The organism is Pseudoalteromonas lipolytica (genome assembly GCF_001306915.1).
In the GTDB taxonomy this organism is placed as follows: domain Bacteria; phylum Pseudomonadota; class Gammaproteobacteria; order Enterobacterales; family Alteromonadaceae; genus Pseudoalteromonas; species Pseudoalteromonas simplex.
Window position 1 is genome coordinate 115,188 of the sequence record NZ_LJTC01000013.1, and the last position, 57,671, is coordinate 172,858.

The following is a 57,671-nucleotide window of genomic DNA, read 5'->3' on the forward strand; positions in this document are numbered from 1 at the left end:
CTGATCCACTTCGTGTAGCAGAAGAAATTGAAGATATCATTGGTATCGATGCCCTAGATGCAGTGCAATGTAGTGCTAAAACGGGTATTGGTATTGAAGAAGTACTCGAAATCATTGTTAAAGATATTCCGCCGCCAGAAGGTGACAAAGACAAGCCACTACAGGCGCTTATCATTGACTCATGGTTTGACCCATACCAAGGCGTTGTATCACTAGTACGTATTAAGCACGGTGAATTACGCTCGGGCGATAAAATTAAGATCATGTCGAATGATCAAGTTCATATCGCAGATAAAGTGGGTATTTTCACACCAAAACAAACTAACACGGGTATCTTAAAAACCGGTGAAGTAGGCTTTGTTATTGCAGGTATTAAAGAAATCCATGGTGCACCAGTTGGTGATACCATCACTTTACAACGTAATTCTGCGCCTGAGCGTTTACCGGGCTTCCAACGCATTAAACCGCAGGTTTATGCAGGTATGTTCCCAATTTCATCAGATGACTATGAGTCATTCCGTGATGCGCTTGATAAATTAAGCTTGAACGATGCGTCGTTATTCTTCGAGCCAGAAAACTCAACAGCACTAGGCTTTGGTTTCCGTTGTGGCTTCTTAGGTATGCTACACATGGAAATCATTCAAGAGCGTCTTGAGCGTGAATACGACATTGATCTTATTACCACTGCGCCAACAGTAATCTACGAAGTAGAGACTAAAGACGGAACTAAACAGATAGATAACCCGTCTGACTTACCGCCAGTGAATAATATTCTTGAAATCCGTGAGCCAATTGTTGAAGCTAACATATTAGTTCCGCAAGAGTTTTTAGGTAACGTAATTACGCTTTGTGTTGAAAAGCGTGGTATGCAAACTAAAATGAGCTACCATGGTAAGCAAGTTGCGGTGACGTACGAATTACCGATGGCTGAAGTAGTCATGGACTTCTTTGATAAGTTAAAATCAACAAGCCGTGGTTTTGCATCGCTTGATTATAACTTCAAGCATTTCCAAGCTTCAGACATGGTACGTGTTGACGTATTAATTAATGGTGAGCGTGTTGATGCGTTAGCGATTATTGTTCACCGTGATATTGCACAATCACGTGGTCGTCAGTTAGCTGAAGCACTGAAAGACTTAATTCCACGTCAGCAGTTTGATATTGCGATTCAAGCAGCGATTGGTCAGCATGTTATTGCCCGTACAACAGTTAAGCAATTACGTAAAAACGTAATCGCAAAATGTTACGGTGGTGACGTGAGCCGTAAGAAGAAACTGCTACAAAAACAAAAAGAAGGTAAAAAGCGAATGAAGCAACTAGGTAACGTTGAAGTACCTCAAGATGCATTCTTAGCTATCCTTAAAGTTGGTAAATAATTAGAAGTAAATAAAGGAATTAATGCATGGCGGGTTACTTTTCTATTTTCTTAGTGTTGTTAACGCTAGGCTCAGGATTAATTTGGTTAATTGACCACTTTATGTATGCGCCAAAGCGTCAGCAACGCATTGCCCTTGCTCAAAATGCAGCAGGTGGTGAACTAGACGAAGAAACCGCCGCATTAATTGCGCCTGAGCCAAGTATCACTGAAACGGCTAAGTCAATTTTTCCGATGATTGCAGCGATCACGATTTTTCGCTCTTTCATTTTTGAACCGTTTCAAATTCCATCTGGCTCAATGATGCCAACCCTATTAGTGGGTGACTTCATTTTGGTACAGAAGTACTCATATGGCATCAAAGACCCAATTTGGCGTAGCCAGTTAGTTGATGTTGATGAACCTGAACGTGGTGATATTGTGGTATTTAAATACCCATTAGACGAGCGTGTAGATTACATTAAACGTACGATTGGTTTACCGGGCGATAAAATTGTTTATCGCAATAAGCACCTTTATATTCAGCCAAAATGTGCCGAAGGTGAAACGCAGCAAGGTGATTTGCTGTGTAATGAATACAACAAAATTGATATGGAAATCCTCAATAGTGACGAGTTCAAGCAGGGTTCGATGAATTTAGTGCGCTTAGAAGAAAACCTAAGCACATTGAATCATAATATTTTAATTAACCCGCAAGCTCCTGAAATGAAAGGCCGTTATTATCAACAACCAGGTACACGCTCTGATGAGTGGGTTGTTCCTGCCGATCATTATTTCATGATGGGTGATAACCGTGATAATAGCCAAGACAGTCGCTTTTGGGGCTTTGTACCTAAAGAAAACTTGGTAGGTAAAGCCGTCTTTATATGGATGAGTTTTGAATTTGAGAATGGCCCAGATGACTTTTTACCAGGCTGGGTTCCAACTGGTGTTCGTTTTGAACGCCTAGGTAATATTCAGTAACGATGAAAAAAAACGTAACAGAGTTATACAACAAAATAGGTTATACATTTACTGATCAAGCTTTGCTTGAGCAGGCAATGACGCACCGCAGTCATAAAGGCCAACATAACGAGCGCTTAGAGTTTTTGGGCGATTCGATTTTGAGCTTTGTGATTGCGAATGCGCTTTACACTAAATTTCCAAAAGCACGCGAAGGTGATTTAAGCCGCATGCGTTCGACCCTAGTTCGTGGTCAAACGTTGGCTGAATTTGGCCTAGAGTTTGGCTTAGGCGATTACTTACGCTTAGGTCCAGGCGAGCTTAAAAGCGGTGGTTTTCGCCGTGAATCAACCCTTGCTGATGCCGTTGAGGCGATTATTGGTGCGGTGTTCTTAGACTCAAACATTGAACAATGTGGTGAGTTAATTTTAAGCTGGTACGAGTCGCGTCTTGATGCAATTTCGCCGGGCTTAAATCAAAAAGATCCGAAAACATTACTTCAAGAATACTTACAAGCGCGCAAATTATCGTTACCTGGCTACACTGTAATTGATACAAAAGGCCAAGCGCACAATCAAACATTCACGGTTGAATGTATTGTTGAAGGGATGGATAGCATTATCTCAGTAGGTAGCTCACGTCGTAAAGCTGAGCAAAAAGCCGCTGAAAAAGCCTTAAAGATACTTAAAAATGAATCTTGATGATTTAATTAGCAAAGAACCTGCAGAGCTAGACACGCACTGCGGTATGGTTGCCATTGTTGGCCGCCCAAATGTAGGTAAATCAACCTTACTTAACTATATTGTTGAGCAAAAGGTGTCTATTACCTCGCGTAAGCCACAAACCACACGACACCGTATCATGGGTATTCATACCGAAGGTAAATACCAAGCTGTTTATGTGGATACACCAGGCTTACACGTAGAAGAAAAACGCGCTATTAACCGTTTAATGAACCGTGCTGCATCAAGCTCAATTGGTGATGTCGAACTTATCATCTTTGTGGTTGAAGGCACACACTGGAACGAAGACGATGAGATGGTACTAAATAAAGTACGTCAAAGTGGTCGCCCAGTGTTATTAGTTATGAATAAAATTGACCAAGTTAAAGACCGTGATTTAGTGCTTCCGCACATGCAGTTTTTAGGTGGTAAGTTTGATTTTGTGGCTATTATGCCGGTCTCTGCGAAGCAGGGTAAAAATATTGATTTAATCAAAGATGAAGTGAAAAAGCGTTTACCGCTTTGTGAGTTTTACTTCCCTGAAGACTACGTAACAGACCGTTCAATGCGCTTTATGGCAGCTGAAGTGATCCGTGAAAAGCTGATGCGCTTTATGGGTGATGAGTTACCATATTCAGTCACTGTAGAGATTGAACAGTTTAAATGGCAAGAAAACGGTGTTTGGCAAATTAATGGTTTGATCCTCGTTGAGCGTGAAACGCAAAAGCGTATGGTGATCGGCAATAAAGGCGAAAAGCTGAAAGTTATTGGCCGTGAAGCTCGTAAAGACCTTGAAGATATGCTTGATAACAAAGTGTTTTTAGAACTTTGGGTAAAAGTGAAGTCTGGCTGGGCCGACGATGAGCGTGCGCTACGTAGCCTTGGCTATGGTGAAGACTAAGTAAAGTCTTACACGCCATGGATAGCGAATTCTACACAGCATACTTGCTGCACCGACGTCCATTTAGCGACTCGAAAGTCATGCTCGATATGCTGGTAGAAGGTGTAGGTCAGCTGAGAATGCTGGCCCGTGTTAGTGGTCGCCAGGCCACTAAACATAAAGCACAATTACAACCTTTCCAATCTCTGCTCGTACAATATAACGGCAAGTCTGATTTAAAATACATTAATCGTTTTGAACCCCATGGCCGGCAAACTATGTTGCAGGGTACCGAGCTTTATTGCGGCTTCTATATGAACGAATTAACCAATCGTATCGTACCTATCAATGAGCCGATGGAAAGTGTTTATCATCTTTATAAACAGCATCTAGGTGAATTATCAACCACTAAAAACCTGCAAGCGGTGCTTCGCTCTTATGAGTTTCAGTTACTTGAAATGCTTGGTTATGGCGTTGATTTTAGTGTTGATGCCGAAGGTGATGAAATTATCGATGCAGCAAATTACCAGTACTTTGCTGAATACGGTTTTTTACTGCATGACGACCCCCATAGTGGTTTTTCAGGAAAGCAATTAAATGCCATAGCAGCTCATGACTTTAGCGCCCCTGATGTGTTATATATGGCAAAGCAATTAAGTCGATACTTACTCAAGCCTTTACTTGGTAAAAAGCCATTAAAAAGCCGTGAGTTATTTATTAAGTAGGCTGATGTTCAGCCTTGAATCGTTGTTTTAAACAGGTAAAAAAATGAAAGATATTCTTCTTGGTGTAAACGTTGATCACATTGCCACTTTACGCCAAGCGCGTGGCACGAGTTACCCAGATCCTGCGCATGCTGCAGCTGTTGCAGAGCATGCTGGTGCAGATGGTATCACCATTCATTTGCGTGAAGACCGTCGTCATATTCAAGACCGCGACGTATATGTGATGGCAAAAACGATTCAAACACGTATGAATCTTGAAATTGCAGTGACCGATGAAATGATCGACATCGCCCTTGAAGTGAAACCTGCTTATGTTTGTTTAGTGCCTGAAAAGCGTGAAGAGCTCACCACAGAGGGTGGTCTTGATGTTGTGGGTAATTTTGAAAAAGTAAAAGCAGCAACAGAAAAGCTAACAGCAGCAGGAATTAAGGTCTCGTTATTCATAGATGCCGACAACGCACAACTTGACGCTGCAAAAGCGTGTAATGCTCCATACGTTGAAATTCACACCGGTGCTTATGCTGATGCTGAAAATGACGAAGAGCTTCACACTGAGCTTGAGCGTATTCGTAGCGGTGTACAATATGCCGATAGCCTAGGTTTAATCGTTAATGCCGGTCATGGTCTTCATTACCACAATGTAAAACCCATTGCGGCAATGCCAGAAATTTATGAGTTAAACATTGGTCATGCGATTATTGCCCGTGCAGCGATTGATGGTTTAGAAAAAGCAGTCAGCGATATGAAACGTTTAATGATTGAAGCAAGACTTTAAGCTGACGCCTTTAATAAGAGCCAGCAAATTTGAATACTGAGCGCGGTGGATGTGATATCCACCGCGTTTTTTATTTACTTAGATAAACAATAAATTGTGCAAGCAATGAAGATAGCCAAGGGGAAAGGCAGAGTAGGACCACTAAATATTGATGCTTTTTCTTAAAGCTTTTCAAAACATCATCATCTATTGCCGACAATTCACCTTTCTTAATTGAATGAATAACCATTGAGTCAGGTTTTGCTTTCATTAAGCGGGCTTTACTCTCGTATGCTTGCCACTGTTCAGTGTAATTAGTTTTTACGTATTCGTTTGCCATCACACACAGCTTTTTAGAACTGAGTATGAACCAAAAGAACGATAATGATGTAAAAACCAAAAATAAAATAAAAAACATTAATCTTCCTTGATATCCTTCATAACTTTTAACGTTGCTGCTCAAGCATTCCAGCATCGCTCAACAAATTATTTAGCTCATCAACAAGCTCAAACAATTCAGGCTCAATGTAATTTAAATCGCAATCACCTTTTAGTGCTGTCTCGAGTGTTTCGGCGAGGGATTTAAGTTTTGGCACACCAGTGTAACAACATGCGCCATGGAACTTGTGCACAATGCTAAGCACATGTTCACAATCTTCTTTTTCTATAGCTTCATTGAGCAGACGCAAGGTTTCCGGCACGCTGAGTAATAACATATTGAGCATTTCTAGTGCTAGCTCTTCTTTACCGCCAGCACGTTGTAGTGCTAACTGCCAATCTAAGCGGGCACTATCAAATGGAGGCTCTGAATTAATTGCTGCAACTTTGTTGCGTTCGCGGTTAATCGGTGATTGTGGACTATGATCGCTAATTATCTGCTTTAGCATATCTTCATCAATAGGTTTGGTTAAATAGCCTTTAAAACCGTCCTTAAGTAGCTGTTCTTTTTCACCCGCTAGGGCGTGAGCGGTTACAGCAATGATAGGGGTATCTTCATTAAGAGATGACTCGCGGATAAGTTTACATGCGGTAATACCATCCATAATTGGCATTTGGATGTCCATGAAGATTAAGTCATATTTGTGGCTTTTACTTAAGCTGTAAGCTTGAGAACCGTTGTGTGCAGTATCTATCAGTTCTATTTGTTCATCAAGCAAAGTGCAAATAAGTTTAAGGTTGGCATCGTTATCGTCTACAACCAGTACTTTTAGCGGTAATAGTTTTTCATCGCCTTGTTCAATGTTATGTACAGGGTGATCAAGGCGATAAGGTGCAGCAAGCACTTCGCATAATTTACGGTGGTTAAGTGGTTTGCTTAAGCACGCATCTGCTCCGCTGCCAATAAAGGCTTCGCGCATATTATGCGAAACTGTATTGAGCATAAGGTAAAGATAGTCAGTGACAGGGCGAACGGCTTTTACATAACTCTTGAGCTGTTGCATATCATCAATTGCAGCTGTATGACCGATAATACAAATATCGTAACTGAAGTCTTTGTTAATCTCAGTTAAGAAACTTTCTTCATCTAAGCAGGCAGTTACTCGTGCTTGCCACTCATTGAGCAATGACAGAGTCGCTTGGTGTGTATGCTCGTGAGGTTCAAGGTAAAGAATACGTTTATTAATTAATGATTGAGTCGGTAAGTCACTGGTAATTGAGTTACTTGGCGTTCTGAATACGGCATTGAACGTAAAGCAGGTACCATTACCAGGTGCTGAGTTTAGGGTGATGCGGCCATTCATCGCTTCAACAATATGCTTAGTGATGATTAATCCAAGACCTGTGCCACCAAATTTACGGGTGATACTAGAGTCTGCCTGGCCAAATGGGGTAAATAACGCATCTTGTTTATCCATTGGGATACCTACACCGGTGTCGGTGACAGACACTAAAATAGAGGCGCGTTCTTCATCTAATAAGCGATAGCCAACATCAACTTTGATTGAGCCTTTTTCAGTAAACTTAATGGCATTACTTAACAGGTTGATTAAAATTTGTTTAAAGCGGGTCGGGTCGCCAGTTAAGTTGTCGGGTACTTGTGGGTGGATAAATATCGATAGTTCAAGTTGTTTTTCGTGAGCACTTGGTGCCAACAAGGTCATAACTTCATTAATATTGTCACGGAGCTGGAATTGCATTGACTCAAGCTCCATGGCTCCGGCTTCTAATTTCGAAAAGTCTAAAATATCGCTGATAATGGTAAGTAAACTATTTGCCGACAGTTCAATGGTATCAAGATAATCTTTTTGATGCTTATTCAGCGGAGTCTTATAAAGCTGGCGAGTAAAACCAATTACACCGTTTAAAGGTGTGCGTAACTCATGACTCATTTTAGCTAAAAAGTCTGATTTTACTCGGTTCGCATCTTGTGCATCTTTTTTAGCAATACTTAACTGAATATTTTGGGTTTCGTATTGTTCGAGTGTTTCGCGGTAATCAGAGGTTGCTTGGTCAATGTGCTTTTGCATCTCATCACGTTGCACGACCATGGTTTCTGCAATGGTATTTAAACCTGTGCGTAATAACTCAAACTCACCAAACATTTTTTGATCAAGTCCAGTGTCTACTTTACCTTCAATAAGCTTGTCGGTAGCTAGTACTAACTTACTAAGAGGCTGAATAAACATGCGAGTTAGTCTAAACGCTAATACGATAGCAAGTATGAGTGCGAGTAATATCACTACGCCACTGACCAATAATGCTCGTTGCTGGCCAATAATGGCTTGTTGTTTGTTAAGCATGATCACCACAGTACCAAGTGATGCTTGATAGCTGTGATGATTCCAAATCGTGTCTTGGCGGCTATGATTAATTATGGCAGTGGAGAATGTTAAATAGTGCTCAGAATTTTGTACTTGGATGCCATCCATGTTGTTTGCATTGCTGCTAACAATTTCTTTGAACTCACTTTGGTATTTACTAAAAATCACTAACTCATTGTTTTCATCAAAAATAGCAATTGATTGGATAGCAGGGGAGTGTTTGTTGTGCGTATGACTAACTAAGCGAGTTAATAAGGCTTTATCACGCTTTAATAGCGGTTGCTCAACAGCAATGGCGAGGGGCTCAATAATAGTCACGCCCTGTTGATACAAAATTTCATCGAGCTCAATGTAACGATTTATTGTAAAATAACCGCCCAGCAACAAGCCTATGATCACAGTCGGTATAAGTGTAAGGGTTAAGACTGAGTCACGTAAGCCAAATTTAGTCATAAAGAATGTTGTTATCATTATTATCGTTGTTTAAGAGTATATACTTACTCCCGCTTTATCAATAATTAAGGTGTTGCCCAATGGCACAGATTTTCAAAGCCAAAAAGAAATCCGTTTCGCAAAAAATGCTAACCCTGAATGTCACTGCTATGGATCACCAAGGGCGGGGCGTTGCTAAGCAGGGGAATAAAGTCTGTTTTGTTAATGGTGCTTTGCCGGGTGAAGAAGTAAAAGCGTTATTGATTGAAGATAAGGCACGTTTTGCCAGTGCTGATTGTAAAAAAGTGCTATCAGCCTCAGCGCATAGGGTTACTCCTTTTTGCCAGCATTATCAGGTTTGTGGTGGTTGTCAGCTACAGCACCTTGATGCAGAGCAGCAATTGGTTGAGAAGCAAGCTGCGGTTAGCCAGCTGTTTAGCAAGTTTGCCAAAGCTGATGACTTAAATTGGCAAGCACCTCTGCTTAGTGAAGAGCACCATTATCGTCGCTCTGCGCGCATTGCCGTAATGCACGACAAAGCCGCAAAGAAAATGCGAGTAGGGTATCGGGCTCAAGGTTCTAAACAATTAGTGAGCATAGAAAACTGTGATGTGCTGAGCGGCACTTTTAAAGACGTTTTTTCAGTTTTTGATGTTCTTATCAACAGCCATTCAGGTCTGAGTAGCATTAGTCACTTACAATTATGTGAAGCTGATAACGCGGCCTTTGTGGTTATTAGGCATACCAAAGCCATTAACGCAGAGTTAAAAGCTATTGTAGTCGCAGCGTGTGATGAATATAGCTGGCGTGTTGTGTGGCAGTCACACAGTGGCGAAATTGATCACAGTGACCATCCAATGCCGTACTACCAGATACCGGCTTATGATTTACGCTTTGAGTTTGGCCTTGAAAACTTTATTCAAGTTAACCCGCAAGTAAACCAAGCTATGCTGCATCAAGCAAAACAGTGGCTTGATTTACAAGGTCATGAGCAGGTATTGGATTTGTTTTGTGGCATTGGTAACTTTTCATTATTGATTGCAAAGTATGCTAAATATGTTATTGGTGTTGAAGGGGTCGATTCTGCGGTTGCATTAGCAAAACAAAATGCGCAAACTAACTCATTGTCGAATACCGATTTTTATTGTTTTGATTTAACAAAATCACTGCAATCAGCTGCTTGGTTTAGTGCCGAACTTGACGTGTTAGTACTTGATCCATCACGTACTGGTGCAATGGCTATTTTAGAGCAGTTACCACTTACTCAGTTTAAAACGATTTTATACGTCTCTTGTGATCCTGTTACTTTAGCCCGTGACAGTGCAATTATTTTACAAGCAGGCTTTAGCATTGAAAAAATTGGGCTTATGAATATGTTCCCGCATACCGGGCATATTGAAACGATGGCGTTATTTCACAGGAGGTAAAGCGCACATGGTAGCCACTAGACAGTCACATCAGCTAACTAAGCCGAGTGATTTTGCCAGCCGTATCGAGCTGTTAGCGCTAACAGAAGACAAACATACCTTATTAGAGCAGGCTCACCAACTGTGCCTGCATTGCGATGATGCAAAACGTGAAAACACAGCCATTGAAATGGTGGAGATTTTAGCTGAGCTAAATTTAGACGCAGATTCCCTTGCTACTGCTTTTTTAACGCCTTATTTTTTAGCTGAAAAAATCTCGATAGAGACAGTCACTGAAAAGCTGGGTAACCACGTTGCATTATTACTAACTGGCGTAAGCCAAATGGCGACCATCAGTACCTTAGCCCACCAAGGGAAAGGCACTGTACAAATTGATAATATCCGCCGCATGTTATTAGCCATGGTTGAAGATGTGCGGGCTGTAGTGATTAAACTGGCGGAGCAAGTGTGCCACTTGCGTGATGTTAAAGACGCCAGTGAAGAAGAGCGCGTTATTGCCGCTAAAGAAACTCGCGACATTTTTGCCCCCCTTGCTAACCGTTTAGGGATTGGCCAGCTTAAGTGGGAACTTGAAGACCTGTCGTTCCGTTATCTGCATCCAGATACTTATAAAAATATCGCTAAACAGCTAGATGATAAGCGCCTTGCCCGTGAAGCTTACATGGAGAACATGGTTGCTTTAGTTAAAGCACGCTTGGCTGAGGCGGGTATTGAAGGTGAGGTGTATGGTCGCCCTAAGCATATCTACAGCATCTACAAAAAAATGGCACAGAAGAATTATGAGTTCGACCAGCTTTTTGACATTCGCGCTATGCGCATAGTGGTAGAGCGCCTGCAAGATTGTTACGCGGCGTTAGGTATCGTTCATACTAACTGGCGCCATTTAAATAAAGAATTTGATGATTACATCGCAACACCTAAACAAAACGGTTATCAGTCAATTCATACCGTGGTATTTGGCCCAGAGGGTAAAACCGTTGAAATTCAAATCCGTACGAGCGAAATGCACCAAGATGCTGAGCTAGGTGTTGCTGCGCACTGGATGTACAAAGAAGGTGCATTGCCAGGGCGTGGGTCGGGCTACGAGCAAAAAATTAGTTGGTTACGTAAGTTACTGCAATGGCAAGAAGAAGTTGTTGATGGTAGTGATCTTGCGGAAGAGCTTAAAAACCAAGTAGTAGAAGACCGCGTTTATGTGTTTACGCCTAAGGGTGATATTTTCGATTTACCGCTGGGTGCAACACCACTTGATTTTGCTTATTACATTCACTCAAACGTAGGGCATCGCTGTATTGGTGCAAAAGTGTTCGGCAAAATCGTACCCTTTACTCATCAATTAAGTACCGGTGATCAGGTTGAAATTTTAACTCAAAAGCAGCCTAATCCAAGCCGTGATTGGTTAAACCCATCGCTTGGTTATATTAAGTCATCACGAGCTCGTTCTAAAATCCATCATTGGTTTAAGCAGCTTGATCGCGATAAAAACTTAAGTGCCGGTAAAGAGATTCTTGAAACTGAGCTGCAAAAGCTGGATTTATCGACCAAAGATCTAGCGCCAGCAATTGAGCGTTTTAACCTTAAAGGCCTTGACGACCTTATGGTTGCGGTAGGTGCTGGGGATGTTCGCTTAAACCAGTTATTAAACTTTATTAGTGACCGTGAGCATGACGAACCACAAATTAAGTTTAAAAAACCAAAAAGTGTCACTGGCGATAAGAACGGTATTGTTGTTGATGGGGTAGGTAGCTTAATGAGCCATGTTGCTAAATGCTGCCGACCCGTGCCGGGTGATGAAATCATCGGCTACATTACGCAAGGCCGAGGGATTGCAGTTCACCGTGAAGATTGCGATTCGTTTGAGAAACTTCGCCAGAAGCATCCTGAGCGGGTGATATCAGTAAGTTGGTCAGACGACATTAATGGCTCTTACTCATTAACGATTAAAGTTGAAGCCACTGACCGCTCAGGTCTTATTCGAGATATCAGCTCAGTGCTTGCAAACGAAAAAGTGAATGTGCTGAACATGAACGTCAACACAATTGAAGATAAGCAGCTTGCGCTGTTTTCAATGCAGGTTGAAGTGCATGACCTATCGAGTACTAACCGCTTATTGTCTAAGCTACACCAAATCGAAGGTGTGCATGATGCAAAGCGTGGTCATTCGTAATGAGTAATAAACAGGCAATTGAGCAATCGCTTGCAATTATGGCTAAACTACGGGACCCAGAATCTGGGTGCCCGTGGGATTTAAAACAAGACTTTAAATCGATTGTGCCGCATACCCTTGAAGAAGCTTATGAAGTAGCAGACTGCATTGAAAAAGGTGAATTCACTGAGCTTAAAAGTGAGCTTGGCGATTTACTTTTTCAAGTTATTTTTTATGCTCAACTTGCTAAAGAGCAGGGCTTATTTGATTTTGCCGATGTGGCTAATACGCTTAATGATAAATTAGTTCGTCGTCATCCCCATGTCTTTGCAAAGCAAAGTGAGCTGTCGGACGCTGAGCTTTCAGCGCAGTGGCAAGCTATTAAAGCACGAGAGCGAGCAGAAAAAACCGCCTCTCCACAAATGAGTTTATGGCAAGATATTCCTGATGCGATGCCGGGCTTATCAAAAGCGAAGAAGATTCAACAGCGTGTAGCAAGCCTAGGGTTTGATTGGCCAAGTTATCATGGGGCACTCGATAAAGTTGCTGAAGAAGTAGACGAAGTTAAAGAAGCACTGGCTCATGATCCTAACTCTGATCATAGTGCAGAGGAGCTGGGTGATTTACTGTTTGCAACGGTAAATGTAGCCCGTCATATTAAACGTGACCCTGAGCAATTATTACGAAGTGCCAATGCTAAGTTCGCGTCACGCTTTGAAAAAGTGGCTGCTTACTTAGGTGAACGTGGTCAAAGTTTAGAGACGGCTAGCCTCGAAGAAATGGACAACGCATGGGAAGCCATTAAAAAGCAGGCAAACTAAGTAAGTTATGATACGGCTTGGGTACAGCGTAACCAAGCTCGTTTTTTGTGCACTTATTTGCTAATTTTATCTGGATTGATAGCAGTCCCTTTGCTACAATATCGCCCCGTCTTGATTCTATATTATTCCTTTTAATTCCTGATATTCTAGGGTTCGCATGAGTACAAAATTTATCTTCGTAACTGGCGGGGTTGTTTCTTCGTTGGGTAAGGGTATTGCAGCAGCGTCATTAGCCGCTATTTTAGAAGCACGTGGTCTTAACGTGACTATTTTAAAGCTGGATCCTTACATTAACGTTGACCCAGGCACTATGAGCCCAATTCAGCACGGTGAAGTATTTGTAACTGAAGACGGTGCAGAGACTGACCTTGACTTAGGTCACTATGAGCGTTTCATCCGTACCAAGATGACTAGCCGCAACAACTTCACACAAGGTCGTGTTTATGAAGATGTATTACGACGTGAGCGTCGTGGTGAGTACCTTGGTGCAACAATTCAGGTTATTCCACACATCACAAACGACATTAAGCAACGTGTATACGACGGTGCTGAAGGTCGCGATGTAGCAATCGTTGAAATTGGCGGTACAGTTGGTGACATCGAGTCACAACCATTCTTAGAAGCAATTCGTCAGCTTGGTACTGAAATTGGCCGTGAGCGCGCATTGTTTATCCACCTAACGCTAGTGCCATTCTTAGGCCCAGCAGGTGAAGTTAAAACTAAGCCAACACAACATTCAGTAAAAGAATTACGTTCGATTGGTATTCAACCTGATATCTTGATCTGTCGTTCTGATCGTAAATTACCAAATAACGAGCGTGCGAAGATTGCACTTTTCACTAACGTTGAAGAGAAAGCCGTTATTTCATTACCAGACGTAGAAAGCATCTATAAGATTCCTGCGTTACTTAAGTCACAAGAATTAGATAACTTCGTATGTCGTCGTTTCTACCTTGAGTGCCCAGAAGCAGATTTATCTGAGTGGGAACAAGTGTTATATCAAGAGTCTAACCCGACAGGTGAAGTGACAATTGGTATGGTTGGTAAGTACATAGAACTACCAGATGCATATAAATCAGTAAACGAAGCATTAAAGCATGCGGGTCTGAAAAACCGTTTAACTGTGAACATCGAATATGTTGATTCACAAGACTTAGAAAGCAAAGGTACTGAGTTATTATCTCACCTTGATGCTATCTTAGTACCAGGTGGCTTCGGCGGCCGTGGTGTTGAAGGTAAGATCTTAGCGGCTAAATATGCACGTGAAAACAAAGTTCCTTACTTAGGCATTTGTTTAGGTATGCAAGTAGCGCTTATTGAATATGCGCGTAACGTTGCAGGCCTTGAAGATGCAAACTCAACTGAGTTTAACGCAAACTCTGCGCACCCAGTTGTTGGTTTAATCACAGAGTGGCAAGATGCTGACGGTAACGTTGAAATCCGTGATGAGCAATCTGACCTTGGTGGCACTATGCGTTTAGGTGCACAGAAGTGTCACTTAACACCAGGTTCAAAAGTAAGCGAAGTATACGGAAGTGACGAAATAGTTGAACGTCACCGTCACCGTTATGAAGTGAATAACCACTTTGTAGAGCAGCTTGAAAAAGCTGGCTTAAGTTTCACTGGTTTATCTGAAGATAAGAAACTAGTCGAAATCATCGAGAATAAAGATCACCCTTGGTTTATTGCCGCGCAATTCCATCCGGAATTTACGTCAACGCCACGTGATGGTCACCCGCTGTTTGAAGGGTTTGTTGCAGCTGCACATACTCACCAAAAAGCGTCATCGTAATTTAAATAGGCCGTGCTATATGCACGGCTTATTTGTTTTAAAAAGCCAGCAACAATAAAGCTGGCACTAACTCACCATTTTCGGGAAAAGAGGAATCAAGATGTCAGAAATCGTAAAAGTGATTGGTCGCGAAATCATGGACTCGCGTGGTAACCCAACTGTTGAAGCTGATGTACATTTAGCTGATGGTTCATGGGGCCGTGCTGCAGCACCTTCTGGTGCATCAACAGGTACTCGCGAAGCGCTTGAATTACGTGATGGTGATAAAGCACGTTACCTAGGTAAAGGTGTTTTAAAAGCAGTAGGCTATATCAATAACGAAATCGCTGAAGCGCTTAAAGGTCAAAACGCAGTTGATCAAAAAGCGGTTGACCAAGTAATGCTTGACTTAGATGGTACTGAAAACAAAGAAAAACTAGGTGCAAATGCTATCTTAGCTGTGTCTTTAGCAACAGCTAAAGCGGCTGCTAACTCTAAAGGCGTAGAGCTTTATGAGCACATTGCAGACTTAAACGGCACACCAGGTGTTTACTCAATGCCATTACCTATGATGAACATCATCAATGGTGGTGAGCACGCTGATAACTCTGTTGATATTCAAGAGTTCATGATCCAGCCAGTTGGCGCTACAAACTTCCGTGAAGCGTTGCGCATGGGCGCTGAAGTTTTCCACAGCCTAGCAAAAGTACTTAAAGCTGAAGGTCACTCTACATCAGTAGGTGATGAAGGTGGTTTTGCTCCTAACCTTGAATCAAACGAAGCGGCACTTGCTGCAATCAAGGTCGCTGTTGCAAATGCAGGTTATGAGCTTGGTAAAGATATCACTCTAGCTCTAGACTGTGCGGCATCTGAGTTCTACGACAAAGAAGCAAATATCTACGACCTTGAAGGCGAAGGTAAAAAATTCACTTCTGAAGAATTCAACCACTTCCTTAAAGGCCTTACAGAGCAATACCCAATTGTTTCAATAGAAGACGGCTTAGATGAGTCGGATTGGGATGGTTTCGCACACCAAACACAACTAATTGGCGACAAAGTACAATTAGTAGGTGATGATCTTTTCGTAACTAACACAAAGATCTTAAAGCGTGGTATTGATAACGGTATTGCTAACTCAATCCTAATCAAGTTCAACCAAATCGGTTCATTAACTGAAACGCTTGCTGCTATCAAAATGGCTAAAGACGCTGGCTTCACAGCTGTTATCTCACACCGTTCAGGTGAAACTGAAGATGCGACAATTGCTGATTTAGCAGTAGGTACTGCAGCGGGTCAAATCAAAACGGGTTCATTAAGCCGTTCTGACCGTATTGCTAAGTACAACCAATTACTTCGAATTGAAGAAGTATTAGGTGAGAAAGCACCTTACAATGGTCTTAAAGAGGTTAAAGGTCAGTAATCTGGTTTTTAGCTCATCAAGACCTTAAAAACCTCCTTCGGGAGGTTTTTTTATAGCGTAAACTTTAAGTAGTAACAGCAAGCTTTTGTAATCAATATAAAAATGATAATGTTTTAAAGATTATTGTGTTTTGTTCTATTTAATCTGAGGGTAATGTGGCTGGCAAGTTAATTTTTGAATTATTAGAAGCGCGGTTCAATGGCAAAATAGTTGAAAATTCGGCCATAATTGATTACGCGGTTAAAAATAAAGACTTTGCGAGAGCTTGGTTTTACCATGCTATATCATCTTCTTTGCTACATGATGAATTGATTAACTGCCTTCTAATTGCAAAGTATCATAATTTAAATGAACTTGAATTGTTGTTTGAGTATTGGCCTAAATTGCAGTTTCAAAAGTGTCAGCTATTGAAAGCCTCGCCTCATCTAGTTAGTAAAGTCCCTGAGATTAATGAGTTGCTAACTGAAGAGCTGACTCAACTAATTCAAATGTTGTTACCCCTTCCTGTATCGCAAAATCTTGGTGATTCTCGAGTTAACTTACTCGACAGTAAAATGAATGATGAAGCCCTACAAAAAGTGATTGGATTTGCCAAAGAAAAATTAACTGATGCCAAACTTTATTCGGAACAACAAAAGCATCAGAAAGTAGATTCAATTCGAAATAATGATCAACATATTGTTACTTTACCAGTCAATGATTTTTTCACGGCACTTATTCAAAGATATATGTGTATTAATAATATTTTTGATTTGAAGTATGCTGAACCAGCTATCATTTATCGATATAAAAAAGGACAGCAGTATAAATGGCACTATGACTTTATCACCCCGAGCAATAGTGCAGCCCAAAAAGAAATAGACTTTTTTGGGCAACGAAAAAAAACAATCATTTTAAACCTTAATGAGGGGTTTAAAGGTGGGGAGACTGCCTTTAAGTTTTGGGAATTAGAAGTATCAGCGAAAGCAGGTCAGTTAATTCAATTTAACAATATGCTTGATACTAAAGTTGATAAAAGTTCAGTACATTCTGGAAAACCAGTAATTGATGGTGAAAAATGGATTTGTACTCTATGGTTCAGAGAAAAACCATTCTGGTTAAGAGCTTCTATTTGGAATTCATAGCTGAAATTGTTGTTTTAGGATCTCGCCGGTAAAGCTGGTTTTTAGATAAAAGCCGCGAGGTAAGGTTTGTACTATCTGGCCATTCGGGCCAATTGCATCAGTCAGCGCTTTGCTATTGGCAGCTTTTGGCCTTATTTGCATTACATCGCCTAAATGACCCGAAATTTCATCTACGCGACCAAGGGCGATTAGCTCCATTTGTTCTTCCCAATCACGCTGTAAAAGGGCATCTTGCTCTGCACTTGGCTGCCATAAAAAGCCACTGCCTATGGTACGGTGAAAAGGCAGTATCTCACGTTCGCCTAAAATCGGTAGCCATAAAACATGATTCAACTTTTTACGAACCGTGCTTTGCTGCCAAGTCATTCCTGTCACATTTAATAGCGGCGTTACCGAAACAAAGGTTGTTTCGAGAGGTTTGCCTTTAAATGAAATCGGCAAGGTTTTTAGCTCAATGCCTAACTCTTCAAAATCAGGTGTTGGTTTTGAACCCGCTGTTGCGCCAAGCACATATTCGATAAGTTGCCCGGTCCAGCCTTTTTCACGAAGTAAATCGTCAGGGGTTTTAAATTGATATTGCTCAGCTAATTGCCCTAGGGTGAGGCCAGCAATAGCATCAACACGTTGCATTAATTCGTTTATAGAAGCGGGTTTTATTGGTCGCATAAGGCGTTTATTTTATTGTCTATTTATCCGGTTCATGATAGCAAATGCACGCCTTAGTGGATATCTTTGTGTTTGGGTGTTTTTTGCGCACGTTAAGTGTGGGCTAAAAATAATCAGTTTTATTTTGAGGTGTCATACCTTAACTAATTGATATTTATCTATTTTGCTGTTTTTGTAAGGTGTTTCCATTTCATTAATTAATCAGTTGTTTGTATAAATACAGATATATAAACATGTTTATCCACAGTTTCTGTGGAGAAAGTGGATATTTAAACTGTTGATTGTGGATTTGTTTGCAATTTAGGCATGATTTACAAAAGTTATGCACAAGCTGTGGGTAAGGTGATGAAAATACGGTTGTAAATAGTTATTTTAATCAAACAGCACATTTTTATGATAATTACTTCGTAACACCTTGATTAAACATGTTTGTTAAAAAATAATTTTTCAATCTAATTTAGGCTTAGGTGTAAAGTGTTTGCTGTATCGCAGGTTATGTGGAACAATCAATAAAAATCGACTTACAAATGAGGCACTAAGGTGATTGATGCCGAAGGTTTTCGTGCCAATGTCGGAATTGTAATTTGCAATAATCAGGGACAAGTATTTTGGGCTCGTCGCTATGGTCAGCACTCTTGGCAATTTCCCCAAGGTGGTGTGGATGACGGCGAAACTGCTGAGCAAACCATGTACAGAGAATTACACGAAGAAGTGGGCTTGCTTCCTGAAGACGTTGAGATCGTCGCAAGTTCTAAACATTGGTTACGCTATAAATTACCCAAGCGTTTAATTCGCAGAGACTCAAGTCCTGTGTGCATTGGGCAAAAACAAAAATGGTTTTTACTGAAACTTCGTTGTAAAGATGAAGATGTAAATTTACTTAAAACTCATCACCCCGAGTTTGATGATTGGCGATGGGTGAGTTATTGGTATCCGGTTAGGCAAGTTGTTTCGTTTAAGCGCGATGTATATCGTCGAGTAATGAAAGAGTTTGCTCCGTTTGCAATGCCGTTTAATAAACGAGAGCAACACAAAGATCATTGGCGACATAAACGATAAGGGCAACCTTATTTAAATCAAAGGAGCAGCATCATGTTAGCCACGCTCAGATCAATTGCTGAGGCAGTGTCGCAACAGGCGGACTTAAACAGTGCGCTGGGGTGTTTTGTGCAAATGGTAAAAGATGCCATGCAAACACAGTGCTGCTCGATTTATTTTGCCGATTATAGCCAAGATAACTTTGTATTGATGGCCACCCAAGGCCTCAACCCAGATGCCGTGGGTAAGTTTCGTATAGGCTTTACCGAAGGTCTCGTTGGCCTTGTTGCTCAGCGTGAAGAGCCCATTAATATAGCTTTTGCTAAATCTCACCCTCGTTTTAAACTCTCACCTGAAGTTAATGAAGAAGGCTATAACGCGTTTTTATCAGTGCCAGTCGTGCATCAGAAAAAGGTTTTAGGCGTTATTGTTGTTCAACAAAAACTAGCCCGTGTTTTTAGCCCTGACGAAGAGTCATTCTTAATTACGCTCTCGGCCCAGTTAGCTTCTCAGTTAGCGCATGCAGAAATAAAAGAAATATTACGGGTCGATGAGTTTTCACACCAAACCTCAGTATTGAAAGGGGTATCAAGTGCGCCGGGTATTGCCATAGGTGAAGCCTTTGTAGTAATCCCTAAACTTGACTTTAGCTCTATAGAACTGCAAAAAGACGACGATGTGAGCACCCAGCGCAAGCTATTTACACAAGCTGTGGCTGCGACGCGTAACGAGTTTAATACCTTATCTATGACTCTGAGTGACTCTATTCCGCAAGAGGCACTTGCTGTATTTGATGTTTATCAGCAGTTACTCGATGCCAAAAGCCTTGGTCAAAATGTTGAAGCGCAATTAAAACAAGGCTGGAATGCTAAAAGCGCCCTGAAAATTGTTATTGAGAAATTGGTGACTCAATTCAATGCCATGCAAGACCCTTATATTAAAGAGCGCGCTGTTGATGTTAAAGATATTGGTTTACGGGTTTTACATCACTTAGTTAATACTGAGCATGCGGCAAAACCTTACCCTAAAGACACTATTTTAATTGCCGGTACACTAACCCCCGCAATGCTCGCTGAAGTACCTAAAGGGCACCTTGCTGGGGTTGTGAGTGTTAATGGTGCAGCAAATAGCCATGCTTCAATTTTAACTCGTGCTATGGGGATCCCAGCAATTTGGGGCATTGAAGATGTGCCGTTATTGCAGTTTGAAGGCAAGCAAATGATATTAGACGCCTATGCAGGGCGTTTATATATTTCTCCTTCACAAATGCTGCAAGAGGAATACAGCCAGCTTAAATATCAAGAAGCCTTATTGAACGACCGTTTTGTTGCAGAGCAAAACCTAGATGCCGTCACTAAAGATGGCGAACACATTAGCTTGTTACTAAACGCGGGTCTTGAATTAAATACCGAGCATGACAATAAGCCATTTTGCGATGGGGTAGGTCTTTATCGCACCGAAGCCTGGTTTATGCAAAAAGGCCAGTTTCCTTCACAGTCAGAACAAGAAAACTGGTATCGCGAAGTGCTAACGAGTTACCACCCTAATCCTGTGGTGATGCGTACACTCGATATTGGTGGTGATAAAGTTTTAGATTACTTCAATATAACCGAAGAAAACCCGTTTTTAGGTTGGCGTGGTATTCGCGTGACCTTAGATCATCCTGAGCTATTTTTAGATCAACTTAAGGCGATGTTAAAAGCCAACATTGGTTTGGGGAATTTAAAAATTATGCTGCCGATGATCAGTGGCTCAGAAGAAGTCGATGAATCTTTAAAGCTGCTCGAACAAGCCTATTTTGAGTTAAGTGAGCAATACCCCGAACAAGCCATTGAGCGCCCTGAAATCGGGGTGATGTTAGAAGTACCTTCAAGTGTATTTATGCTTGAAGAGTGGTCGCAAAAAGTCGATTTTTGCTCTGTGGGTAGCAACGATTTAACCCAGTATATGCTGGCAGTTGACCGCTCTAATGCCCGCGTTGCTGAGCTATTTAATCCTTATCACCCAAGTGTTCTTAGAGTGTTGTTAAAAATAGCACAGGAGTGTCAGCAACATGAGCTGCCATTTAGCTTGTGTGGTGAGTTAGGGGGCGACCCTGAAGGCGCATTACTGCTTATTGCAATGGGTTATCGAAGCTTGAGTATGAACTTTGCTTCGATTAGTAAAATTAAGTTTGTGCTTAGGCGATTAAATGTCAGTGATATGGAAAAGTTACTTGCTGAGTGTTTATTACAACCCACTGCAAAACATGTACTTAGGTTAACGCGTAACTTTATGATTGAACATCAACTCGGTGAGCTATTTTACACCCCAAGCCAAGGTCAATCATGAGGGAAAATTGTGCTGTGAAGCACTTATACCCAAGCCACCTCAAGATGTAGAATTCAGCGTTTCACAGGTGCTTAATATCAAGGCGTTACTTTGCAACAATGGCAGTCCCTTTTAAGAAGTAACAACGATGAGAGTAAGTGCCTGTGAAACGCCCAAAGGGTTGGTTTAAAAGCGATTTATACTGCGTTATTGATTTTAACAATAGAACCACTATTACTTGCAATCAATGCCTTGCCTAAATCGCTTTTAATTCCAACTGAAACTCGCATCTTGAGGTGGTTTGGGTATATATATTAGTTTAGTATATGTATATAACAAATTGAATATATGAGTGTGCTATGCATGACGTAATACTTTTAATGGTGTACTGCGCAATTTTGGGCAGCGTGGTTGGATTTTTAGCAGGCTTATTAGGCATTGGTGGCGGTCTGATTATCGTGCCGGTACTTAGTGCGCTATTAGTGTCGTTTAATGTTGCCGACCCAAGCCATGTATTAGTTATCGCGATAGCAACCTCGTTAGCATCCATTATTTTTACCTCGACGTCTTCAGCCTTTGCTCATCATCGTAATGCTAACGTGCCATGGGAAATTGCTCCTTGGGTTATGACTGGCGTTGGCCTAGGCGCATTGATCAGTGGCTTTGCAGCAAGCTTTATTCCTGAGCAACTGCTGCGCTTTGTTTTTGCCGGTAGCGTGGTGTTTATCGCACTTAGAATGGTGTTATCGACACGTAAAAAAGCCGCCAGTGAAAAGCCGCTTCCATCAGGGCCTATTCTTGGCTTTTTATGTGCCATAATGGGGGCACTTTCAGGACTAATTGGTATTGGTGGTGGGGCGCTAATTGTGCCGCTACTGCATTATTTTTCCGTTGATATTAAAAAGGCCATTGGTTGTGCTGCTGCTTGTGGTATTGTCATTGCGCTGTTTGGCTCGGTGGGTTACGTATCTGCCGGCTGGCAATTAACATCTTTCAGTGATGGATTTGCCGGATTTGTGTATTTACCTGCGTTAGTCGGGATTGTGGTTACCTCGTCGCTCATTGCGCCTATAGGTGCCAAAGCCACGCATTACTTGCCTGTGGCAACAATAAAAAAAGTATTCGCGCTATTACTTGTCATAATTGCGCTTAAAATGGTGTTTAGTTAAAGGTTTTTATTTTTATGGCTCTTCAATTTCCAGATATCGATCCGGTTATTTTTTCGGTAGGCCCGCTCAGCGTACGTTGGTACGGTTTAATGTATTTAATTGGTTTTGCTTTGGCGATGTGGCTTGCTAATCGCCAAGCAGCAAAACCAAACTCAGGTTGGACAAAAGAACAAGTCAGTGACTTATTATTTTACGGCATGCTCGGGGTTATACTCGGTGGCCGTATTGGTTATGTATTGTTTTATCAGTTCAGCTACTTTATCGAAAACCCACTGTATTTATTCAGAATTGACCAAGGTGGTATGTCGTTCCATGGCGGCACCCTGGGTGTCATTACAGCTATTGCAATTTTTGCTTGGACCCGTAAAAAATCATTGTTTGAGGTAGGTGACTTTGTAGTGCCACTTGTGCCGCTTGGTTTATTAGCCGGACGTATTGGTAACTTTATTAATGGCGAACTATGGGGCCGAGTGACAGATGTACCTTGGGCATTTGTTTTTCCTACAGGTGGCCCAGAGCCACGTCATCCATCCCAATTATACGAAGCCTTTTTAGAAGGCCTAGTACTGTTCTTAATCTTACAATGGTTTATCAAAAAGCCTCGTCCAGCGGGAAGTGTTGCTGGGGTGTTCTTACTTGGCTATGGTACGTTTAGGTTTATTGTTGAATACTTCCGTGAACCAGATGCTCATTTAGGTTTATTTGCAGGCGTTATCTCTATGGGTCAAATACTGTCATTGCCGATGGTAATTGGTGGCCTTGGTTTGTTAATATGGGCTTATAAAAAGCCGCAGCAAAGCGTGGCAAGCAAAGCATAACAAGAGCAATTCAATGAAACAGTATTTAGATTTATGTCAGCGTATTGTTGACGAAGGTGTGTGGGTTGAGAACAAACGCACAGGAACCAAATGTTTAACAGTAATTAATGCCGATCTTGAATATGATGTGGCAAATAACAAGTTTCCGCTCATCACCACGCGAAAGAGCTTTTACAAAGCGGCGATAGCGGAGTTACTGGGTTATTTACGTGGTTACGACAGCGCTGCACAGTTTCGTGATATCGGCTGTATGACTTGGAATGCCAACGCGAACGAGAACAAAGCTTGGCTTGAAAATCCGCATCGTCGTGGTGAGGATGATATGGGCCGTGTGTATGGTGTTCAAGGGCGCAGTTGGCAACGCCCTGATGGTAGTCACCTTGATCAGCTTAAAAAAGTTATCGATAACTTATCGAATGGAATTGATGATCGCGGTGAAATCGTCACTTTTTATAATCCAGGTGAATTTGAGCTAGGTTGTTTGCGCCCTTGTATGCACACACATACCTTTTCTCTGTTAGGCGATACTCTATACTTGACATCATACCAACGTAGCTGTGATGTGCCGCTGGGTCTGAACTTTAATCAAATTCAATGTTTTGTGTTACTTGCTTTAGTTGCACAAATAACCGGACATAAACCGGGTAAGGCGTATCATAAAATAGCGAATGCGCATATTTATGAAAACCAACTTGAGTTGATGCGTGATGTACAACTTAAGCGAGAGCCTTTCGCGTCGCCAGAATTAAAAATAAACCCAAATATTAAATCATTAGAAGACATTGAAAGCTGGGTTACAAAAGATGATTTTGAAGTAGTAGGTTATCAGTGTCACGATGCAATTAAGTATCCGTTTTCAGTTTAAGAACAATAAAATTTAAGGAGAAATCAATGAAAGCAGTGATCCCAGTTGCTGGCCTTGGCACGCGTATGTTACCTGCAACAAAAGCAATCCCTAAAGAAATGCTTCCTATTGTTGACCGCCCGTTGATTCAGTACGTTGTAAATGAAGCAATATCAGCCGGAATTAAAGAAATTGTTTTAGTAACGCATTCAAGTAAAAACTCAATTGAAAACCACTTTGATACCAGTTTTGAGTTAGAAGCCACACTTGAAAAGCGTGTGAAACGTCAGTTACTTGCTGAGGTACAGTCAATCTGCCCGAAAGATGTGACTATTATCCACGTTCGTCAAGGTGAAGCGAAAGGTCTTGGTCATGCGATAAATTGTGCGGCGCCTATTATAGGTAATGAACCGTTTGTTGTTATCTTACCGGATGTGATCATCGATGATGTTGCGAGCGATCTTAAAAAAGATAACTTAGCTGAAATGATCCAGCGTTTTGAAACCACCGGTGAGAGCCAAATTATGGTTGAGCCTGTGCCGCAAAACGAAGTAGACAAGTTCGGTGTAGTAGACTTAGGTGATGTAACAATCAATCAAGGTGAAAGCGCCGCAATTTTGAATATGGTTGAAAAGCCTCCTATTGATCAAGCTCCATCAAATCTTGCTGTTGTGGGTCGCTATGTACTGAGCAAAAATATTTGGCCATTACTTGCAAAAACTCCAGCTGGGGCAGGTGATGAAATTCAATTAACAGATGCCATAGCCATGCTAATGGAAAAAGAAACGGTTGATGCATACTCTATGAAAGGTAAAAGCCATGACTGTGGTAGCAAAATTGGTTATTTAAAAGCCATCGTTGAATTTGCTTTACGACGTGAGGAATTCAAAGATGAATTGAGCGACTTCATAAAGTCGTTGGTTAAATAACCAATTCTATTTACTTAGTAATAAATTATGTTAAAAAAGTGCCTATATGGCACTTTTTTGTTATTTACAAGCAGCTGACAATTGTTGATTATTAACAAATTAGGGACTTTTCTGATATACCTTTGTCTTATAGGGTTGTTAAGATGAGTATGGTGATTAATTGCTCTAATTCAGTTAGTTAACTGAGTAATGAAAAGCATTAATAATTTTGCTGCAAATTGTTTATGTTATAAAGCTACTTTTTACTAACAACATGATTTGCAGCGAATTAAAGCACTAAACTGAAATTATAATAAAAACATAATGTTAGTGTTTATTTTCAATATCTTAAATTATCTTTTAGCTTTTGATGTACAGGTAAGTACTAACAGATAGTCTTCTTCAAAGTAAGAAGCAATTTTTTAACGGTACGTTTAAGAATCCTGATTATGAAAGATTACTTCAAGCCTTTTCGCTGCAGTATATACCTAATGGTGTTATTAACTGTTTCTGGTTGCAGTAATGAGCTGCTGCTAAGCTCTACCGTTAATTCTATGCAAAGTTTTGCACTTCGCTTAATCGATCCTATTTTTCAAATTAATGTAAAAACTAGTTCTGAGCTTCAATCAACGGCTACACAAAAAAATACCCTAGCCACTGCTGCTATATTAGCACCTACAAAACCTAATTATACTTTTGCGTTACAGTTAGCATCAGTTAGCTCTGAGACCGCAATAGAAGTCACCTTTCATAAAATGGCAAAACAAGCGCCTAGTATTTTTCAAGGTAAACCAATTTTGAATGTTGAAGTTGCAGACGTGCATGATAGAACTTTCTACCGCTTAAAGTTTGGAGGCTATAAGTATTTAAAAAATGCGAAAGCTGACTGCGCGGCTATTAAGCGACAAGGTATTGATTGTTGGGTTAGTAAATACACAGATAATCGAATTTATTTTTAGCGTCAAATATTCACTCTAAAGGTGGCATTTTTATTGCTAAGATTTAAGTCTGTTTTTTAGAATTGACGTCACCATGCATTTTTCTATTTTCTCTAAATATTTATTGTTAACCATCTGCTTAACTGCTTTAACAGCATGTATGATGAGCCAAGAACAAAGCCAGCCTGTTTATACTGAACAGCAGGTACAGCAATTTGCTGCCGAGTGGCAAAATCAACAGCCTAGCATTGAACGTCTTGCTGCAATGGAAAAAGACCTTGCGTTGTTAATCGAGGTACTTTCGGCTAATAGTGATTTAACTGCACAACCATCGGCATTTGAGCCGCAAAATGATGTGATCTATCACCAAAGTGAGCAAATACAATCTCAGCAATCATCATCAATCGACTCATTAGAAACAATTATTGCTGCAAACAAAGCAGCAGAAGCAGGTGTGCAATTAGGTTTATATTTAACGCCGAAAAAGGTCAGACATCAGGTCTTGAACCTTAAACGTGATTACCCTGCTGTTTTAAATGACCTAGATTTTCGCTTTAAAACTCGTGAGCAAAAAGGGGTAACCTTGTATGGATTACGAGCAGGTCCATTTGCAAATTATACTCAGGCGACAGCTTTTTGTGAGATAGCCAAAAGAATGGGGCAAACTTGTGTGACAGCCCCTTTTATTGGGGAGATGCTATAAGTATCTTTCCTCTTGGAAATTAGGGGATTAACCTTAAAGTATTTGTTCTAGAGGTCGATAAAGCTTAAGATACAGCAAAATGGTTTAGCCATTTATTTATAAGGACTTAATATGAAATTACCTCTTTCTTTAATTGCATGCTCATTAGCATTTTCTGCTTTTTATTCTTATGCCACTACTGAATCTTTCAGTGCAACAGTAAAGGTTCAAAACTCAGTTGTTTTAACAAAAGGAAATGATCTAAATTTTGGTACTATTCGTGCCGTAGCCGATCCTTCAGGTGCTGCGCAAGCTGTTTTAACAATTAACCCAGAACCTGATGCAAGCCCTGTTTCAACAAGAACAGATGCATCTCCTGCGATTATTTCAATTATTGAGCAAGGGTCTCCTGCTTCATTTACGGTATCGGAAGCGGTGCCTAATGCGCGTTTGTCGATTACTGATCCTACAGCTAATACTTTAGCTTCTGATGGACAAGGTTTAAATGAGCCAAACTTTATTGTTGATGAATGGAAGTATTTTATTACTTCAGGCCCAAATGCAAATGCTTATTACCTTCCAGGCAGCCCAAATTTAACAGCAGATGCAGACGGCAGTGTTGAGTTTAACATTGGTGCCAATTTATCTACCTCAAATTCGGCGTCATCTGAGCCTTATCGTGATGTTGAGTATACCGGCACTTTCCAATTAGAAGTTGCTTACTAATAATACTAGGTAATTAGTCATGCGCTTTTTGCTTTTAGCTACTGTTTTATTTTGTGTGTTCTCAACACCCTTACAGGCTGCGAGCACAGAGCAACAAGCGCTTGATTTTGGTACTCTAGTTATTCTAGCTAATACAAATACCAGCTCTGTAATCGTCAAAGATGATGGCAGTATCAATACGCAGGGCTCGGTTTATGTTCTTAAAAATGGCCGCCCTGCAGAATTATTACTTACTGACTTTCCAGCTAGAACTCAGCTAACTATGAATCTAGTTGCCCCAGTTGACTTAACACATGATATCGATGGCAACTCGAGTGCTGGATTTTCTGTACGCCTTAATGGTTTTCCTAAATATGTGATTACCAATGAATTTGGTGAAGCAAAAGTATTTATTGGCGGTATTTTAACGACAGACCGTAGCGCTAAACCATACGCTGATGGTCAGTATTCTTCTACAACTTATTTAGAAATATCAGTCGATTACTAAGGATAGATATGTTCGCAAAACGTCTTTTATGTGGATTTTTTTTTGTTTTTTTCAGTCAATATGCAACGGCAAACTTACTTATTTCACCAACGCGGGTTTCATTTGATGAGCGCCAACGAAGCGCAAAAGTCACCGTCATTAATAGCTCAGAAGAGTACCGTACATACCGCGTGGTATGGAGCGAAAAATTAGCGCTACCTGGTGGGGGCTATCAAACATTGAGTGAGCCAGTAACCACGAGCCTTTCTCCTATGGCACGCTTATCACCAAAGCAAATTCGCTTAGCACCTGGCGAAAGGCAAACGATTAAAATAGCAATTAGAAAGCCTAAGGATTTGGCTAAAGGGGAATATCGTTCCCATTTACTATTTCAAGCCTTACCAAATGAAGATAAGGCAGCTAAGGCTGGACTTAAAGTGAATATGATTTTGAGTTTTAGTATTCCAGTTGTATATCGTGAACAAGGTGAGCTGCCAAAAGTTGCATTTCAAACTGCAGAAATAGTTGAAGATTCGGTAAACAAAAAACCAAAAATTGCCGTTAAATTAACTGAACAACAAGGTTTTAGTAGTTACGGTCGACTTAGCGCGTATATTACTAATTCTGCAGGTAAACAAGAAAAAATCGCAGAAATCGGGAATCTAAGCCTATACCCTGAAGTTGAACAAGCGACTGTGTTGTTAGATTTATTCTCTGGTAAACAGTTGCCAAAACAAGGGAACATTGAGCTTAAATATCAAGGTGCCGATGAGTATGAAGGCGTCGATTTTGGCTCATACTCATTGCCTATTCGACATTAGGGATTAATGCGAAAAAATTTATGAATCGCTTATTTGCGTTAGGGCTTATGCTATTAAGTCCTATCAGCGTTGCTAATTCGACTGTGAGTACAGAGGATGTACTAGCTAGAGTCAATGCCATAAGAGCTAAGCTAAATGGCGAACAGCTTTACGCTCCACAATCTAAGCATATAACTGCTGTTAATCATTCTGCAGATACCTTAGACGCTCAGCAACGAATTGCCACTGGGGAATTTTTGCTATTTTCAATTTATTTAAATGAAAATTATTTAGGTGAGTTGTTTGCCCTTAAGTCTGATCAAGACATATTGCTTGGCGTTTCGGGGCTAGTTGATATTTTACAGCTTGCAATTAATGTCGATATATCAGCCGAGAGGGCCGAAGGTTGGTTCATTAACACCAATAAAACCTTTCAATTAACAGCTCAAAAACAGTTGATTACAGATACAAAAAAGTGGCAGCTTACAGAACAACAAATTAGTGTTGATGATGATATTTATATAGAGGCAGCAGTACTCGCTGAGGCTTTAGAATTTCAGCATCGCTCTGATTACGCAAGCTTAGAGCTGTATATTGAAACTGAGTCTGTTTATCCGGTTGTCGCCCAAGCGCAGCGACATAAAAAACAACTACAAAGCTATAGTACTCAAAAGCAAGCAACTTTACCTTGGAAACCAAGCCCATACCAGGCCTTATCTGTCCCTGTGGCTGACTTACAATTGAACTATACCCAAGATAATGATGGTAGTCAGGCAAGTTACTCATTACTTGGCTCGCAAGATTTTGCATACCTTACTATGGAATACTTTTTATCGGGCCGTGAAAGTGATTTATTGAATAACTCAAGACTAACTTTCTCCAAGCAAGATGTGAATAATCAGCTGTTAGGTCCACTTGCTGCAAGTCTTATTGAGGTAGGTGATGTCACAGCTACGCAAGTTGGCAGCCGTTATAACAACCAATACGGGCGCGGAGTTAAAATTTCGAATTATCAACTTGGGCAAGCAGTTAATAATAATCGAGTGAATCTAACTGGTGCAGTACAGCCAGGTTGGGATGTTGAATTATACCGCAATGGTATTTTAATTGAGCAGCAATTGAGCTTGGCGGATGGGCGCTATGTTTTTGCTGACGTTGATTTACTGTTTGGTGAAAACAACTTTGAGTTGATTTTTTATGGTCCGCAAGGGCAAGTAGAGCGAAAAACAGAATATTACTACATTGATGGCACGCAGCTTGAACAAGGGGAAGCAGTCTATGAGCTATCTGTTTCAGAGCAAGGCAAGCAGTTATTAGGTAATAACAGTAATAGTGCAAACAAGGGCTGGGTTGCTGCAGGGCGATACCAATATGGATTGAGTGATAACGTTGCTATGTACTCAGGCTTTATGGCGCAAAAGCAAGAGCAAGATGAGTTATACCATGTTGCTCTAGGAACGAATCTCAGCTTGTTAGATAGGTTATTAGTTAATCTGGAATATGAAGAAAACAATCAACAACAAAGAGAATTTGAATTAACAACAAGAACTAAACTGGCTGATCAGTCCTTGTTGTTCAGCGCTACGAACCGTACAGATAACCTGAATGGTCGAGATATAACGCTGAAAAGCTATCAATTTGATATGTCTGGTGAGCTGATGCAAAACAACTTTGGGCGGCTTAATTATCAAAACAACTTTTTAGTTCAACACGCACAAAGTGGTGATTTAAAGCAAATTTATAACCGTTTAAATTACAGCTATGCAAACGTCTCAATAAATAATTTATTGCAATGGCAAGACCCAAGCGCCGGGCAAGAAAGTGTAGGTGGTATGACGCGCTTACAAACACGACTAGGCAGAGTGTACAGTCGGTTTGGTGTTAATTATCGACTTTCTCCAGTGAGTGAGATAGCAAGTTATGAAGCTGAATTTAGCCGAAGTTTAGGCCCGAGTCTCCAAGCAGAGTTAACTTTAAGGGACTCTCTAGATTACGATGTTCAGTCTGCAGAATTAGGACTAACGTGGCAAAATGACAGGATTAACTTAAGTAGTAATGTTAATTACGATAGTAATGACCAATGGCAAATTCGCTTAAATAGCCGATTTAGCTTTGGTTTTGATAGCCAATATAATCAACCATTTATGAGCAACAGAACATTGACCAATACAGGTAGCTTAATGGTTAATGTGTTTTTAGATGAAAATGATAATGGTATTAAAGACAGTACTGAGAAGGGCTTGGCGGGTGTTAAAGTAAAAGGCTTACAAAATTATCGCCAAGCGATTACTGATGAACAAGGGATCGCGATTCTTTCTGCTATGCCAGCTAACCGCACAACAGATATAGTGCTCGATCGTGACAGTTTTGCTGACCCTTTTATGATCCCCGCCCACGATGGTTTCTCCATAACACCACGAGCAGGCTTTGTTGAGTACATGGATTACCCAGTAAATAATGCCAGCGAAATAGAAGGCACTGTTTATCAGCAGACAGAGCAAGGAGCTAATGTTCAACCTTATGCCCAAATTACTTTAGTGGATGAGCAAGGTAATGATGTAGCAACTACGCAAGCGGCTTATGATGGCTATTACTTGTTTACTGATATTAAGCCCGGTAAGTATCAGGCGATTGTAGATAAGCAGTACCAAGGACAAAAATCACTGACTAGTACTCAAACACATAAAATACAGTTATCGCCCAAAGGTGATGTGCTGGTGGGAGTTGACATTACTTTGCGGCCACTCGAAAAGCGCCAGGGATATATAGCGAGTATTGGCAAGTTTAATTCACTGAAAATATTAAAGGTGTATTACTCATTGGTGAAACAGCGTTTGTTACAGCAAGGGTTAAAAAACGCTTTTTATATTCACGATAAAGCAAATGCGCACTACACGCTTGCGGTTGGCTTTGACGCACAATTTGCAAACGAGCTTGAGCAGCAATGTGTGCAGCTAATATCACAAGCAATTAAATGCCATGTAACAGAGCAGCATGTTCAACACTTGCAAGGAGCAAATTATGGTTTTTAGTATTTTTCAAAATCTGAAGAAAGTATGGTTAGTTTTACTGGTTACTCCTATCTTTGGTTGCCAAAGCGTATCAGAGCCACAAGTGAGTGAAGAAAACTTAGTGAAAATTAGCAAACAAGAGCTTATGGAGCTAAGGCAGTCGCATCAGCAATTCCAAGCAATGAAGCCAGAGCTTGAGCGCTTGCTGACAATTGAAAGTGAGTTAACCTTACTCACTGAACAACTTACTTTGTTAAATACGCAGCAAGCTGAGCCTGTAAATACTAAAAAGTCATCAGTAACCGCCCCTCAGTTTATTGCGGAGCCTGAAGCTAAGTTTGCACTACAGCTTGCTTCCGTAACAGAATTACCTCGACTAACAGCTCGCCTTGCTGAAATTAAAAAACAAGCGCCGGCACTATTTCATGGTCAGTTTATTGCTAATGTAGAGTCAGTAACTGTAAATGGCAGCACTTTCCATCGCTTGAAAATTGGTGCATATCAACAAAAGCAGCAAGCTGCTAATGATTGTAAAAAGTTAGCATCTGTCGGGGTGGCATGCTTGGTATCGCACTATGTGCAAAATCCGCTTGATTTATCCCATCAACAATAATACTTAGGCATAATTATTGCTTTATACTTACTAAGTTTAGTGAGGATGGCAATTATGCGCCTGTTATTTTATTCAGTTTTTTTAGTGTTGGTGGGTTGTAGCTTAACTGAAAAGCCACAAAAAGCGCCCCCTAGAGAAACCCCAAAATCGCCGATGGCACCTTATACGGTGCATCAATACGTTGCTGATCTAAGTAGTCAGCTGAGCCGTATTCAAGGCCCTTACAAAGGCAATGCACGTATTGCTGTGACCAGTTTCTATATGGCTGATGGCTTAGGTACTGATTTAGCAGAAGATCAGGGCAGTGGCTTGAGCCAGCAAATTCAAGAAAGTTTATTAACGCAATTTACTCAGCTTGGTTTTCATACCATAGAGTATCGATTAGAAAAGACTTTAAATTTGCAGCAATCGGCCGATAGTGTACTTAGTCGTGATGTAAATACCTTGCGTCAACGTCAGAATATTGACTTTGTTATTACCGGCACACTGACGCGGCAACAACATGCCTACATAGTTAACGCCCGATTGGTAAATACCAAAGATCTGCGAATAGTGTCAGCAGCAAGCACCGAGATCCCTATCAATGTGATGTGGGGCGCTGAAAAAGTTCAGCAACGTGATGGCCAGTTGTATCGAAGCGAATATTAAGAGGAACTCATTTAATGAAACGTTTAATTTTAACTTTATGTTTGCCTTTTGGCTTTGGTTGCTCGTCAATGTTAACTGGTGATGTAACACAACACGATAATGATCCTCAATTAGCTGCGCAAAGAGAAGTTGCCGCGCCGCATAGTAACTACAGTGTGTTTCAAACCAATCAGGCGGTGATGAATAACAGCACCTTTACCGCTGCACCAACGCGCAAAAATATTAATCACTATGTGCGTGGCATCATGCAGGACTTAGTTGAAAACTTGCAATATGTTAGCGATAGTACGCCGGTTGCTGTTTCAAGCTTTGTATACCTTGATGCAGATTACAACTCAACGAATTTGCTAGGTAATCAAATTGCCGAAAGTTTCATTCATGAGCTTCACGCATTTGGTGTACCTGTCATTGATTTTAAAACCACTGATTATATGCGTGTCACGCCAAGTGGTGACTATGTTTTCAGTCGTGATTATTTAGAGCTAAGCCAAGATCAAAACTTCAATTATGTATTGGCGGGTACTTTGGTTAATCATCAAAGTGGTGTGCTCGTTAATGCCCGCATTGTTGGTTTAGCAAGCAAAGCAGTTGTAGGTTCAGCTCAAGGCTTTATACCACAATCAGTGGTTGATGCCCTTGATAGCACCAACCGTAGTGATGGTATTACACTTAAACAAGCAAGTGAGTAAGCTATGAAAGGTTTTATCTTCGCATCGTTAACGCTCGCGATTTCTGGCTGCCAATTGCTGCCAGAGCAATCAGCAGAGCCGCAAAATACCGCTCAAAGTGCACCTCCATCAGCAAGTACTCAAGTCGATTATGTTGCTATGCTGCAAGCGCTTGAGCAAAAAGATATGCAGCAGGATAACGCTAACCATCGTTTATTTGTGCCTTATCAACATCATAAAACCGTTGTTAATTATGTCGAGCAAATGGCCCTTGAATTAGTGGATACCATGCAACAAGAAAGCGAGTTAGGAATAGCCATTACTAGCTTTGTTGATTTAGATGCGAGCCTAAAAAACAGCTCTCAACTTGGTAATCAACTCTCTGAAACAATGATGCACCAGCTGCAAAAATTCGGCTTTGGCGTTGTTGATTTTAAAGCGATGGATATCATTAGTGTGACCTCGCGTGGTGATTTTGTTATGTCGCGTGATGTAGAAGAGCTAGCCGAGCGTCGCATCGCCAGCCATGTACTTACAGGCACGCTGATATATCGCCCTAATGGTGTTGAAGTGAATGCGCGAGTAATTAATCTAAACTCAAAGCTGGTTATTGCTAGCGCACAAAAAGTGATCCCATATTTTGTGCTAAAGAATGAGTCAATCAAATCAGCAACTGCTCGCGTTAACTAGCCTCATTATTTTACCGATCGGCTTGCTCTAAAGCCGGTTGGATTAATTTCTTGATTACCAAAGCCTTAGACCGTTATAATTTTCTGTAGCTTTACCTCAGCTTTTGAGTGGCCTCTTAGTTAAATGGATATAACGGCCCCCTCCTAAGGGGCAGTTACAGGTTCGATTCCTGTAGGGGCTACCAATAAAATCAATGGTTAGTCATGTTCTTCTTTGAAGCAAATTTGTAGCATTAAAGTTCCAAATCGATTGCCTAAATCAATATCCGATAAGTTTGAGTGTTCTATTAAATAATACAGATTTCTTCATCCGAACAGTCTTCTTATCAAGTCGTTTTTTAGTGCTGCCAGCATTTCACTTACTCAACACTATGTCTATTTTCAATATTAAAAAACAATACGTTTGTCGTGTTCTTTACTGTTTTTCTTGCTGTTTGATTGAAATCTAAACTAATCATTATTTTGTAGATTAGTTTTAAACCCGCCTATAAAAGTGACAGGTTCTAACTACTTCCTATGGCTAAAAACAGAATAAGGATATTGATATGTTGATTATTACGAATAGAAACATAAATAAATCAAACTTTAAAAATGGCGTAGGCGATCACAATGCTTTTGGTGACTATGCAAACGCTAAAGGACCTAATGAAGTTAGGCTCGCTCATGCAGATAAAGTAGAGGGAGTATGGCAAGTGCGACTAGTCACTGAGCCATCTAAAATCACAGAGAATAATATTCCCTCTAAAAAAGCATTTGCAGAAGTTCGTGAACGGCTCACTTCTTCAGGTAAAAACTGCGTTTTTTTTGTACATGGCTTTAATCAAAGCTTTTATAAGAACTTAGAAAAGTCATTAGCATTAGAAAAAGAGCATGGGGTTGAGGTTGTTGTTTTTTCTTGGCCCTCTAATCCTGGAGGTTTTAAGACAAAAGAATACCGAAGCGCTAAGAGAAATGCACAGGCGTCAGTTGGTGCTTTGGATGCTACGTTGGAAAAGCTAGGTCATTACATGAAAGAGCCGTTCAATAAAGAGGCCCTTGAGGCATGTGATATTAAATTTACCTTTATGACATACAGTTTGGGGAATTACTTGTTTCAGAATTACGTTATCAACGCTTTATACGAAGCTGAAACAAGAATGTTTGATAACGTTGTATTGTGCCAAGCTGATGTTGATAACGCAGGTCATCAACATTGGGTAAATAATATAGAAGCTGGAAAACGAGTTTATATTACGATCAATGAAAATGATTGGGTCCTAAAATGGTCTGATGCGAATTTTCAAAAAGATCGGTTAGGAAGAACTGCTAGGAATTTGGTCGCTTCAAATGCTTTTTATTTTGACTTTACTGGCGGCCCAAATGTTGGAAAAACCCATGGCCTGTTCTATGAAAAGACAAATGATGTAGTTAAATCATTTTTTACAACTGTTTTAAATGGCGGTAGAGGTGAGGAGACTGATGGCTTAGTTTTTGATAGTAAGTTGAACGCTTATAAATTTTAGCTCTAAAATAAGGCTATTAATTTTTTAATAGCCTCATTAAAATTAACCCGTTACTTTTTCAAGCTCGCCTGTGCGCCATGGTTCAATGATGATTTTGATATGGTCGTTTGGTTTAAATAACGTATCAAATGCACCTTGTACGCCGTCGATGCCGACTTTACCAGTACGCATTTTTTGCCATGCAATTTTGCCTGACGCGATGTTCTCAAGTGATTGTGCAAACTCTTCTGGTTGGTAGTAATAAGAGAAAATAAGGTCGAGCTCTTTCACTGTGGCATAAGCAAAGTTAACGTTTAGTGGCGCGGTATGTACACCAGTTACAATGATTTTTGCTTTTGCTGGCGCACGTAAAATGTAATCGTTTAATAAGCGGCTTACACCAGCACATTCAAAAATAACCACCTTGTTGTTACCCGCAAGTGCTGTGGCTTTAGCAACTTCATCATCCTCCATAGGGTTTACGTACTCTGTCGCGCCAAATTCAAGGGCAATTTGTTTTTTGCTCTCTTGTGGATCAGAGGCAACGATGTGTTTTATACCTTGAAGCTTTAATGCGGCTATCGCGGCAAGGCCAATTGGGCCACAGCCAACCACAATGGCAACATCATCATTATTCATTTGTGCACGGTTCACTGCGTGCAAGCCAACAGCAAGCGGTTCTGTAATGGCTGCGGCTTCTGATGGAACTGCATCAGGAATAGGTAATAGCAAGGCTTCATCAACAATAAAATATTCAGAATAGGCACCATATAGCCCAGGGGTTACACCTACGCCAGCGCCGCCCGCAGAAAGTAAAATAGGCACTGAGGTTACGCGGGTGCCTTTAGCTAATTCGCCTTTAGTATTTGGGCCGTAGCTAACGATTTCTGCCGCGTACTCATGGCCTAATAATACTTCTTGGTCATTGCCTGCCTCTTTAGCCATGATGCCAAGGTTTTTATAGATATCGAATACATCGCTGGTGTGGCGGGTTATATGAATATCAGAACCGCAAATACCGCAAGCTAGGCTTTTTACCAGTACTTGGCCGGTTCCGGGAGTCGGAATATCAATTTGTTTTACATGCAGCTTGCCATTTTGCATGGCAACAGAATTCATTTGGCTCATATGTGTGTCCTCAATTCACCTTATTTGTGAATTATTAGACTAAAGTAAAGCGCCTTCCTTAATCTTGACTTTTTACGACAAAAACACAGCTTATTACGACACTGTTGTTTGTAAACTGCTCATTGTGGAGTGTTTAAAGTTAAAACCCTAAGAGTGATTAGGGTTTTAACTTTGACATTACAGAAGTTTAGCCGAAGTAGGCAGTATTGAGGTACAAGTGAGTTAATACACCAGCAAAGTAACCGAGTAAAATGACCGGTGACCATTTTAAGTGGCTATTAAAGGTGTAGATCCCTCGCGCTTGACCCATGAGTGCAACTCCTGCCGCAGAGCCAATTGATAACAGGCTACCACCAATTCCGGCTGTTAGCGTGATAAGCAGCCATTGACCATGCGACATATCAGGCATCATTTGTAACACTGCAAACATCACTGGAATGTTATCGACTACCGCTGACATTAAACCAAGAATAATGTTCGCACCGGTAGCAGACCAATTGTTATAAAGTAAATCAGAAAGCAGCGCTAAGTAGCCGATAAACCCTAAGCCACCAACACAAATAACGATGCCATAGAAGAACAAGAGCGTGTCCCACTCGGCTCTCGATACGCGGCTAAATACATCAAAAGGAACAACGTTACCTAAGCGAGATAAGCGCTCTTTATCACCTTCACGCTCTGCCATCGCACGCTTTCTGGCAAGAGAGCCGGGGAGAGTAACGCGTAAGAAGTAACCAAAAAACTGTAAATAGCCAAGGCCCATCATCATGCCCACAACTGGCGGTAAACCAAAGGCGGTTTTTAGCACCACGGCGGTTAAAATTGTCAGTAAGAATAAGCACAAAATGCGAAGCGCACCGCGTTTAAGTTCAATATCTTCATCGGCCGTATCAGGGTGACGGTTATTGATAAATAAAGACATAACAAAGGCAGGAATAATATAGCTGACTAAAGCTGGCAGAAATAAAACAAAGAACTCGGTAAAGGCAACAACATCAGCTTGCCAAACCATCAGTGTCGTGATGTCACCAAATGGGCTGAATGCGCCGCCGGCATTAGCGGCAATCACTATATTTACGCATGACATAGCAATAAAGCGGTTATCATTTGCTGCAACTTTCATTACCACAGCACATAAAAGTAGGGCGGTTGTTAAGTTATCGGCTACAGGTGAAATACAAAATGCCAGTACACCACTTATCCAAAATAATTGTTTGTAGCTAAAGCCCCTCGCAACCAGCCAGCTTCTTAGGCCATCAAATAAACGGCGTTCTTCTAGGGCGTTAATGTAGGTCATCGCAACGAGCAAAAATAGCATTAACTCTGAAAACTCTAACAAGGCATGGCGAAATGCGTCGGTGCTAAGATCAGATAAGTTTTGTGCACTGTATTGCCAAGCAATAAGGGTCCAAATAATCCCGGCTGCAACCAATACGGGTTTTGATTTGCGTAAGTGAATTTTTTCTTCGAGTATGACGAGCACATAAGCAAAGATAAAAATAACAAGGCAGATAATGCCAACAGGGTGGGTGAGTAAATCGATAGTACCAGTTGACGCAGCATGAGCTTGGCCACCGAAACATAGCAAGGATAGGATCAGTCCTTGTAATAGTTTTTTCATTGTATATTCCACTTAATTCATCTTAAATTCGTTACGGTTTGAGTAAATGTAGCTGCAGACATTTTAAGTTTATTCTTGGCTTTATGTAACAAATTGGTAACTAAGGTGTTGGTATTTTGAATATAAATACGGGTGATGGCGAGAGCAGACCAGTTGTATAATTTATATTTTAATCAATGGGTTGAGGTTTTAAAATAATAAAGGGCTGCAACGAGCAGCCCCAACTTGAAAATTATGCAAAGTGTTTTTCTAAATCGTCAGAGCCACCAATGTGCTCACCGCCTATGAATACTTGCGGCACTGTCTCACGACCTGAAATCGCTTTTAAACTCGTTAGTGAAGCGTGTTGACCTAATACAATTTCTTCGTACACATAACCTTTCGCCTCTAGTAGCGCTTTAGCTTTGGTACAGAACGGGCAGTTAGGTTTAGTAATAATGCTTACTGATTCTGGTTTTACCTGTGCTGGGTTAATGTATTCAAGCATGGTATCTGCATCAGATACTTCAAACGGGTCACCTGGCTTTTGTGGCTCAATAAACATTTTTTCGATAACGCCATCTTTTACCAGCATAGAATAACGCCAGCTGCGTTTACCAAAACCTAAGTCGTTTTTATCAACGAGCATACCCATACCGTCGGTAAATTCGCCATTACCGTCTGGTAAAAGAGTAATGTTTTGCGCTTCTTGGTTTTGCGCCCATGCATTCATTACGAATGTATCGTTTACAGAAATACAAACAATGTCATCAACGCCGTTTTGTTTAAATACAGCTGCAAGCTCGTTATAACGTGGTAAGTGAGTTGATGAGCATGTTGGTGTAAATGCACCAGGTAATGCAAATAACACAACCGTTTTACCTTTAAAAATTTCGTCAGTGGTTATTGATTTCCACTGCTCGTCTACACGTGTTGCGAATGTAACGTTTGGTACTCTTTGGCCTTCGATATTGTTTAACATTGTTTTGATTCCTCTTGATTTGTTGAGTGCCATTATGCAATTTAATTTATGATAGCTCCAATCGTTTGTTTGCATTAGTATGATAGGTAAAAACTATTGATGGTGTGATATGAATTTAAAAGACTTTGAATACGTAAAAGCGGTTGCACAATATAAGCACTTCAGAAAAGCTGCCGATGCGTGCTATGTCAGCCAGCCTACATTGAGTGGTCAGGTCAAAAAGCTTGAGCAAGAGTTGGGTGTTGTTATTTTTGACCGTTCAACTAAGCAGGTTACGTTGACTGTGCAAGGTGAGCAACTACTTAAACAGATCACAGTTATTTTAGAGCAAACACAGGTACTTAAAGAAATAGCTACCAGCTCACACGACCCACTTAAAGGTAAAATAAATGTCGGTATTATTCCTACCATTGCGCCTTATTTACTGCCAACGCTGCTAACATCGATGAAGCAAGCCTTTAGTGAAACTCAGTTTTCATTTATAGAAATGCAAACAGCACAAACGCTTGTAGCGCTTGATAATGGTGAGATTGATATTGCCATTGTTGCTGATGTGGCTGATTTAGCGCCTTATCATGTGTCACCGCTTTATAAAGAAGATTTTTTAGTAGCGGTTTCTGAACAACATGCATTAGCAAAATACCCTGAGGTTGCGCTGGCTCAATTACAAGGTTGTGATTTATTGATGCTAAATGAAGGGCATTGCTTTAAAGATCAAGCAGAACAATTTTGCTTTTCAGCAGGGGTTGAAGTGTCAAATCAATATAAAGGCAATAGTATTGAAACCTTACTCGCGCTGGTGGCAATGGATGATGGGTTAACTTTTGTTCCTAAGCTTGCTTGTACACCACGTGAAGGAGTAAAGTACTTAGCAATTACACCAAATCAGCAGCGCCAAGTTGTTATTGCAACCCGTAAGCATTACCCACATATAGCAGGCGTTGAGCAATTAGCCGACTGGCTAAATGCTCATAAGGGACTACAAGCTCATTTACTCGCTAGTAGCTAATTCAACAATATCGTTTATTTGAATGTTTGGTAGTGGTTGCTGATCAATACTTATGGCTACCGCTGATTGCTGATAAAGCTGAGTTACTTTTACCTGGTTAAGTGTGGTGATTTTATGCGGAAGCTTATTACCCTGAGCATCCGTTAGGTAATTATGATGGGCAATATTTAAAATTTGCCCTTGCTCAATCCCGTGCGCCTTACCCAAGTTGATGATTAGCCTATCGTTTTCGATATGCAGTATTTTTCCTTGCGTGGGTAAGCAGGCCATGGCTGCTTGTAAGTCATAGGTTAGGGTTTGGTTTATATCGCTGATAGCTTGGCCATAGTCAGTTGCCCAAAATCGGTCGCTATATACATCGATGATCTCAGTCTTTTTATACGGCCAAATGCCTTCTGTTTGGTAGCTTTTTTGCCAGAGCTTTTCGTAAGTGGTGCCATCAAATAATACGTAATCTACTTTGTATGCACGCTTGAAACTATCATCTTGCCAAAATGCATAATCATTGTTGATCTTATGGTTAACCGATAAGTCACGGATACGGCTCAGTAATACATATTGCGAGTTACTGCGACTAGTGATCTCTTCAAGTAGCGCATTACTGTAATCGTATTGCTGAGTGAAAAAATGATCTACTCGCAGTGGGATATTGTAATAGGCTGTTGGCTTTGCAGCCATTTGCGTATTGTTTAAGCTGGCATAGAGGTGTTCGCTAATAGCTTTGTTTACGTCAAAAATTTGGCCCATGCGCGCTTGCTCGCGGTTGGCCAGTTGGCTTTGTGTCACGGCAATAAATTTAGTGTATTGGTTTGCTGGGCATTCTTCTGCTTGAGCAAAAATATCTAAGCGAAGCGTTATAGCATAGGTGTCATTATGGCGGTCTTCGCTGATCAGTTCTATTTTTTGGATTTCACCGTGGCTGCTTATTTTTAGCTGATCTTGCGTCAAAACCCCGTCAACGAGGGTTTGTACTGAGCTAACTCGAGCGCCAGAAAACACTAACGCCTGAGTTATGGCGTCTTTAATAGCGGCAGATTTGGCTTGGCTCGTATCGCCATTTTTTATAACAGCATGACCTGTAGATTCAAACCACTGCGCTAAGCTATTGTTAGAAAACAAAATTGTAAAGGCTAAAGCGAACCACTTAAAGTTGGCTCTTGTTTTATTTTTCATGCTGACACCTAGCATTAAAACCAATGAATAACCTTAACGAGCAAGGACTGTACCACAGTGGCATTAAACGTGCATATTTGTAGCCAAAGAGTTTTAAGCGGAAATAAATCATGCGAGCATTATTATTCGGCGGGCTGGTTGCCTGCGCAGCATTAACCGGCTGCAGTAGTATTTTTGATAAACATGTAGAATACACTTACATTGAGCCAGATAGCTACCCAGTGCTAAAAGCCGTGGGTTATGCGCCTATTAGTGCTCAACCTGGTAATAATGAATCGCAGCGTACCCTTCTTGCGATTAAAGCCTCAAAGCTTGAAGCGTATCGAGAGCTTGCTGAGCAAGTTTACGGGCAAAAAATTTCCGCAGGTACCACAGTGCAAAACAGTATCGCCCATAATGATCAATTACAAAGCCAAGTACAAGGTGTGATCAAAGGTGCACAGGTGATCAAGACTTATGCAGTAGGCGATACCTATGCAACTGAATTGCAGCTCGATATGAAGCGTGTCCACGATTTATACATCGGCGAAGTAAAACCTCGACAGGTAAAAAAAGTAACGTATTATTAGCGCTTAAATTCTCATAGTTTCAGCTTGGGTGCTATGCTTTAAAAATCATATTTTTTTATTAAAGCATAATGGGTAACACACACGATTACATTCAAGCTGAATATCTTCAAGGCATGCCTTATGTTATCTAAGGCTTGTATCTTTGCTTGTCGTTTTATTGGGCGTTACCGCTTTTTATCTTCTTCAATTGTCATTCTATTTTGCGTCACTAGCGGTGCTTTAGCTGAGCGCTTAGTGATCGAGTTCTCAACCTTTATTCAACAAATGCAGCAACGCTACGGTGCCACGCGAGTTACTGTCGCAAGGCAATGGCAAGGCATGTTGCAGCATGCTCAAAATCTTCCTGAACAACAGCAAATTTTAGTCGTTAATGATTTTTTTGCGCGTAGTTTACGTTATCAAACTGATATCCAGCTATGGAAACAAAATGATTATTGGGCAACCCCACTAGAAACAATGGGAACAGGGCTTGGTGATTGTGAAGATTATGCTATTGCTAAGTACGTCAGCTTACGCGCTTTGGGTATAAGCGACACCAAGCTTCGATTGATTTATGTTAAAGCGCAATTACCTGGAACTAGGAAGACCCAAGCCCACATGGTGTTGGGTTATTACAGTCAACCCAATGCACAACCACTTATTTTAGACAGCTTAATCGTAAAAGTGTTGCCTGCTGCAAAGCGCACCGATCTTAGTCCTGTTTTCAGCTTTAACAGTAAGGGCCTTTGGGCTAACAATTCAGCACAAAGCGTAGCCGATCCGACAGCGAGGCTATCACGTTGGCGACATATTTTAGAGCAAACTCGTAAAGAAGGAGTTAAATGGTGAATGTAATTAAAGCGTTTAAACGCAAAAAAACCATTACTTTGAAACAAGAGTTATGGATTGCCATTTTAGTGGTGATCATTATTGGCTTTATTAGCAGTTTGCTAATTAGTACAAGTTCGGCAAAAGACTATTTTACAGCCGAACTTAAAATGAAAAATGTAGATAATGCAAATTCATTAGCGCTAATGTTGAGTCAAATGGATAAGGACCCGGTGGAAATCGAACTGCTTCTTTCGGCGTCGTTTGATACAGGTTATTACCAACGTATTGAATTAAAAGATCCGAATGGCGAGACTATTATAAAACGTGCATTTAAGGGCGAGTTAGTGCTTGATGCACCGAGCTGGTTCCGCCATTTATATTCTCTTGAAGTAGCACCCGGCATTGCGCTTGTCAGTGATGGTTGGCAGCAATATGGTACTTTATATGTTGAAAGTCATAGTCAACATACACAAGATGCGCTTTGGCAAAGTTCGGTGCATTTGTTTTTTAGCTTTCTTGCTGTTGCAGTTGTTGCTTGTATAGCGAGCGCTTACTTCTTATCGAAAATTTTAAGCCCTTTGAGCGATGTAATGCGCCAAGCAATAGCGTTAGGAGAAAAGCGCTTTATTAAATCAAAGGTGCCTAGAACATACGAGTTTGCCAAATTAGTTTCTTCAATGAACTTACTATCTACACGTTTTAGCCGCATCGTGAAAGAAGACCGTCAAAGGCTTGAAGAAATGCGTTTTAAGAGCCAGCACGATGACCTGACTGGGCTTGCAAATCGTGAGTATTTTAATGCGACCTTAGATACCTTTTTAGATAATACACAAGGGCATGGCGCATTATTCCTTTTTAGGGTGGTTAATCTTGACGAGCTAACAGAGCAAGTTGGACGTGTAGAGATGGTCGAGTTTTTACGTCTTTTCTCGCAGTCGTTAGTTGCATTTCTAGAGTCAAATGAAGATAGCTTTAGAGAGAGCCATATTGCGCGAATGTCGCATGTCGACTTTTTGGTGTTATTTTCTGATGTGAGTGATCTAACACTGTTGAGTGACAATATTTTGCAGTCTCATCAGCAATTAGTTGCTCAGTACGCACAGGTGGATCTTGCTGTATCTCATAGTTGCAGTTTAGTTACTACCAACGATACGCGAGGAGCGCTGTTAAAACGGGTTGATAGCTTATTAAAAGTGGCGATTTCAAAGCCTGGTTGTAATGCCCACTTTACTGTAGATGGTACTGCTGAGCTTAGAAATGATGACCTTAATTTTTGGCGAGAAACGATAGAATTAGCATTAAAAGAAAACCAACTAGAAATTGCATTATATCCCGTTACCTCGTTCAGCGACGTTCTTCTACAACAACAAATTTCACTGAGTTTATTGCTCAAAGGAGAGAAGTACGGAATAGGATTTTACTATCAATGGGCGCACAAACTTCAATTACTAGCGCGGCTTGATTGGAGCCTAATGAAATTGATGATTAAGCAATATGGTGAGTTAACAGACGGTGCCTTGCTGGGGATGGAGCTCTCAGCAGGTACCTTACATGATGATATGGCCGTAGCGTCAATTTTGACAGGATTGTGTGCTTACCCTGAACTTGCTAAGCGAATTTGCTTTGAGGTACGAGCAAACACTGCCATTAAAGATTTACCGTTATTCAGGCGTTTTTGCAGTCAGGTGCATAGCATAGGTGCAAAAGTTGCGTTAAAACGCGTTGGGGCTGAGTTTACAAAATTAACTAAAATCCAAGAGCTTGGCCTTGAGATGATAAAGGTAGATAGCGTTTATTGTCATAACATTAGTTTTAATGACTCAAACCAAAGCTTTTTGAGAGGGGTATGCTCATTAGCTCACTCGCTAGGGATTAAGGTTGTTGCTGAAGGGGTTAAAAACCCAAGTGATCAATCAACCTTAAAAGGGCTTGGTTTTGATGGTGTTGTTGCGGTTGAAGAGTCAGTTTAATGACCCTTCACAGCAAGCATTAATTGCATTCGATCGCGTACCTTTAATTTATGAAAAATTGAGCTCATGTGCTCTTTGACAGTGCGCTCAGTAATATTTAAAACTTGCGCGACTTGTTTGTTGGTTGCACCTTTTATAACTTCATCAACAACCTGTTTTTCACGCTTGGTGAGAGAACTCAGATCACATTGATGCGGATAGTTAATTGCTTGTCCTGATAACACGCCAACCAAGTTTGAAAGTAATTGCCCAGGAAGCCAAATTCCACCGGCGTTAACGGTTTCAGCAACTTGTTCGATGACAGTTTTGTTTGCAAATGCTTCAATGTATCCGCGTGCACCAAGTTGCAGTGCATCACACAGTTGTTGAATATCCAGCTGAGTTGTCATCACAATCACGGGTAGTCGTTGTGCGGTTAATTTTTGTAGCTGCACTTGCCAATCCGCAGAGTCTGCAAGTAACCAGACTAATGTGTCTGCTAATAATTTCTTAGGGCAGGCTGTCTGAATTACGCAATTTGGAAATGCACTTAACCAGTGAGGCGATTGCAAGTCATCTTGTGTAATAAAAATACTGCGACGCATGATTACTCCATTAAAAAGCCCGCTAGCGTTCACTCATTGCCAGCGACGTTGCACGCAAAATTGGTTTGAATAAATACTCAAGAACCGTTTTTTTACCGGTAATAATATCGACTTGTGTAGTCATTCCCGGAATGATGGTTAGGTTGTCTGCAAAGTGATTACGATTTGTTTTAAGCTGCACTAAGTAAAATGTATTGTCTCTGTCATCTGTAATCGTATCAGCGCTGATATGAGTAACTTCAGCCTCTAAGCCGCCATAGATCGCAAAATCATAAGCACTAAATTTAATCATTGCAGCTTGACCTGGGCGTAAAAAAGCAATGTCTTTAGGTAGAATTTTAGCTTCAACAACCAATTGATCATCGAGTGGAATAATTTCAATTGCGTCGCTGCCAGGTTGGAGTACTCCGCCAACTGTGTTGACTAATAGGCGTTGAACCGTTCCATTGACGGGGGAGCGGATCTCCGTTTGTGCAACTTTATCAGCAAGTCCAGACTCAGTTTCTTTCATTGCATCAAGCCTGAGTAAGGCTTCTGATAGCTCATTACTCCAGCGATTTATCATGGCAAGCTCAACTTCGGTGACTTTGTTTTTTGCTTCATTTATAGCTGATAGGCTACGATTTATTGCCGCTTTTGTTCGATTTATTTCACCTGTATGTTCAACAATTTGGCGCTCTAAGCGAATTATATCTATGTCTGATACCGCACCTGTGCGAAGTAGTGGGCGAGTTACTGCTAACTCTCGGTTAGCTAAACTCAATGAATTCGTGTGTTGCTGTAATGCAGCCCTAGCTTCGGCATAATCTTGTCGACGCTGCTCTAATTGGCGTTTATGAATGGTAACCTGTTGCTCAAGTTCTTTATTACTGCTTTCAAAAATAGCTTGTTCATGTAGAACCGCGTCCGGTGCTTGCTCTATCAAGCTGGCAGCAAATAGCAGAGGTTTTTTTTGCGTAAGAGCTTTTAATCGCTCAACTTTAGCAGTCAAAGACAGTACCTTAGCTTGGTTTTCTCTAAATGAAGAAATAAACCGTGTGGGATCTATTTTTATTAAAACATCACCTGCATTAACAACTTGTCCTTCACGTACAAATATCTGCTCGACCATACCACCATCGTACGACTGCACTATTTGCAATTTGTGAGATGGGATTACACGGCCTTCTCCTCTGGCTACTTCATCAAGGTGAGCAAATCCCGACCAAACAATAAGCGCAACAATACTGATACAGATAATGTAAAGCAGTAATCGGGCACTTGCTGGTTGTTGCTGCATTTTTTCCCATTGTGCGTCAACGACCCAGTCTTGACTATTTGGCGGTGATAACCAACCGGAAAAAAGCTTAGAGAAAATAGAGGGACGTTTTGCTTTTTGCTTTTCCAGCACCTTGTTTAGATGCTCAAATGAGCGCTGTTCAATAGGTAAGTTTTTATTACTCATGATACTTTTCCTATTTTATGGTTATTTAAAGCCGATAACACCTGTGCCTTGGGGCCATCAGCAACCACTTTGCCGTTATCAAGTACAATGATGCGGTCTACCAGCTCGAGTAATGAGGTTCTGTGAGTGACTACAATTAGGGTCTTCTCTTGGCAGTTGCGCTTGATATTGTTAATAATTTTACTTTCGCTATTGTGATCAAGTGCTGATGTGGGTTCATCCATCAATAAGATGGGCGGATTGTTCAGAAGCGCACGTGCAATCCCAACAGCTTGGCGCTGCCCGCCAGAAAGTAGCCGGCCTTGTTCACCCACTTGTAGGTCAAAACCATCTGGGTGTGAGTTTATTAACTCAAATAATTGGCTTTGTTGACACGCAGATAAAATTTGCTCATCTTTAGCATGCCATGCACTAAGGGTGATATTGTCTTTAAGGGTGCCAAAAAATAAAGAAATTGTTTGTGGTACATAGCCAATGTTATGTCGTAACTCGGCAGGATCGATCTGATGGATATCATTATTATCTATTAAGATACTGCCAGAAGTTGGTTCATACAGGCCGAGAATTAATTTTTCAATTGTGCTTTTACCAGAGCCATTGCGACCAAGAATCGCTACTTTTTCACCAGACTTTATTTTAAAGCTAACACCACTTAATGCTTCATTGCTTTCTTGAGAGTACTTAAACCGAACATCATTAAATTCAATATCACCCAGTAGTACAGGGTGACTTAGCCAGTGCTTGCCGGCTGGGCGTTCAACTTCATTATCCATAATTTCATTGAGTGAATGCATTGCAATTGCGGCATGATGAAACTGAGCTAGCACAGCAGCAGATTGGGTAATTGGAGCCATAGTACGCGACGAAAGTAAGTAGGCTGCAATGAGCCCTCCTTGAGTGAGGTCACCGGAAATAATGAGATGTACGCCAACCATCATAATTATGACTCCAACACATTGCTGAACCCATGAACCTGCATTGCTGATAGAAGATGAAATTAAGCGGCTTTGCGCGTTAACGCGAGCAATGTAAATTGTTGATTTCTCCCAATTGGACTGAGTTTTACACTCACTATGAAAGCTTTTTACATCTTCAATATTAGTTAAGCTTTCAACTAAAATTGCATTGCGCATAGAGCTTGCTTTCATTGTTTGCTCTGAGAGGCTTTCAAGCTTTCGGTGGGCTGCTAATGCGTAACAGAGCAATATCAAAGCCCCGACGATTATTGGTAAGCTTAATTCGACGCCAATGATCGCAATTACGATTAAATAGAGTAAAACAAAAGGTAAATCGACAAGCGCAATAAGGGTCATAGAGCTAAAGAAGCCTCTGACCGCTTCAAATGATTGAATATTACTTGCAAACGAACCTGCAGAAGCGGGGCGGTTTTTTAGTTTCATGCCAAGTACGCGTTCCATAATGACAGCTGAAACTTTGACATCAATACGACTTGCTGCCAGCTCCACAAAGTAACTTCGAACTAACCGTAAAATAAAATCTGCGGTGAGTGCAATTAAAACACCGCTTGCCAGCACCCATAGGGTTTCTACTGCATGATTGGGTACAACTCGGTCGTACACATTCATAACAAAAAGCGGCATTGCAATTGATAATACGCCTAATGCGATGGCAGAAACGACTACATCTTTATATAAACTTCGGCACTCTTTGATGACTCCCCAAAACCAGCCATCTTTGGCTAATTTTTGTAGTACAGGGGAGCGTGCGTCAAAAGCGAATTCGGGCTGTGCATAAATAACCATTGCTGTGCTGCTATCAGCAAGTTTTGTAATACTGATTTTAACGGCGGAGTCATTTAATTCAGGGTAGATGACCTTAGCGCTGTCGTTTTCGATATCAAGCTCAGTAATTACACAGGCTTTATTACCTTTTAGGATTAACACCGCAGGTAACAAAGCTGTATTAAGGTCGCATAGGGGTTTGTGAACAATTTTAGTTTTAAAGCCTATACGTTTAGCGGCACGTGAAAAACCTGACGGAGTCAATAAGCCGTTCTCAAGGGGTAAACCGCTTAATAATGTTTCACGAGAAAATTCTCGATCATGATAGCGGCATAGGGTTTCTAAACAGTCAACAAGGCTGCCACCATGATCTTGAGCATCAGTTTCTTGCATACAATATCCATACTTATACCAATGCGCAAAAATACTAAATTAAGCGAATTGGTATCAAATTCACCATGAGCTTTACGACCAGCCATCTTTCATGACTGCTGGGCGGCTACCTGCGTCGGTTATCACTGCTTCAATGCGACGATTTGCAGCATTTGCTCTAACTGAAATCTCATTTATTCTTGGTTGATCAACACCATAACCAAGCGATTTCACTCTGTTTGGGGCAATACCGTATTGCTGGATTAATATCTCAGCAACCGAAGATGCGCGTTCTTCAGAGAGCTTTCTATTGTGAAGGGCTGGTCCTTCAAGGGAAGCATGCCCTTGAATTTCAACATTTTTGTTGGGGTGTTCTTTTAAGAAATCAGCAAGTCGAGCTATTTCCTGCATATACTGAGGGCGCACAACACTTGAGTCTGCGAGAAAAGGAATGCCAATCTCTACATTACTCGTGTTGCTTCGATACTTTGTGCAGCCTTTTTCATCAACCTCCGTAAATGCAGGCGTAGATGGGCATTCATCTTGCGCATTTGCGATACCATCATTATCATCATCGGCAAATGTCGTAGCTGTTTCGACAGGAGTTGCCGGCATAGTTAAGTAGCTAGGCATAGCGGTTACTGTCATATATGCATTATCTTGCTGTTTTTTTTTCTGCAAGAATGCTTGTCTGCCAATCGTTGCAGCTACATCAAATTTTGGACAAATACTGTCTGCATTTAATGCAATTGGGTCATCAGTTAACTCTGTAATTTTTGGAAACTTGTCGGATGTAACGTTGAGCGTGTCGAGTAATTTCCCCATCTCCGCAAGCATAGTTAAAATAGCTGACTGTCTGTCATATAGAGCCGCGATATAAGAACGATTTGATTGAAATGCTTCATTTTCAGCGTCAAGCACATCAAGTAACGTTCTTTGGCCAATATCAAACTGGTCTTTATAGGCATATTTTACTTTATTAGATGACTCTTTATGACTAGCAAGAGAAGGGATCTTATTTTGTAAAACCTGCACATTGTTATAAGCAACTTGAAGGTTTTGTCTAATTTCAATACAGGTTTGGTCGCGCTGATATTTAGCAACATTAATCTCTTGATAGGCTTGATCAAGATTCGCACTGTCTAAGCCACCATTGTATAAATTGTAGCGAATATCTATACCAACTCTTGCCTCAGAGCGAGTTTCATTTAAACCTAACTCATCTCTATCTTGCATTCCGTAGCGTGCAGATAAATCTACATTAGGATGAAATGCGGAGCGTTGTGAATCAGCATTCGCTTTTTGCGCTTCGATATTATACAGAGACGCGTAAAAGTTAGGGCTGCTTTTGTAAGCTATATCAAGTGCTTGATTGATGGTGATGGGAATTGCATCATCACTTAGTCTTGCTTTTGCAGTTCCTTTTGTTGGCAGCTCTCCAACAATACGTAAATAGCGAGCACTTACATCATGCAAGTTTGCATACTCTGTCATAACATTCGATTGCGCAAGCGAGAGGCGACCATTAATTTGTTCAAGATCTGCTGCTCTAGCAACACCAGCACCAACGCTTTGCTCTATTTGCTGATAGACAGCCTCGTGCTCTTTTAAGTTATTTTCAGCAAGCTCAACTAACTCAGTGAACTTTTGCACATCTAGGTAAGCAATACTTGCCTGAAGTGCAATTTTTTCAGCTTGATCAAGTAGTTCAAAATAACGTATCAGTTGAATTCGTTCAAAGCGCTTAACTGTGTTCGATGTTCTAAAACCATCGTATAGCATTTGCCCTAATGTGAGCTCTGCGGTATTGCGGTTGTATTCATCTTCAATACCGTAGTTACGTTTTTCATAACCTGCACTCGCTGATACATCGACGGTTGGTAAATAACCTGAACGAGCAGCATCAATGCCATACATTGATGCTTTAAATGCATGCCAAGCTTGTTGTACTTCTGGGTTAGATGAAATTGCTTTATCAGATACATAATGCAAAGGCATTACAGAGGTTTGTTCTGCTTGTGCGTCGAATACACTTCCATTCGCTGCAAACATTAAAATAAGTAAAGCGCTGAGCTTTTTGCTAGTGAACTGCTTGCTTATAGCCATATGATCCTCTTTTTAGACTAAATTTTATTCACGCTAAGTTAAGGTTTAGCCAACAATTTCAAATACTGCAAATGATACTTTTGTGTTGCTTTTAGTTTTTTATTAATTGTTTTGTTTATTCGAATATTAGTTAAATAGTGCTGTTTTTAGTGTTCACCTGTACCATAGTCCAGTAACAAAGTGTTACTTGCTGGCTAAGCTTAAGTTATACAAATGTATTACTCATAGTTTGAGGAAAAGCAAATGGACGCAAATCAATTATTGGTTATTGATGTACAAGGTTCTGCAGGCTTAGTGCAAGCGGATGGTTCTATAAAAGCCCTCTCAGTTGGCGATGTGATAACGGTAGGTGATACTGTTGTTACCGCAGATAACTCGACCATATTAATTGATGTGCAAGGAGAGTCGTTGGCGATCCCTGCCAATAAATCAGTGACTATAACCCCTGACTTGCTAGCAAAAGAGACGCAAGATAACTCAGAGAATACCCTTTTCGATGATAGTATCGACGAAGCCATTGCAAGTTTAAATCAACCCAATCAACCAACCCCAGAGCAACAAACAGGCACTGATATCAGTGATTTTTTAGATGCGCTTGAAGGGGGGGGAGACATTTTAGATAATTTAGAGGCGACGGCTGCTGGTGGAGGCGGTGGTGCTGCATCTGGCGGAGGCACCTCGTTTGTAGAGCTAGCACGTATCGCTGAAGGTATCGACCCATCTAGTTTAGCATTTGATGACAGCTTTAACGCTGATAACACTGGCATTTTCTCTCCTAGAGATACAACCGATGGTGTTGTACCTGGTGATGAGTTAATTGCAACATTGAGTGTCAATGAATTAGGTCTTACTAATAATCCACAACCAGTTATATCAGGTACATCTGAAAACCTAGTAGGACAAACGGTCACGGTGACAGTAACCGACGCGAATGGTAATACCCAAGTTGTGACTGTTGTAGTCCAACCAGATGGTACTTTTGTAACCCCACCACTTGACCCATTACCTGATGGTCCAATCACTGTCGATGTGGTTGCTCTTGATCCAAATGGTGACCCTGTATCAGATAATATTGGCGCAAGTATTGATACTGTCGCGCCAGTTGTAACGATTGATACACTTACTGATTCAGCGATTCAAAATGTACTAATTACTGGCACAGTGTCTGGTATTAGCAGTGGTGATACTGTCACTATCACTGTTACAGACAGCGCAGGACAAGTGCAGGTAATAGCGACGCAAGTAGATGATCAAGGAAATTGGAGTATTACGACTGAAGCACTTGCTGAGGGGCTTTATACGGTCGTTGCATCGGCAGTTGATGAGGCTGGCAATGAAGGCAGTGATAGTGAAAATGGTCTAGTCGATCTGACTGCTCCCGTTATAAGTATTGACACCATCGGCGAAACAAATGATACCACGCCAACTATTTCAGGAACGGTAAGTGGAGTCACTGTTGGTAGTGAAATCACTGTCGTGATTACTGGCGCAGATAATACAGTGCAAACCGTAACTGCAATTGTTGCTGAAGATGGTAGTTGGATCGTTGATGTGCCTGATGCACTTGTTGAAGGTGAGTTTACTGTAACTGCAACAGCCGTTGATATTGCTGGAAATGAGGCGCAAGCAACGACCACAGGTGTTATTGATAATACAGCGCCTGTGATTAGTATCACGCCAATTGATGATACGCAGGACACTACGCCAAATATCAGTGGTAATGTTGTTGGTGTTCAACAAGGCACACTTGTTACCGTTGTTGTCACTGATATTAATGGTCAAGTTCAAACATTAACAACGGTAACCGATGCTGATGGGAATTGGAGTTTAGATGTTGTCGCAGATCTTGCTGAAGGGATTTTTGACGTAAGTGCATCCGTAACTGATGCAGCCGGAAATACTGCCCAAGCTGACACCCAAGGGGTTGTTGACTTGACGGCTCCTGACATAACGTTAACAGCTATTGCCAATACAAATGATACAACGCCAACCTTTGTCGGGCGAGTTGAAGGGGTGCCAGAGGGCACCGAAGTTACAATACAAGTTGTTGATAGTAATGGTCAGTCGCAAACGTTGACGGCGCTTGTTCTTGCTGATGGCAGTTATAGTGTTGATGCAATAAGCCCTTTGCCTGAAGGCAGTTTTACGGCAATTGCTACCGTTAGTGATGCTGCGGGTAACTCAGCATCTGCAAATACGACAGGTACCGTCGCATTTTCTCCTATTTCAATCACAATTGATTCTATTGCTGATAGTAATGACACAACACCATTGCTGAGTGGGCAAACCGATGGCGTAGCTACTGGAACGACAATTTCGCTGACAATTACAGCAAGTGATGGGCGGGTTATTAATTTACTCGCAATCACTCAAGCTGATGGAAGTTGGTCTATTCAATTGACAGAACCTTTACCTGAAGGAGATTTTACAGTTGTCGCATCGGTATTAGATCCTCAAGGCAATGAAGCACAAGCAACCGCGATTGGTAATGTAGATTTAACAGTCAGTATTAATTTCATTATTGATACTAATGACACGACTCCAAGTGTATCTGGTTCAACACAAGATGTTGAACCAGGCGCAGTCGTTACTGTTACATTTACAGGAAGTGATGGAGCGACTGAAACTTTACAAGTTATTACCGATGCAAACGGTAATTGGACTGTTGAAGCAAGTACTGCATTGGCTGAAGGTCAATTCACAGTCACCGCGACAGTAACCGATGAAGTGGGTAATACAGCGACAGCAACAGAAATAGGGGTCATTGATTTAACCGATCCTACTATTTCAATCAATCCTTTAAATGATACTAATGACACAACTCCACTAATTTCAGGATCTGTTGCAGATGTACCAGCAGGAACGACAGTTACGTTAGTCATTACAGATAGTAATGGTGTTGTGCAAACGATAACAACCACCACAAATGCACAAGGTTTATGGCAAGTCGAAACTTTAAATGAGCTTGCTGAGGGAGATTATACTGTCACTGCAAGCGCAAGCGACGAAGCGGGTAACACCAGTTCAGCAACAGCAACTGGCACAATAGATTTAACTGCACCAATTATTAATATTAATGCAATTGCTGATAGTAATGACACCACGCCGACAATATCAGGCACAACACAAGGGTTAAATGCTGGTAGCACAGTTACAGTCACGGTTACCGACAGTAATGGGAGTGCACAAGTATTTGCAACTGTTACAAATGCCGATGGCAGCTGGTCGATTAATATTGATCAAGAGCTAGCTGAAGGCGAGTTCACTGTTGTTGCGCAAACTCAAGATGAAGCAGGAAATAGCGCACAAGACATTGAAACGGGTGTGATTGATTTAACAGCACCTACCATCACAATTGATGAGTTTAACGACTCTAATGATGTTACACCCATTATTTCAGGTGTTGTATCAGGGGTTGATGCTGGCTCGGTTGTTACGATCATACTCGTTGATAGTAATGGAAATCAGCAAATACTGACGACCACAGTTAATGCAGATAGCAGCTGGCAAGTTGGTGCAAATCAAGTGTTGGCCGAGGGTGAGTTTACAATTACCGCAACAGTGAGTGATCCTGCTGGTAATCAAGCTCAAGATACGACGACAGGGATCATTGATCTAACCGCGCCAATTATAAGCCTTGATAACTTAGGAAGTAGTGCTGACAACACACCTACAATTTCAGGCACAGTGCAAGGCGTTGCAGCAGGCACACCGGTCACTTTAGTTGTCACAGATGCAAATGGCAATAGTCAGACGTTTACTGCAATCACTAATGATAATGGTGTATTTAGTGCAAACGTACCTGGCAGCCTTGCTGATGGGCAATACACGGTTACCGCTACGGTATCTGACTTAGCTGGTAATCAAGCCTCGGATTCAGAAACGGGTACGGTGGATAGTTCATCTTTAACTATCTTAATTGATGCGTTAGGCGAAACAAACGACACAACACCCAGTATTTCAGGTTCAACATTAAATGCAACAGCAGGTGATGTGGTCACGGTGGTGATTATCCCAGCTTCGGGTCCAAGCCAAACATTTACAACAACAGTTGATGCAAATGGAGATTGGAGTATCAATGTATCAGATGAACTTTCAGAGGGTGAGTTTACGATTGATGCCACTGTTACCGACCAATTTGGTAATACCGCAAATGATTCGATCACCGCAGTGGTTGATACGACTGCACCGCTTATTAGCATAGATACCATAGGCGCTATCAATGACAGTACGCCTCTAATTTCAGGCAGCTCACAAGGAGCGACGGCAGGTAATACAGTAACAGTTACTGTTGTCGACTCTCAAAATAATAGCCAAACCTATACGACAACTGTTGATGCTGATGGAAATTGGGCAGTGCCTGTTACAAGTGCAGTGTCGCAAGGGGAATTTACTGTAACAGCCAGCATCACTGATAATGCAGGTAATACAGGCACGGATACTGAAGTTGGTACGTTCGATGGAATTAATCCTTTATTAACGTTAGATTTTGATCCTTTGACTAATGACAGTACGCCGTTGATCACAGGCACAACTGATGTCACTGCAGGCAGTATTGTTACTGTCAACGTTACTGACAGCGATGGCGTGGTACAAACGCTTTCTGCGGTTGTGGCTGCGGACGGAAGCTGGTCAATCAGCCCTACTACGCCTCTAGCTGAAGGGGCGTTCACGGTGACAGCAAGTGTAGAGGATGAATCTGGCAATCAAACGCAAATCACTCAAAACGGTGTTGTTGATCTCACTGCTCCAATTATTACGATTGACAATTTGGGAACGGTCAACGATACAACGCCTACAATTAGCGGACAAACGAATGAGCCTGCGGGTAGTATCGTTACGGTTGTTGTCTCAGATGGTATTAACAGCTATGAATTTAGCGCAACCGTTAATGCTGATGGCAGTTGGTCTGGGGATGTACCTGCAGAATTAGACGATGGCAACATCAATGTTACAGCGTCAATAACTGATGCTGCAGGCAATCAGGCCCAAGCAACGAATAGCTTTATTTTAAATAGTGCTGCGCCTAGCATTGCAATAGATGCAATCAACGAAACCAATGACACAACGCCAGCTATAAGTGGCACCTCAGATGCCCCTAATGGCAGCGTCATAACTATAATTGTTGAAGACAGTAATAACAACAGCCAACAGCTTACTGCAACAGTGCTGAATGGTCAGTGGAGTGTAGAGATACAGCAAGCTTTAAGTGAAGGCACATTTACTGTTAATGCGTCAGTAACAGTTGATGGCTTGACCAGTGATGCTGCTGCTCAAGGCGTAATTGATGTAACAGCGCCGACAGTCAGTATTGATGCCTTAGTAGATAGCAACGATGTAACTCCGATCATTACGGGTCAGACGTCAGGTTTGGCGGCTGGTAGTGTCGTAACACTCACAATTACTGACAGTGCAGGAGCCGTTCAGACAGCATCTGTTGTTATCTCGCAAGATGGTTCATGGTCAGCAGAAGTTAGCAATGTGCTGGCTGAAGGACAGTATTCTGTATTAGCTGAGGTGGTAGATAATGCAGGCAATGAAGCGAGCGACTCTCAATTAGGTATCATCGATTTATCTGCGCCTACAATTAGCATTGATGCTATTGCTGATACAAATGACGTTACACCTACTCTAACGGGTCAAACAACAGGTGTACCGCAAGGCACGCAGGTAACTTTATTAATAACAGATAGTTCGGGTAATACCCAAACTTTAACTACTACCACATTAGCTGATGGATCATGGTCTGTTGATGCTGAGGTTATTATTGCTGAAGGAAGCTTCACTGTCGAAGCATCTGTGAGTGATGTTGCTGGAAACTCTGCTTCAACCTCGGCAACCGGTTTAATTGATTTAACAGCCCCTACTATTAGTGTTGATCCATTGTCAGGTAGTGCTGATGTAACACCGCTGATCAGTGGTGTAGCGAATGGTGTGGCAACAGGTACACTTGTTAATTTAGAAATCACCGATAGTGCTGGTAATGTTCAAACAGCGACAGCGATTGTTCAAGCGGACGGCAGCTGGTCTGTTGAGCCTAGCGTAGCAATTGCTGAAGGAGAATTTACTGTTGTTGCTACAGTACAAGATACTGCAGGAAATCAAGGATCTGACACCGCAACGGGTAATATCGATACCACAGCACCAAGTGTATTCATCGATCCTCAAAATATCACAAATGATACAACCCCAGTATTCTCAGGACAAAGCTCAGGCGTTCCTGCAGGTACTGAGGTTAGACTAACGGTTACCGACAGTGCTGCTAATATTCAAACTTTAATTGCTATTACTAGTGCTGACGGAAGCTGGTCAGTTGCTGCAACTGAAGTACTTGCCGAGGGTAATTACACTATTGAAGCAGAAGTTTCAGATGCGGCAGGTAATACTGGTACCGATAGTGCCACTG

General features: G+C 41.2%; 45 protein-coding genes and 1 tRNA gene (2 of these 46 cut by a window edge). 35 read left to right on the forward strand and 11 right to left on the reverse strand.

Annotation, left to right across the window (positions count from 1 at the left end; all coding sequences use genetic code 11):
• The 6 genes in view from lepA to pdxJ are tightly spaced (at most 43 nt apart) and all read left to right on the forward strand, a layout consistent with a single transcriptional unit that may run on beyond the window.
• Positions 1 to 1,376, forward strand: partial view of a translation elongation factor 4 gene (lepA, locus tag AOG27_RS17765; RefSeq protein WP_054554335.1) — the 3' portion only. The gene continues 412 nt to the left of window position 1, outside the view; the window shows 1,376 of its 1,788 coding nt (coding positions 413–1,788); its start codon lies off the left edge, out of view; its stop codon occupies positions 1,374 to 1,376.
• A gap of 26 nt (positions 1,377 to 1,402) precedes the next feature.
• Complete coding sequence (lepB, locus tag AOG27_RS17770; protein ID WP_054554336.1) at positions 1,403 to 2,338, forward strand: signal peptidase I; 936 nt, start codon at positions 1,403 to 1,405, stop codon at positions 2,336 to 2,338.
• Between the two features lie 2 nt (positions 2,339 to 2,340).
• Positions 2,341 to 3,018, forward strand: coding sequence for a ribonuclease III (rnc, locus tag AOG27_RS17775; RefSeq protein WP_054554337.1), 678 nt, complete (start codon positions 2,341 to 2,343; stop codon positions 3,016 to 3,018).
• Positions 3,008 to 3,940: a GTPase Era gene (gene era, locus AOG27_RS17780; RefSeq protein ID WP_054554338.1), complete on the forward strand. Its 933-nt coding sequence runs from the start codon at positions 3,008 to 3,010 to the stop codon at positions 3,938 to 3,940. Before rnc ends, era begins: the two co-directional genes overlap by 11 nt.
• Positions 3,941 to 3,957: 17 nt before the next feature.
• The gene (recO, locus tag AOG27_RS17785) at positions 3,958 to 4,644 is read left to right on the forward strand and encodes a DNA repair protein RecO (protein ID WP_054554339.1); all 687 of its coding nucleotides are present in this window, start codon (positions 3,958 to 3,960) and stop codon (positions 4,642 to 4,644) included.
• A 43-nt stretch (positions 4,645 to 4,687) separates the two neighbouring features.
• The gene (pdxJ, locus tag AOG27_RS17790; RefSeq protein ID WP_054554340.1) at positions 4,688 to 5,419 is read left to right on the forward strand and encodes a pyridoxine 5'-phosphate synthase; all 732 of its coding nucleotides are present in this window, start codon (positions 4,688 to 4,690) and stop codon (positions 5,417 to 5,419) included.
• Between the two features lie 70 nt (positions 5,420 to 5,489).
• Here pdxJ and AOG27_RS17795 read toward each other — a convergent pair whose 3' ends face one another.
• Together AOG27_RS17795 and barA are read right to left on the reverse strand one after the other, a co-directional pair.
• Entirely contained in the window at positions 5,490 to 5,816 is a 327-nt protein-coding gene (locus tag AOG27_RS17795; protein ID WP_054554341.1) for a hypothetical protein, read from the reverse strand.
• A gap of 28 nt (positions 5,817 to 5,844) precedes the next feature.
• Entirely contained in the window at positions 5,845 to 8,613 is a 2,769-nt protein-coding gene (gene barA, locus AOG27_RS17800) for a two-component sensor histidine kinase BarA (protein ID WP_054554342.1), read from the reverse strand.
• 80 nt (positions 8,614 to 8,693) lie between these two features.
• Between barA and rlmD the strand changes: the two genes are divergently transcribed.
• The 6 genes from rlmD (at position 8,694) to AOG27_RS17830 (ending at position 17,301) form a co-directional block, all read left to right on the forward strand.
• Positions 8,694 to 10,019: a 23S rRNA (uracil(1939)-C(5))-methyltransferase RlmD gene (gene rlmD, locus AOG27_RS17805; protein ID WP_054554343.1), complete on the forward strand. Its 1,326-nt coding sequence runs from the start codon at positions 8,694 to 8,696 to the stop codon at positions 10,017 to 10,019.
• Positions 10,020 to 10,026: 7 nt separating this feature from the next.
• Entirely contained in the window at positions 10,027 to 12,186 is a 2,160-nt protein-coding gene (gene relA / locus AOG27_RS17810) for a GTP diphosphokinase (RefSeq protein WP_054554344.1), read from the forward strand.
• Entirely contained in the window at positions 12,186 to 12,986 is an 801-nt protein-coding gene (mazG, locus tag AOG27_RS17815) for a nucleoside triphosphate pyrophosphohydrolase (protein ID WP_054554345.1), read from the forward strand. Before relA ends, mazG begins: the two co-directional genes overlap by 1 nt.
• Before the next feature lie 157 nt (positions 12,987 to 13,143).
• The gene (locus AOG27_RS17820; protein WP_054554346.1) at positions 13,144 to 14,778 is read left to right on the forward strand and encodes a CTP synthase; all 1,635 of its coding nucleotides are present in this window, start codon (positions 13,144 to 13,146) and stop codon (positions 14,776 to 14,778) included.
• A gap of 100 nt (positions 14,779 to 14,878) precedes the next feature.
• On the forward strand, positions 14,879 to 16,177 hold the full coding sequence (gene eno / locus AOG27_RS17825) for a phosphopyruvate hydratase (protein ID WP_054554347.1): 1,299 nt from the start codon (positions 14,879 to 14,881) through the stop codon (positions 16,175 to 16,177).
• Between the two features lie 155 nt (positions 16,178 to 16,332).
• Positions 16,333 to 17,301: a prolyl hydroxylase family protein gene (locus AOG27_RS17830; RefSeq protein WP_054554348.1), complete on the forward strand. Its 969-nt coding sequence runs from the start codon at positions 16,333 to 16,335 to the stop codon at positions 17,299 to 17,301.
• Here AOG27_RS17830 and mutH read toward each other — a convergent pair.
• A complete protein-coding gene (mutH, locus tag AOG27_RS17835) occupies positions 17,296 to 17,967 on the reverse strand; it encodes a DNA mismatch repair endonuclease MutH (RefSeq protein WP_054554349.1) in 672 nt (223 codons plus the stop codon). The genes AOG27_RS17830 and mutH overlap by 6 nt on opposite strands.
• 540 nt (positions 17,968 to 18,507) lie before the next feature.
• Here mutH and rppH point away from each other — a divergent pair.
• The 18 genes from rppH to AOG27_RS17925 all read left to right on the forward strand — a co-directional run bounded on the left by rppH (position 18,508) and on the right by AOG27_RS17925 (position 35,797).
• The gene (gene rppH, locus AOG27_RS17840; RefSeq protein ID WP_054554350.1) at positions 18,508 to 19,026 is read left to right on the forward strand and encodes an RNA pyrophosphohydrolase; all 519 of its coding nucleotides are present in this window, start codon (positions 18,508 to 18,510) and stop codon (positions 19,024 to 19,026) included.
• 33 nt (positions 19,027 to 19,059) lie between these two features.
• Positions 19,060 to 21,336, forward strand: a complete 2,277-nt coding sequence (gene ptsP, locus AOG27_RS17845; protein ID WP_054554351.1) for a phosphoenolpyruvate--protein phosphotransferase — start codon at positions 19,060 to 19,062, stop codon at positions 21,334 to 21,336.
• 338 nt (positions 21,337 to 21,674) lie between these two features.
• Positions 21,675 to 22,484: a sulfite exporter TauE/SafE family protein gene (locus AOG27_RS17850; protein ID WP_054554352.1), complete on the forward strand. Its 810-nt coding sequence runs from the start codon at positions 21,675 to 21,677 to the stop codon at positions 22,482 to 22,484.
• A 14-nt stretch (positions 22,485 to 22,498) separates the two neighbouring features.
• A complete protein-coding gene (gene lgt / locus AOG27_RS17855; protein WP_054554353.1) occupies positions 22,499 to 23,302 on the forward strand; it encodes a prolipoprotein diacylglyceryl transferase in 804 nt (267 codons plus the stop codon).
• 13 nt (positions 23,303 to 23,315) lie between these two features.
• Positions 23,316 to 24,167 (forward strand): thymidylate synthase, encoded by an 852-nt coding sequence (locus AOG27_RS17860; protein ID WP_054554354.1) that lies wholly within the window; start codon positions 23,316 to 23,318, stop codon positions 24,165 to 24,167.
• A 26-nt stretch (positions 24,168 to 24,193) separates the two neighbouring features.
• The gene (gene galU, locus AOG27_RS17865) at positions 24,194 to 25,075 is read left to right on the forward strand and encodes a UTP--glucose-1-phosphate uridylyltransferase GalU (protein ID WP_054554355.1); all 882 of its coding nucleotides are present in this window, start codon (positions 24,194 to 24,196) and stop codon (positions 25,073 to 25,075) included.
• Positions 25,076 to 25,503: 428 nt separating this feature from the next.
• Positions 25,504 to 26,013 (forward strand): SPOR domain-containing protein, encoded by a 510-nt coding sequence (locus AOG27_RS17870; protein WP_054554356.1) that lies wholly within the window; start codon positions 25,504 to 25,506, stop codon positions 26,011 to 26,013.
• A gap of 73 nt (positions 26,014 to 26,086) precedes the next feature.
• Positions 26,087 to 26,695, forward strand: coding sequence for an SPOR domain-containing protein (locus tag AOG27_RS17875; protein WP_082389317.1), 609 nt, complete (start codon positions 26,087 to 26,089; stop codon positions 26,693 to 26,695).
• A 111-nt stretch (positions 26,696 to 26,806) separates the two neighbouring features.
• Positions 26,807 to 27,400: a DUF4402 domain-containing protein gene (locus AOG27_RS17880; RefSeq protein ID WP_054554358.1), complete on the forward strand. Its 594-nt coding sequence runs from the start codon at positions 26,807 to 26,809 to the stop codon at positions 27,398 to 27,400.
• Positions 27,401 to 27,419: 19 nt separating this feature from the next.
• Positions 27,420 to 27,887 (forward strand): DUF4402 domain-containing protein, encoded by a 468-nt coding sequence (locus AOG27_RS17885; protein ID WP_054554359.1) that lies wholly within the window; start codon positions 27,420 to 27,422, stop codon positions 27,885 to 27,887.
• Positions 27,888 to 27,895: 8 nt separating this feature from the next.
• Entirely contained in the window at positions 27,896 to 28,687 is a 792-nt protein-coding gene (locus AOG27_RS17890; protein ID WP_054554360.1) for a fimbria/pilus periplasmic chaperone, read from the forward strand.
• Positions 28,688 to 28,707: 20 nt separating this feature from the next.
• Positions 28,708 to 31,698: a hypothetical protein gene (locus tag AOG27_RS17895; protein WP_054554361.1), complete on the forward strand. Its 2,991-nt coding sequence runs from the start codon at positions 28,708 to 28,710 to the stop codon at positions 31,696 to 31,698.
• Positions 31,688 to 32,290: an SPOR domain-containing protein gene (locus AOG27_RS17900; protein WP_054554362.1), complete on the forward strand. Its 603-nt coding sequence runs from the start codon at positions 31,688 to 31,690 to the stop codon at positions 32,288 to 32,290. The genes AOG27_RS17895 and AOG27_RS17900 overlap by 11 nt, the downstream gene beginning before the upstream one ends.
• 54 nt (positions 32,291 to 32,344) lie before the next feature.
• Positions 32,345 to 32,938 (forward strand): FlgO family outer membrane protein, encoded by a 594-nt coding sequence (locus tag AOG27_RS17905; RefSeq protein ID WP_054554363.1) that lies wholly within the window; start codon positions 32,345 to 32,347, stop codon positions 32,936 to 32,938.
• Positions 32,939 to 32,952: 14 nt separating this feature from the next.
• Positions 32,953 to 33,627, forward strand: coding sequence for a FlgO family outer membrane protein (locus tag AOG27_RS17910; protein ID WP_054554364.1), 675 nt, complete (start codon positions 32,953 to 32,955; stop codon positions 33,625 to 33,627).
• Positions 33,628 to 33,630: 3 nt separating this feature from the next.
• Complete coding sequence (locus AOG27_RS17915; protein ID WP_054554365.1) at positions 33,631 to 34,296, forward strand: FlgO family outer membrane protein; 666 nt, start codon at positions 33,631 to 33,633, stop codon at positions 34,294 to 34,296.
• Between the two features lie 109 nt (positions 34,297 to 34,405).
• Positions 34,406 to 34,480, forward strand: a tRNA-Arg gene (locus AOG27_RS17920).
• Between the two features lie 360 nt (positions 34,481 to 34,840).
• A complete protein-coding gene (locus AOG27_RS17925) occupies positions 34,841 to 35,797 on the forward strand; it encodes an alpha/beta hydrolase (RefSeq protein ID WP_054554366.1) in 957 nt (318 codons plus the stop codon).
• A 42-nt stretch (positions 35,798 to 35,839) separates the two neighbouring features.
• On the opposite strand, the gene AOG27_RS17930 is transcribed toward AOG27_RS17925, so the two are convergent.
• From AOG27_RS17930 to AOG27_RS17940, 3 genes are all read right to left on the reverse strand, one after another.
• The gene (locus tag AOG27_RS17930; RefSeq protein ID WP_054554367.1) at positions 35,840 to 36,904 is read right to left on the reverse strand and encodes a zinc-binding dehydrogenase; all 1,065 of its coding nucleotides are present in this window, start codon (positions 36,902 to 36,904) and stop codon (positions 35,840 to 35,842) included.
• Between the two features lie 187 nt (positions 36,905 to 37,091).
• The gene (gene nhaD / locus AOG27_RS17935) at positions 37,092 to 38,525 is read right to left on the reverse strand and encodes a sodium:proton antiporter NhaD (protein ID WP_054554368.1); all 1,434 of its coding nucleotides are present in this window, start codon (positions 38,523 to 38,525) and stop codon (positions 37,092 to 37,094) included.
• A gap of 232 nt (positions 38,526 to 38,757) precedes the next feature.
• Positions 38,758 to 39,486: a glutathione peroxidase gene (locus AOG27_RS17940; protein ID WP_054554369.1), complete on the reverse strand. Its 729-nt coding sequence runs from the start codon at positions 39,484 to 39,486 to the stop codon at positions 38,758 to 38,760.
• A 109-nt stretch (positions 39,487 to 39,595) separates the two neighbouring features.
• Between AOG27_RS17940 and AOG27_RS17945 the strand changes: the two genes are divergently transcribed.
• Complete coding sequence (locus AOG27_RS17945) at positions 39,596 to 40,495, forward strand: LysR substrate-binding domain-containing protein (protein WP_054554370.1); 900 nt, start codon at positions 39,596 to 39,598, stop codon at positions 40,493 to 40,495.
• Here the strand turns inward: AOG27_RS17945 and AOG27_RS17950 are convergent.
• Positions 40,478 to 41,668, reverse strand: coding sequence for a flagellar assembly protein FlgT (locus AOG27_RS17950; RefSeq protein ID WP_054554371.1), 1,191 nt, complete (start codon positions 41,666 to 41,668; stop codon positions 40,478 to 40,480). The genes AOG27_RS17945 and AOG27_RS17950 overlap by 18 nt on opposite strands.
• A gap of 110 nt (positions 41,669 to 41,778) precedes the next feature.
• Here AOG27_RS17950 and AOG27_RS17955 point away from each other — a divergent pair, with 110 nt between their 5' ends.
• From AOG27_RS17955 to AOG27_RS17965, 3 genes are all read left to right on the forward strand, one after another.
• Positions 41,779 to 42,237, forward strand: coding sequence for an LPP20 family lipoprotein (locus tag AOG27_RS17955; protein ID WP_054554372.1), 459 nt, complete (start codon positions 41,779 to 41,781; stop codon positions 42,235 to 42,237).
• 120 nt (positions 42,238 to 42,357) lie between these two features.
• The gene (locus tag AOG27_RS17960) at positions 42,358 to 43,065 is read left to right on the forward strand and encodes a transglutaminase-like cysteine peptidase (RefSeq protein ID WP_082389319.1); all 708 of its coding nucleotides are present in this window, start codon (positions 42,358 to 42,360) and stop codon (positions 43,063 to 43,065) included.
• A complete protein-coding gene (locus AOG27_RS17965) occupies positions 43,059 to 45,017 on the forward strand; it encodes a LapD/MoxY N-terminal periplasmic domain-containing protein (protein ID WP_054554373.1) in 1,959 nt (652 codons plus the stop codon). The genes AOG27_RS17960 and AOG27_RS17965 overlap by 7 nt, the downstream gene beginning before the upstream one ends.
• Here the strand turns inward: AOG27_RS17965 and AOG27_RS17970 are convergent.
• The 4 genes from AOG27_RS17970 to AOG27_RS17985 all read right to left on the reverse strand — a co-directional run bounded on the left by AOG27_RS17970 (position 45,014) and on the right by AOG27_RS17985 (position 51,265).
• Positions 45,014 to 45,601 carry a LuxR C-terminal-related transcriptional regulator gene (locus AOG27_RS17970; RefSeq protein WP_054554374.1) on the reverse strand — a complete coding sequence of 196 codons (588 nt, stop codon included), beginning with the start codon at positions 45,599 to 45,601 and terminating at the stop codon, positions 45,014 to 45,016. The two genes, AOG27_RS17965 and AOG27_RS17970, sit on opposite strands and share 4 nt — an antisense overlap.
• 22 nt (positions 45,602 to 45,623) lie before the next feature.
• Positions 45,624 to 47,045, reverse strand: a complete 1,422-nt coding sequence (locus tag AOG27_RS17975) for an HlyD family type I secretion periplasmic adaptor subunit (RefSeq protein ID WP_054554375.1) — start codon at positions 47,043 to 47,045, stop codon at positions 45,624 to 45,626.
• On the reverse strand, positions 47,042 to 49,180 hold the full coding sequence (locus AOG27_RS17980) for a type I secretion system permease/ATPase (RefSeq protein ID WP_054554376.1): 2,139 nt from the start codon (positions 49,178 to 49,180) through the stop codon (positions 47,042 to 47,044). The genes AOG27_RS17975 and AOG27_RS17980 overlap by 4 nt, the downstream gene beginning before the upstream one ends.
• A 72-nt stretch (positions 49,181 to 49,252) precedes the next feature.
• A complete protein-coding gene (locus AOG27_RS17985) occupies positions 49,253 to 51,265 on the reverse strand; it encodes a TolC family outer membrane protein (RefSeq protein WP_228290594.1) in 2,013 nt (670 codons plus the stop codon).
• A gap of 243 nt (positions 51,266 to 51,508) precedes the next feature.
• Here AOG27_RS17985 and AOG27_RS17990 point away from each other — a divergent pair.
• Positions 51,509 to 57,671: part of an Ig-like domain-containing protein coding region (locus AOG27_RS17990; RefSeq protein WP_200909115.1), annotated on the forward strand (this coding region is incomplete at its 3' end). 895 nt of the annotated region lie beyond the right edge of the window; the window shows 6,163 of its 7,058 annotated nt.

Bases quoted from the DNA above. Each gene is read 5' to 3' on its own strand.
- lepB (WP_054554336.1), top strand. From the start codon at position 1,403: ATGGCGGGTTACTTTTCTATTTTCTTAGTGTTGTTAACGCTAGGCTCA.
- rnc (WP_054554337.1), top strand. From the start codon at position 2,341: ATGAAAAAAAACGTAACAGAGTTATACAACAAAATAGGTTATACATTT.
- era (WP_054554338.1), top strand. From the start codon at position 3,008: ATGAATCTTGATGATTTAATTAGCAAAGAACCTGCAGAGCTAGACACG.
- recO (WP_054554339.1), top strand. From the start codon at position 3,958: ATGGATAGCGAATTCTACACAGCATACTTGCTGCACCGACGTCCATTT.
- pdxJ (WP_054554340.1), top strand. From the start codon at position 4,688: ATGAAAGATATTCTTCTTGGTGTAAACGTTGATCACATTGCCACTTTA.
- AOG27_RS17795 (WP_054554341.1), bottom strand. From the start codon at position 5,816: ATGTTTTTTATTTTATTTTTGGTTTTTACATCATTATCGTTCTTTTGG.
- barA (WP_054554342.1), bottom strand. From the start codon at position 8,613: ATGACTAAATTTGGCTTACGTGACTCAGTCTTAACCCTTACACTTATA.
- rlmD (WP_054554343.1), top strand. From the start codon at position 8,694: ATGGCACAGATTTTCAAAGCCAAAAAGAAATCCGTTTCGCAAAAAATG.
- relA (WP_054554344.1), top strand. From the start codon at position 10,027: ATGGTAGCCACTAGACAGTCACATCAGCTAACTAAGCCGAGTGATTTT.
- mazG (WP_054554345.1), top strand. From the start codon at position 12,186: ATGAGTAATAAACAGGCAATTGAGCAATCGCTTGCAATTATGGCTAAA.
- AOG27_RS17820 (WP_054554346.1), top strand. From the start codon at position 13,144: ATGAGTACAAAATTTATCTTCGTAACTGGCGGGGTTGTTTCTTCGTTG.
- eno (WP_054554347.1), top strand. From the start codon at position 14,879: ATGTCAGAAATCGTAAAAGTGATTGGTCGCGAAATCATGGACTCGCGT.
- mutH (WP_054554349.1), bottom strand. From the start codon at position 17,967: ATGCGACCAATAAAACCCGCTTCTATAAACGAATTAATGCAACGTGTT.
- ptsP (WP_054554351.1), top strand. From the start codon at position 19,060: ATGTTAGCCACGCTCAGATCAATTGCTGAGGCAGTGTCGCAACAGGCG.
- AOG27_RS17850 (WP_054554352.1), top strand. From the start codon at position 21,675: ATGCATGACGTAATACTTTTAATGGTGTACTGCGCAATTTTGGGCAGC.
- lgt (WP_054554353.1), top strand. From the start codon at position 22,499: ATGGCTCTTCAATTTCCAGATATCGATCCGGTTATTTTTTCGGTAGGC.
- AOG27_RS17860 (WP_054554354.1), top strand. From the start codon at position 23,316: ATGAAACAGTATTTAGATTTATGTCAGCGTATTGTTGACGAAGGTGTG.
- galU (WP_054554355.1), top strand. From the start codon at position 24,194: ATGAAAGCAGTGATCCCAGTTGCTGGCCTTGGCACGCGTATGTTACCT.
- AOG27_RS17870 (WP_054554356.1), top strand. From the start codon at position 25,504: ATGAAAGATTACTTCAAGCCTTTTCGCTGCAGTATATACCTAATGGTG.
- AOG27_RS17875 (WP_082389317.1), top strand. From the start codon at position 26,087: ATGCATTTTTCTATTTTCTCTAAATATTTATTGTTAACCATCTGCTTA.
- AOG27_RS17880 (WP_054554358.1), top strand. From the start codon at position 26,807: ATGAAATTACCTCTTTCTTTAATTGCATGCTCATTAGCATTTTCTGCT.
- AOG27_RS17885 (WP_054554359.1), top strand. From the start codon at position 27,420: ATGCGCTTTTTGCTTTTAGCTACTGTTTTATTTTGTGTGTTCTCAACA.
- AOG27_RS17890 (WP_054554360.1), top strand. From the start codon at position 27,896: ATGTTCGCAAAACGTCTTTTATGTGGATTTTTTTTTGTTTTTTTCAGT.
- AOG27_RS17895 (WP_054554361.1), top strand. From the start codon at position 28,708: ATGAATCGCTTATTTGCGTTAGGGCTTATGCTATTAAGTCCTATCAGC.
- AOG27_RS17900 (WP_054554362.1), top strand. From the start codon at position 31,688: ATGGTTTTTAGTATTTTTCAAAATCTGAAGAAAGTATGGTTAGTTTTA.
- AOG27_RS17905 (WP_054554363.1), top strand. From the start codon at position 32,345: ATGCGCCTGTTATTTTATTCAGTTTTTTTAGTGTTGGTGGGTTGTAGC.
- AOG27_RS17910 (WP_054554364.1), top strand. From the start codon at position 32,953: ATGAAACGTTTAATTTTAACTTTATGTTTGCCTTTTGGCTTTGGTTGC.
- AOG27_RS17915 (WP_054554365.1), top strand. From the start codon at position 33,631: ATGAAAGGTTTTATCTTCGCATCGTTAACGCTCGCGATTTCTGGCTGC.
- AOG27_RS17925 (WP_054554366.1), top strand. From the start codon at position 34,841: ATGTTGATTATTACGAATAGAAACATAAATAAATCAAACTTTAAAAAT.
- AOG27_RS17930 (WP_054554367.1), bottom strand. From the start codon at position 36,904: ATGAGCCAAATGAATTCTGTTGCCATGCAAAATGGCAAGCTGCATGTA.
- nhaD (WP_054554368.1), bottom strand. From the start codon at position 38,525: ATGAAAAAACTATTACAAGGACTGATCCTATCCTTGCTATGTTTCGGT.
- AOG27_RS17940 (WP_054554369.1), bottom strand. From the start codon at position 39,486: ATGTTAAACAATATCGAAGGCCAAAGAGTACCAAACGTTACATTCGCA.
- AOG27_RS17945 (WP_054554370.1), top strand. From the start codon at position 39,596: ATGAATTTAAAAGACTTTGAATACGTAAAAGCGGTTGCACAATATAAG.
- AOG27_RS17950 (WP_054554371.1), bottom strand. From the start codon at position 41,668: ATGAAAAATAAAACAAGAGCCAACTTTAAGTGGTTCGCTTTAGCCTTT.
- AOG27_RS17955 (WP_054554372.1), top strand. From the start codon at position 41,779: ATGCGAGCATTATTATTCGGCGGGCTGGTTGCCTGCGCAGCATTAACC.
- AOG27_RS17960 (WP_082389319.1), top strand. From the start codon at position 42,358: ATGTTATCTAAGGCTTGTATCTTTGCTTGTCGTTTTATTGGGCGTTAC.
- AOG27_RS17965 (WP_054554373.1), top strand. From the start codon at position 43,059: ATGGTGAATGTAATTAAAGCGTTTAAACGCAAAAAAACCATTACTTTG.
- AOG27_RS17970 (WP_054554374.1), bottom strand. From the start codon at position 45,601: ATGCGTCGCAGTATTTTTATTACACAAGATGACTTGCAATCGCCTCAC.
- AOG27_RS17975 (WP_054554375.1), bottom strand. From the start codon at position 47,045: ATGAGTAATAAAAACTTACCTATTGAACAGCGCTCATTTGAGCATCTA.
- AOG27_RS17980 (WP_054554376.1), bottom strand. From the start codon at position 49,180: ATGCAAGAAACTGATGCTCAAGATCATGGTGGCAGCCTTGTTGACTGT.
- AOG27_RS17985 (WP_228290594.1), bottom strand. From the start codon at position 51,265: ATGGCTATAAGCAAGCAGTTCACTAGCAAAAAGCTCAGCGCTTTACTT.